A 57671-nucleotide genomic window follows, 5' to 3' on the forward strand; every position below is an offset into this window, starting at 1 on the left:
AGCACTTACCAGCAGATGTTGAAGAAAATACGCCTGCAACAGCCAATTTGCTGCTGCCCACTGATGCTTCTTACAATATTTTTCCGCTTCCGGTAGAAGCTCCCACATTTGGTGCCCGTGCGGTTGTTAACAATCCCTGGAACTTGACGGCATCTCCTGAAGGATGGCACTCCGATGGAGTAAACAGTTACACCAACACCAGAGGTAATAATGTGTATGCTTATTCCGACCAGGATAATGCTGATGTTCCGGGATATTCTCCCGATGGAGGAAGTGGACTGAATTTCAATTTTCCTTTTGCAGATGGCAGATATGATAATCCTTTTATTTACAGAGACGCAGCCATCACCAATTTATTTTATGTGAATAATAAGATGCACGACACATTCTATAAATTTGGATTTACAGAAGCAGCAAGAAACTATCAAACCAATAACTTTGGCAAAGGTGGGATACAGAATGATGCAGTAAATGCAGAAGCTTTTGATGGAAGTGGACTTAATAATGCGAATTTCTATCCAGGATATGAAACTGTCATTGGAGGACAAACTTATCTCGATGCGCCGGTTATGCAAATGTACCTTTGGGATAGGAAGCAAACAGCGGCAGATCCTATTTCAAGATATCAATATAATTCACCTGCAAATATTGCAAGCCGCCCTAAAGTACTGACAGAAGGGGCTGCATTTGGTTCACTTTTATTTGGTGGACAATCTGTGACAGGCGACCTGGCTGTTTCTATACCTGCCAATGCATGCACAACAGTTGCTGCAGGAAGTATGGCCGGAAAAATAGGTGTTGTAACTGCAGCAGGGTGTGGTTTTTCTTTGAAAACAAAAAATTTACAAAATGCAGGGGCAGTAGGGGTTATTCAGTATCATCCATCAAGCGATACGCCGATAGGAATGGGAATAGCAACACCCGATAATACGATTACCATTCCTTCTATTATGGTAGGAAAAACTGAAGGGCAATATCTTGTTAGTCAAATTACAGCCGGGACAGCAATCAATGCTACCTTAAATTTTGATTATAGTGGTTTTAAACATTCGAGCTTGGATAATGGAATTGTTGCTCATGAGTATGGACATGGTATTTCAAATAGATTAACAGGGCAAGGATATAGTTGTCTAAATTCTGCTGAACAGATGGGGGAAGGATGGTCTGATTATTTTGCTTTAATGCTTACGACAAGACCGGGGGATACGTCTGCTCTGGCAAGATCAATAGGTACGTATAGCAGCGGACAGGATGCTGCAGGGACCGGAATCAGATTAGCGAAATATTCTCCTGATTTTTCTATAAATAATTATACTTATGGAAGGACTAATACTGTTTCGGGGTCACATGCAATAGGATTTATCTGGGCAACAATGCTTTGGGATCTTACATGGAAATATATTGAAAAGTATGGGTATAACAGTGATGTGATGGTTAGCCCCACCTCTGGGAATGCAAAGGCTTTACAGATTGTAGTAGATGCTCTTAAACTTCAGGCATGTAACCCTTCATTTGTTGATGGTAGAGATGCCATTCTGCAGGCTGATGTAGTAGGAAATGCAGGAGCCGATAAGTGCATGATCTGGAATGCGTTTGCCAAAAGAGGACTCGGGGTAAATGCTTCTGCCGGAAGTAATACTCTGGCCAATGACCAAGTAGAAGACTTTACGGTTCCTGCGGAATGCAACACTGCTTTGGCGACTCAGGAAACTAAAGCAGCAGATAACAAACTGATTATATTCCCTAATCCGACTTATGATGAGTTCTTTGTAGGAAATATAGATAAGTCATCTAAAGAAGTTAAGATTAAAATGTTTGACATGTCCGGAAAACTGGTATTTTCCGATTCCAGAGAATCTGCATCGAAAAAAGCTGTTTCTACAAAAGGCCTCCAGAAAGGGATATATATGGTTTATATTCAGCAGGGAGATAAATCTCAGACTGAAAAACTTATTGTAAGATAAAAGTTATCTTTCCAGAATAATAAAAAAGGCCGTTTCATCACAAGTGGAGTTGGCCTTTTTATCTTTTCTTAACCTTCAATCTGAGAATAGTTGTTTTCAACTCCCTTATTGAATTAAGTGACAATTCATTTTTTATTTACGGAAATCAGATAATCATACACCATTTGATGCTGGTCATCATTCAGTTTAGCTTTCGGAGCCATCCTGCTTAAGGTTTTTATCCATCCCTCATTGTCGTGCTTTGTCGGTTCAGGTAACTGATGACACTTTGCACAGGAGTTTTCAAAAATTGTTTTTCCTTGGGCCAGCTGTTCAGCTGAGGTATATTTAGGTCCCGTTACAGCCGTACTTTTAGGTCCGCAGGACATCAGAAGTGCCGAAGCTGCAATACCACTTAAAATCATTTTTTTCATAGCCATATTTTTGTTTGGTGATTATTTTTTCACAGAAATGATATAATCGTAAACCCATTGGTGTTGATCATCATTTAACTTTGCTTTTGGGGCCATAGAATTCATAATGCCTACCCATTGTACAGGATTGTGAGACGTGGGATCAGGTAATTTATGACATTTTGCACATGAATTTTCAAAAATCGTTTTCCCCTGGGCAATTTGTTCTGCTGTTGAGGTTGAAGATCCGGCAGTAGCCGTAGCCGCTTTTGGTGTACAAGAAGCCCATAAAATGGAAGTAAATGACGCCACAGCGATGAGTTTTTTCATATTTCTTTTTTTGATACATAACAAATGTAATAAATTCTCTAAGCCCCATGATAAGGCGTGTTGCTGTTTTAATTTAGAAGAAATAAAAATTAAAACAGACAGGAAATAGGTATTGATAAAATGATACCTCGTTTCTGCTTGATCATTGCCCATTAATTATTGGCTATTCCCATTTAATTAATTATTTTTGAACCAATGAAATTTTCTACAGAAGACTTAATAGAAGGAATACAATCAGGAAACAAACGCCTGATTGCAAAAGCTATTACCTTGGTTGAAAGTAAAAAGGCAGAACATAGAGTGCAGGCAGAAGAACTTCTGAAAAAGATAATGCCTCTTACAGGAAAGTCTGTTAGAGTAGGGGTTACAGGAGTGCCTGGTGCCGGGAAGTCTACTTTCATTGAAAATTTCGGGAGATTGGTTATCGCTGAGGGTAAAAAAGTTGCTGTCTTAGCCATTGATCCTAGTTCCTCTATTAACAAAGGAAGTATTTTGGGAGATAAAACAAGGATGGAAGAGCTTGCAAAAGAAGAAAATGCTTTCATCCGTCCTTCCCCAAGTTCTGGATTCTTAGGAGGAGTTGCCAATACAACTTTTGAAACGATGATGATCTGCGAAGCTGCAGGTTACGATTACATACTGATTGAAACTGTTGGAGTAGGACAATCTGAAGTATTGGTTGCAGATATTACAGATGTTTTTCTGTTTCTTAAAATTATCGGCGGAGGAGATGAGCTTCAGGGAATAAAACGAGGGATCATGGAAATGGTAGATCTTATCTTTATTAATAAAGTAGATCAGGATAATTTTCAGAAAGCCAAAAATACCAGATTAGAATTAAAAAGAGCTTTGGATTTTATTCCTCCTAAAGAAAAGGATTGGAAAATCCCTGTTTTGCTGGGGTCTGCTCTGCATAACGAAGGATTAAAAGAAATATACGATACCATTACTGAATTTATTGATCTGAAGAAAAAAAGTGGACGGTTTGAAGAAATCCGCATCCTTCAGGCTGAAAAACGATTCGAATATTGGGTTCAGGAATATATTTTAGCTCTGATGAAAAAGAATGAGGCTATGGAAGAAGCTTATACTATGCACAAAAAAAATGCTTCAGAGATGGTTTCAAGTCCAAGCACTGAAGCAAAGTTATTTGTAGAAATGTTTTTATCTAAAGATAAATAAAGACTAGTTTTCCTTATCTTTTTTTATCTCAGTTTTTCCAATATATCCATCGTAGGTAATCGGCTGTCTGTCATTGCTTCCTATAGAAACAAATGCTTTGCCATTTTTAAAGATCTCAATATTGATTTCGTTAACATTACTTACGTCATTAGGCTTGATCTTTAGCACCCATTTTCCTTTTTTAGTTTGTGATTTCTTTACGGTAAAATCTTTTGAAGTAAACCGGTAACTATTCTGATCGGGATTTCCGTAATTAGGGCTAAATGCTCTTCCAAAATAAGGAAGAACGACTACCATATTATTTTTACTGAGATCAATCGTGTAATCCCCATTCAGATTTAGCATTCTTGTAGCTGTAGAATTCGGCATTGAATTCATAATGTTGATCACATCATAGTTTGTAGCATTTGCCCTTTGTGCATAGAATGTAAACTCCTGTGAATCTACTAAAGTTTCTACTGTTTTTGGATCTGCTGAACCTTGAGAAGCACAGTTCTGAAAAAAGAACAACAGTCCAAAAGCAAATAAGAAAGAAATAAACTTTTTCATGATCGAATTAAATTATTAATTTTAAATAGCAAAATGTATGCAAATATATTTTTTTCATACTGTTTTGGAATAAAAATTGTTAAGGTTGAATTATTAACACTCAAACTATGAAAGTTACACATCTATTTGGAATAGGAGCTATTGCTCTGTCGGCTGTTGCCTGTACCACGAACCCGATTACCGGGAGATCATCGTTACAGTTGGCCAACAACTCGGAAATTTTAACAATGTCTGCACAGGAATACAGAACGACATTGTCTAAAGGTAAAGTGATTACCGGTACGGCAGATGCAAAGAAAGTAGCCAATGTTGGAAGTAGAATTAAAAACGCAGCGGAGAGATATTACCAGAGCATTGGAAGATCAGCAGATCTTGCCAACTATAACTGGGAATTTAATCTTTTGCAGAGTAGTGAGTTGAATGCATGGTGTATGCCAGGAGGTAAAGTAGCTGTTTATACAGGGATTTTGCCGGTAACGAAAGATGATAACGGACTTGCTGTAGTAATGGGGCACGAAGTTTCCCACGCATTGGCGGGACACGGAAATGAAAGAATTTCTCAGGCTATGGTAGCTCAATACGGAGGCGCTATTTTAGGAGGAACAATTTCCAATGCACAATGGGCAGGTGTTTTCGAAAAGGTATATCCTATCGGATCTCAGGTTGCTTTATTGAAATACGGAAGAGGGCAGGAGTCTGAAGCCGATGAAATGGGGCTTTACCTGATGTCTATGGCAGGGTATGATCCGAGAGCTGCTATCCCATTCTGGAATAGAATGGAAGCCTCAGCTTCAGGAAACAGACAGCCGGAATTCCTATCTACACACCCGAATCCGGAAACCAGAATTTCAGATATTAATAAGGATCTTCCTAAAGCTTTAGAGTATTATAAGGCTGCAGGAGGGAAAATATAATCATATAGAATTTTAATCTTGAGTAAGCCTTATTAAATTTTTAGTAAATTTGGTAAGGCTTTTTTAATTAACCACCTAAACACAATATTATGAAGAGTTTATCAATTACCGGACTTATACTTTTAGCTGTTTCCGCATTACTTTTTTATTTAACTACTGATTTTGCCGTAGAGCAGATTAAAATTTCCCACATTATGGGGGTAATGGCAGGGGTTGGAATAGGATTGATCATTGGAGGGATGGTAGGCTACCTAAGTAAAGGAAGTGCTATAAAGGCAGAGCAAAAGAAAAAAGAATTCAAGCAGTTGCAAAAGGATAAAGAAGACCTTGAAAAGCAGGCTGCTGAGATTGCTAAAAGACAGGCTGAGCTTGAAGAAAGTCAAAATAAAAATCCTCAAATATAAAATTTGAGGATTTACAAGTTGTTATTTTCGATAGTTGATTAAAATTTATACCCTAAACCTACCATAAATAAGTTAGGTCTGTTGTCATATCTGATTTCAGATCCTGAAACCTTATTGATGAAATTTCTTTCATCCTTACTGAATGCTCCTTCATATCTTGCATTGACAATCAGTTTTTTGATTTCAAGCTGTGCTCCAAACTGGTATCCTACTGTAAAATCATTTTTGGAATTTTCTTTGAAGTCATTATAAGTATTATCCTTGCTCAAATTGAAACTTCCTACCGGACCTACAAATACCCCCAGCATATTTCCTAAAAGATTATAACCTAAAAGAACCGGAACGTCTACACGGTTGCTTTTTACGTCAAAAGTTGTGTTCTCTGTGGTGAACTCATTTTTGAAGTGCGTATAATAGATTTCAGGCATTACAAATAATGAAGTAGGCAGACCTACTTTTAGGGAAAGTCCCACATTGAAACCTACATTATTTTTTCCTGTTCCTTCAATAGCATCATTCACCGTTCCTTTGATGTTTGACCATGAAGGAGAGCCTGTAGGAAATATTAAATTGGCTTTACCAGCCAGTGAAATCTGTGCTGAAGCCCACATTGAAAACCCTATTAATGCTATACTAAGTACCTTTTTCATTATCGTCTATTTTTGTATTTGTATTTTCAATTGTTTTATTATTTTCAAGCAGATATTCTCGCAGCTCTTTAAACAGTTCTGAAGAATAAACGAAATCGATCAGATTTTTATTGCCTGCAGTGATCAGGATATCTTTATTTCCTTCCCACTCTTTGATCCCTAATCTCAGGTATACAATTTTCTCGCCAATCGTCATTACAGAGTTCATATCGTGTGTATTGATGATGGTTGTTGTATTATATTCCTTGGTGATTTCATAGAGAAGATCATCAATGATCTTGGAAGTATATGGATCTAACCCCGAATTGGGTTCGTCACAGAATAAATATTTGGGATTGTTGACAATAGCTCTTGCAATGGCTACCCTTTTCTGCATTCCCCCTGAAATTTCAGATGGATATTTTTTATCAGCTTTATCAAGATGAACCCTGCCTATTACCTCAAAAACCCTTTTCTTTTTCTCTCTATACGTAAGATTGGTAAACATATCCAATGGAAACATAATATTCTCTTCTACAGTTAAAGAATCAAATAAGGCACTTCCCTGGAATACCGTTCCAATTTCAGAACGGAGATGTTGTTTTTCATCTCTTGTCATGGTATTGACATTCCTTCCGTCAAATAAGATTTCCCCGGATGACGGCATATAAACATTCAACAGACTTTTAAGAAAAACTGTTTTCCCGGAGCCACTTTGCCCAATGATTAAGTTTACCTTTCCTTTATCAAATGACGTTGAAATTCCCTTAAGTACTTCAACATCTCCAAAACTTTTCTTAAGATCTTTTACCTCAATCATTAGCTTAATATTAATTGGGTTAAAATTAATTCCGAAATGATAATAAATACCATTGTCCATACCACAGCCTGTGTGCTGGCTCTACCTACTTCCAGAGATCCACCTTTCACATTATATCCGAAGTAAGAAGGAACGGTAGCAATGATGAAAGCAAAAACTATGGTTTTGCTAAATGCATAGTATATAAAGAGATTAGGCATATACATTTGAATTCCGATAATATAGTCGTTTTCTGTCCAGTTTCCTGTTAAGATCCCTGCAATATATCCTCCGCCAATACCAAATACGATACTGATGGCGATAAGAAGGGGGTTAAAAAGCATACAGGCAATAATTTTAGGAAGAATTAAAAAATTAGGTGAATTAACTCCCATAATGTCCAACGCATCAATTTGCTCGGAAACCCTCATTGTCCCAATACTGGAGGCGATATAAGAACCTACCTTGCCTGCCAGAATTAAACTGATAATAGTAGGTGCAAACTCTAAAACAAGTACTGCCTTTGTGGCATACCCTACAAAGGATGGAGGAATAGGGAACGAAGATGCATCGAAGTTGTTGAACATCTGAATGGCAACTACTGCCCCTACGAATATAGAAGTGAAGATCACAAGGCCAAAAGAATTGACCCCTAAATCATTAATTTCTCTCATGAACAGCTTCCAGAAAACCTTCATTTTCTGAGGTTTCTGCAAGGATTTACCCAGTAGAATCATGTATTCGCCTACTGCTGTGAAAAACTTTTTTAACATAGCGCTAAATTAGACTTTTTTATTGAATTGGGCTAAGGTTGATACCAAGACTGGAGCCCGGATAAGTGTTAAAATTAAAACTTTTTTATTATGCTGTAAGCCTTATTTTGCATTTTTGTCACCACCTATAACCAATAATACAGTTTTTAAAATAATAACCATATCCAATACGAAACTCCAGTTTCTGACATAGAATGCATCTGCCAGAACCCGCTTTTTCATTTCTACTTCCACATCTCCGAAATCACCCCGCAGACCGCTTACCTGCGCAAGACCTGTAATTCCCGGATTCACCATACTTCTTAAGCTGTATCTTCCGATTTTTGGTTTATAATAATTATCTACAGCCAGCATATGAGGACGTGGACCCACCACAGACATTTCTCCCTTCAATACATTAATGAACTGTGGAAGCTCATCCAGACTGGTTTTTCTCAGAAACTTACCGATTTTAGTGATTCTCGAATCATTTTCCCGGGTCGTGCGGGTAGCAGATTCGTCATTAGGAACCATAGTCCTGAACTTTAAACAATTAAAGACTTCTTCATGGAAGCCATATCTTTTCTGTATAAAGAAAACCGGCCCCTTAGAAGTGGCTTTTATTAAAATAGCAATAATAGGAAATGCCCAGGAGCAGAATAAACCTAGTATAATTATGGAAAAAGCAATATCAAAGGTTCTTTTCACCAGGAAATTAGAGTAATAATCTAATGGATATCTTGCCTGGTTAAGAACGGGCTGGGTCTGGATATATCCGAGATCATAAAGAAAAAAGTCACTTTGTGTTATACTCGGAATCAATGAGATATGTACCTTATGGTCTTCTGCCAGTTTGAAAATTTTTGTCTCCGTATTTTCGTTAAATGAATTTTCTGTAGATAAAAATAAGGTATGTATTCCATTTTTTTTCCAGAAACTAACGAGTTCATCTGTATTTATATCTGCATATTCATATTCAAATATCCGGTATCCATAATCTTTTCTGGCCTCAAATATATTTTTTAGAATGCCTGTAGAATCGTTGTTTCCAAGAAACATTACATTTCTATAGTTGATCCCCAGTGAACGGAAATATTTAATGGTAAAATAAATGATCGATTTTGCCAGAAAAATAAAAGCCAAAAGGTAAAACGAAAGCCAGTAAATGTCTGAATTGAAAAAAACATTTTTACTTACTTTCCCAATAAGCAGAACCCCCAGTATAAAAAAAAGGAAATGGATGAAAAGCCGTTCAAGGAAAAGGGTATAGGTCAGATTCCTTGGAATATTGTAAATTTTTGTCCTACCGCTTAAAAGCACCCAGAACAAAAATAACAAAATCAGAGAAAAAATATTCTGATACCAGGTTTCCTTATGGTATTTTAAACTTTCGTTTCTGCTTATAAAAAAAAATATAAAAATAGATGCAATAACCATAAGGTCAAGCAAAATAATAATCGATTTCAGGTATCTAGAGTATCGAATTCTCTGCATCTAATGATTTTAACAGAATGGCTAGCTAATTTACGTATTTTTACGGAATATTCAGGTATTTATGGGTCTGAACAGAGGCCTGCCATTCCGGGTGCTCCAGAATGAAATCTGTAATTTTAGGATACATATCATTTCTCTTGCTCCATTCGCTTTGAAGGTATAGCCTACACTGGTCAGAAACTTTTGCAGCCTGTTCTTCAGCAAATTTAAAGTCGTTGTTATTGAAAATGATGACTTTAAGCTCATGAGCCTTTTGATAAATTTCTTCTTTTGGGAGCCCTGTTTTCTTTGGAGAAAGAGTAATCCAATCCAAATGTCCGCTCATAGGATATGCTCCTGAAGTTTCAATATGAATGGTACATCCTAATTCCTTTAGTTTGGAGGTAAGGATCTCCAAGTTCCACATTAGGGGTTCTCCTCCCGTAAGAACAACTGTCTTGCAGTGTTTAGCCGCTGTTTCTGCAATCTCTGTGGCATTCATCAGAGGATGAAGCTCAGGATCCCAGCTTTCTTTTACATCACACCAGTGGCATCCTACGTCACAGCCTCCCAACCTGATAAAATAGGCGGCTTTCCCAGTATGGGCACCTTCGCCCTGTAAAGTGTAAAAATGCTCCATTACAGGGAGCATTTTACCTTCTTTTAATAAAATATCTTCTTCTTTATTCATTTTTAAAATTAGTCGTTATAGACCGAAGTTTTGTAAGCAATAATGGTGTTTTTCATTAACATTGCTCTTGTCATAGGGCCTACTCCTCCAGGTACCGGAGTGATCCAGCTTGCCTTAGCAGCACAGCTGTCAAAATCTACATCACCTGCCAGATAATATCCTTTTGGAGAATCATCATCTACTCTTGTAATTCCTACATCAACAATAACAGCACCATCTTTGATCATTTCTCCTTTTAAGAAATGTGGATCCCCCAAAGCGGTGATCACAATGTCTGCTTTTTTAGTATACTCTTCAATATCTTTCGTGTAAGAGTGGGTAAGGGTAACCGTAGAGTTTCCAGGGAAATCTTTTCTTCCCATTAGAATACTCATTGGTCTTCCCACAATTTTACTTCTTCCGATAATTACACAGTCTTTTCCTTTAGTTTCAATATTGTATCTCTCCAGTAATGTTAAGATTCCGAAAGGGGTAGCCGGTAAGAAAGTATCCATTTCCAAAGCCATCTTTCCAAAGTTTTCAGGATGGAATCCGTCTACATCTTTTCTTGGGTCAATTGCATTGATAATTTTTTCCTGATCAACCTGGTCTGGTAAAGGTAGCTGAACGATAAATCCGTCTACTGCCTTAGATTTATTCAGTTCATCGATTTTTTCCAGCAATTCAGATTCAGAAACTGTACTTGGAAATTTAATTAAGCTGGATTGAAATCCTACTTCTTCGCAGTCTTTTACTTTAGCATTCACATAAGCCTTGCTTGCCCCGTTGTTTCCAACAAGAATTGCTACCAAGTGTGGTGCTCTTCTTTTGCTTTCAAGGATCTTGTCTACTTCAACCTTGATCTCTGCTTTTATTTCTTTGGATACTTTAAGTCCGTCAAGAATTTCTGCCATTTTTACTTTTTTTACTTTATTTAGATTTTATTGAATACAACGATATCCTGAAATTCATCAGCTCCCTCTTTTTCTACATCATTTCTCCAGAACCTTCCTTTTATGGACTATTTATTTTCTTTATAATAATTAATTAATCCGTTGGTAGAGCTGTCATGCGAGCTTATTGGCTCATTGCTCTCCAGTTCCGGAAGAATCTTATTGGCTAACACTTTACCTAATTCCACTCCAAATTGATCAAAGCTGAAAATATTCCAGATCACTCCCTGAACAAAAATCTTATGCTCATACATCGCAATAAGCTGTCCTAGTGAAAAAGGAGTTAATTCTTTAAATATCATAGAGTTAGTAGGTGTATTTCCATGGAAGACCTTAAAGTTCAACAGTCGGTCTATCTCCTCATCGGATTTCCCGGCATTGACAAGCTCTTGTTCTACTTCTTCTTCAGTTTTACCAAAAGCAAGGGCTTCTGTTTGTGCAAAGAAGTTGGCCAGCAATTTTTCCTGGTGATCAGAAACCTCATTGGCACTTTTTGCATATGCAATAAAGTCTGCAGGAATCAATTCAGTACCCTGGTGGATCAGCTGGTAAAAAGCGTGTTGCCCGTTTGTTCCCGGCTCTCCCCAGATAATTGGGCCTGTTTCATATTCTACAAATTCTCCGTTTCTGTCTACGCATTTTCCGCTGCTTTCCATATCTCCTTGTTGAAGATAAGCTGCAAACCTGTCTAAATACTGAGAGTATGGCAGAATAGCATAGCTGGTTGCGGCATAGAAATTACGGTACCAGATTCCTAAAAGCCCCATTAAAACCGGAACGTTTTCAGAGAAGTCTGCAGTTTGGAAGTGTTGGTCAGTATCAAAAGCTCCTTTTAAAAGCTGTTCGAAATTTTCGTATCCTACAGCAAGTACAATACTTAATCCGATGGCACTCCAAAGGGAATATCTTCCGCCTACCCAATCCCAGAATTCAAAAATATTTTCTTCTGCAATTCCGAATTTTTTTACTTCCTCAATGTTGGTAGATAAGGCTACAAAGTGTTTTGCTACATCTTCCTGTTTTCCAGCTTTCAGGAACCAGTCTTTTGCTGAATTGGCATTCGTCATCGTTTCCTGAGTCGTAAAGGTCTTGGATGCAATGATGAACAAAGTGGTTTCAGGATTTAATTTTTTAACGACCTCTGCTATATGATTGCCATCTACATTGGAAACAAAATGTACATCCAGTCTGGTTTTAAAGTGCTTTAAAGCAGAACATACCATGACAGGTCCTAAGTCTGAACCGCCAATTCCGATATTCACCACATCTGTAATCTCTTTTCCACTGAAACCCTTGTGTTCTCCGGATATGATTTTTTCGGAGAAAGCTTTCATATGGTTAAGAACTCTTTTGATCTGTGGTTTGATATTTTCACCGTCTACAAGAATTTCGCGTTCAGAAAAATCTCTCAACGCTGTATGCAATACCGCTCTTCCTTCTGTTTCATTGATTTTATCACCAGAGAACATTTTTGAAACCGCTTCTTTCAACTGGCATTCTTCGGCCAGCTGTAACAGAAGTTCTTTTGTTCTTGAATCAATTAAGTTTTTAGAATAATCAAAAAGATAATTATCCTTTTGTAAAGAGAATTCTGAAAAACGATTCGGGTTATACTGGAAAAGGCTTCTCAGGTCAAAATCGTTTCCTGCGAAATGTTCATCAAGAGCTTTCCAGCTGTTAGTTTGTATAGGATTTATTTTTGATAGCATATTTTTCGGGAATTAGAGTTCAGAGAATAAGATTTATAAAAATTCATAAGACTTTATTTCTGATCTGCAAATTTAAGGAAAAATAAAACCTCAAATAAATTTGAAGATGAGAAATAACATTTTTTTAAAGAACAAAGCCTCAGATAGGATCCGGGGCTTTGTCTTTTTAGGCCTAAAAAAGGTTGGGTTATTTTATTCATCCATTTCATTCAGGATATTTTCCAGTTGTTTCGCATTGCGCCCATAGATATATTTTGTCCATAAAACAATACTTACAACCATGGAAATGGTTCCCAGTAATACGGCTATTATTAAGGCTTGCTGATATGAATTGCTAAGTTCAGACAGTGCTTTTCCCTTTTTTTCCAAAAGGTTGTAGATTTCCAAACCAAGGGTAATAAGAAAATGTGGCAATAATAAGAATCCGAAAGACTGGTATCTTTCCATATTCAACCGCAGTTCATGGTATATTTTCCAGAGGCTGTTTTTAGTATTACCTGTATATAATTCAGTTTGTTTATAAAACTTATAAAATCCATAGAGGTAATAAGAAGATATAACAACCATCATTGTATAAGATATATAATAGATGATGTATTGCGAAGATGGGAATTCCAGTTGAAGAGGAAAAAAACCAATGAGGATAATGGCAATCACCTGCAATGGGAATTCCTTTTTCATGTTTTTCTGGATCTTTGAAACAGGATGTTTGCTTTCTTTTAGCTTTTCTATAGTATCTGGAATTTCGACATTATCGCCTTCACTATTCCATTGTTCTTTTAATTGATCAAAATTCATAACCTGATTTTTTTATGATTTGCTGTATTTTTTCTTTTGTTCTGTTGAGTTTTACACGCGCATTACCTTCACTGAGCCCCAGATTGCTTCCGATTTCCTTATGAGACATCCCTTCCATGAAATAAAATATGACGGCTTTTTCCAACGGGTTGAGTTCCTGCACGGCACTGTAAAAAATTTCCAGCTGCTTATCCTTTGCCGGGTTGTAGTCCTCCTGTGCTACTTCAAAATGATGAGATGGGTCTGTATAGGTAGTGGCTCTCTGTTTTTCTTTTTTTAAGTAGGTAATGGAGGTATTGATGGCGACGCGGTACATCCATGTTGAGAATTCACTGTTTCCTTTAAAGTTTTGATAAGATTTCCATAGCTGGATAAGAATCTCCTGCTGCAGATCTTCCCGGTCCTCCATAGAATCAGCATAGATGCGGGATGCTTTATATAAAATACCCTTGTGCTGGTTGACAAGCTTTAAAAAAGCTGTTTCAGTTGGATTGCTCACAATAGTTTCATGGTTTGGTTGTCGTTATAAGCTGGATACAGGTTTTACGGTATATCCTTTTGACTGCAGGAGAGGGATGATGCCATTTTCACCCATAAGATGAGATCCACCCACAGCAAATAAAGAACTTTGGTTTTTCATTATTTCAGGCATTGCTTTTACCCAGTTTTGATTTCTGTTGGTAAGCATTGCTTTTTCCTGCTGGGTATTCATAAATCTTTCATCCTTAAAAAGACTATAAAGTAATTGTACATCTTCATTTTTAAAAGCTTCTATCATCTTTTTAAAAAGAATTTCATATTCCTTGCCCATTTTTAGTTGGGTGATTGTACTTCTCAGATTATAAGCTTCATTAATGCTTTTCATCTGATCTTCTACCTTTTCAAGACCTCTGATCGTTTTTTTATCTTTTATTGCCTTCTGAAGAAGTTCTATTTCATAGAGCTTTATTTCAGTCTGGGGACATGGTATTGCTTTAGTAGAAAGTAGTGCATAAAGTGCTTGTGCACTTGATGAGTCTATGCTTTTTAGATCTGTCCCATAATCAGCCAGAATTGCATTCAGTTCTTTAGCTTCATGCGGAGAAAGCTGATCTGATATTTTTTTATCTGTCTGATACATTTTTTGTAGTGATTTTATTTCAGCAGGATCTGTATAATTGATCTCCATGACAAAATTGTCAGACTTCTGAAGAGCTTTCAATACCTTGGGTTTTATTTCAAAATCCTTGCTGCATAAGATATGAAAAGTTCCGGCTATATAAGATGGCTTTGAAAGACCATTTCCTGAAATTTCCCAAAGCAGACTGTTATTGCCGGCATCTTTATTTTGTGCTGTTGCAGCAATAGGACTCATTGATAATAAAGCTGCAAATCCAAGTTTTACTAAATTTTTCATATTATTAATTTTTTTCTTATTCTTTAAACAGTAGGTAAATGGGATATTAGAATCGTTACAGTTTTTTTTTGAAAAAAAATAAAAACCTCCCTAAAAAAGGAGGTTGTAAAATCTAAAATTATGTTGATAACCAATTGGTTAGTTGTTTTTTTATTATGAGATTTTTGATTGCTCATGCTTTGCTGTTTTTCTTTTTCTGAAAAAATAAATGACTGCACCTGCAATTAATAAGAGTGGCCAAACGTTGATAAGAGCTATTATAATATTCTGAATCAGATAAAATCCATACACAAAACCATCTTTCACCTGATATATAAAATTGATTTTATATTTATTGTCAATGCTATTGGTATTGGTAACAGCTATTTCTGCGATGCGTAATTTGGGTTCTTTGATGTAAATATCAACAGTACTGTACTTCAGATTATCGGCTGTATCCATACTGGTAAGTTTTTGGATATTTCCTTCTGTCATATTTTCGTCGTCAAGCTTTACTTTATCCTTATTTGTTTTCAGCTGGCTGATGTTTTCGGATGTTTTTTGGTTTCTTTTACTTTCCATTTCCGCATATTTAATGCTGGCTGTAATATCTTCTGCGTTAACAGATCTGGAATTAAGGAATAACTTGCTGTTATTAATCAATGTCAGAAGTTCTCCTAATTTTTCGGTAGGAACACGTACCTGCATCCTGTTTTCTGTCTGATATTTTTTAATCAGCATAGCTTCTTCATCAGATGTATTATAAGTATTTTCCGAAATGACATTACTTTGAAGATTGCTCTTAGTTACAAATCCACCAAGATCCTGAACTGATTTTTCGATAGAGATCGTTGTACTATAAACATCTTTTACCTCCATATTAATATCCGCAGTTTTGATAAACTGCTTATCTTTTACTTTCATCGTAGCGACTGTTGAGATGCTGTCCGATACAATGGTTGCTGCGGAATCTGTAGTGCCATAGGCTTCAAGATCTGTAGAAGCTACCTCTCCTTTTTTACATGAATAGGATCCTAGTAAAAGAGCTGCAGATAGTGATAATGTAATGTAAGTAGTTTTCATAGTGTGGGTTTTAATGTTTTGCTTAGGTCAAATTTGGGGCAGGATCTTTTGTAATGCTTGAAAAACTGAAGTAAAAAGCTTGTAAAGAAAATATTCCGATATAATATATTGATTTTAAGTATTTTGTAAAAACTATTCAATATCTGTTATTTTTTTTCGGAGTAATTTTTGCTTATCTTTTACAAACCAACCTCACAAAAAACCATTATGTCAAATACTTTTTCCAAAATAAGAAACGCGATAGGGCTATTCACTTCCATAGATTTTGATCAATTGAGTACAATCTCCAAAAAAGTGGATTTACCAAAACTGATGCAAAATTTTTCAAAGCTGGATGATAAACAGCTTGCCGGGCTTATGAAAATGCTGGATTCGGATAAGAAAATGAAAGAGCTGCCACCTATTGATGGTGATTTTTATGATATCTACCATACCTTAACTCCTGAACAGCGGGAGATACAGCTTAAAGTAAGGGCTTTTATGGAAAAAGAAGTGAAACCTCTGGTGAACCATTATTGGCTGAGGGATGAATTTCCTTTCGAACTGATTCCTAAATTTCAGAAACTTGATATCTGTGGCGTTACCTACGAAGGGTATGGCTGCCCGGGAATGCCTTTTTTGATGGAAGGTGTTATTGCTATGGAAATGGCTAGAGTAGATGCGTCAATTGCTACTTTTTTTGGAGTACAGTCCGGGTTGGCAATGGGATCTATTTACATCTGCGGTTCGGAAGAGCAAAAACAGAAATGGCTCCCCCAAATGCAGAAATTTGAAAAGATAGGAGCTTTTGGGCTTACAGAACCCGAAGTAGGATCCGGAGCTGCAGGAGGTCTTACCGTAACCTGCAGGAAAACAGCTGATGGCTGGATTCTTAACGGACAGAAAAAATGGATTGGAAATGCAACATTTGCAGATATTATCATTATCTGGGCAAGAGATTTGGATAGCGGAGAAGTAAAAGGGTTCATCGTGGAAAAAGATAATCCCGGATTCACTGTAGAAAAGATTAAAGGAAAAATGGCCTTAAGAATTGTTCAGAATGGCCTTATTACTTTAAAAGACTGTTTGGTAACTGAAGAAAACAGGCTTCAGAATGCCAACTCATTTAAAGATACCGGAAAAGTACTTCGGATGACCAGGGCAGGAGTGGCCTGGATGGCTACAGGCTGCGCAAGAGGTGCCTATGAGAGTGCTTTGGATTATACCCGAAAAAGAGAGCAGTTTGGAAAGCCTATTGCTTCATTTCAGATGATTCAGGGACATCTGGTGGAAATGTTATCCAACCTTACTGCGATGCAGACTATGGTTTTCAGGTTATCTGAAATGCAGGATGAAGGGATTTTAAAAGATGAACATGCATCCTTAGCTAAAGTTTTCTGTACCCTTAGAACAAGAGATATTGTGTCCAGAGCAAGAGAAGTAATGGGTGGAAACGGAATCTTACTGGAATATGATGTAGCACGATTTGTTGCAGATGCAGAAGCTATTTATTCTTATGAAGGAACAAAAGAAATAAACTCGCTCATCGTAGGACGTTCGATTACAGGATTCAGTGCATTTGTATAGGATATAGGTGGCAGATGATAGAGCAGGTTGCAGCTGACAGCTTGTAAAAAAACATGGATTTCATGATGTGGTGTTTTTAATCACCGTAAATTTTGAAGCACATGTGCTATAGTGATCTCCTATTATCTGTCACCTGCAACCTAATTATTAACTGATTAAATTCCTGTATTTCTCTTTATTGTCAAGAATTACCCATAAGTTGATTAAAAGTAAGACAACAGACATTCCTATCCCCATTTGGGATGGGTCTCTGTATACATTCTGAAGAAATATTCCTATCATAACAGGCAATATGATAATAGCGCCCAATGCTCTGGTTTTTGGAAAAATAAATAATATACCTCCAACAATTTCTACAACCCCCACCAAAGGCATCAGCCAACCGATTTCAGTGAAGGCAGCATATATTTTCATTTGCTCATCCGTCATTTTAGGCATGGGAGCATACTGGAAAAACTTGTTTAAACCAGCATTGATAAATGTAAGTGCAAACAAAAGACAGAAAATGAATTTTACGATTTTCATAATTGATAATTTTATATCAAATGTAAAACAAATATGACACTTGTTTATTTATTTTTCATAAAAAATACAATTTCTATGTTTAATTTTCATTATTGATATGTGTTGATGTAAGCCATATCCGCGTTTTAATACTGCGCATTGTTCATGGCCTGGCACGAATATTAATCCATTTCCTCGAGGGTAATATTCTTTGAAATTTTATAGCTCTTCTTCTTTTTATTAGGTTTCTGTTCTTCTCCAAGCAACTTTCCCCAAGGTTTTAAATCATCTACTTTTTCACAGATGATTTTAATGATGGCAATGGCAGGAATACACAAAAACATCCCCGCTATTCCCCAAAGGTGTTCTCCTAAAAGAATTCCAATAAAAGAAAATAGCGCATTGATTTTTACTTTTGAACCCACTACGAATGGCAAAACGATGTTTCCATCCACAGCATGTACACCAATATAGCCGATAATAACATAAATACAGGTAGATGGAGTAGAGGTAGCAAAAGCAATAAAACAGGATATGACAAGAGAAATGAAGATTCCAAGATAGGGAATAACATTAAGCAGACCTGTCAGGACAGCCAACAGGATGGCATATTTCACCCCTAAAATAGTAAGAATAATGGACGTAAGCGTCGATACGATAATAACCTGAAGGAAGAGCCCGAAAATATATTTTTTGGTCATTACACGAATTTCTGTGACGGCTTCCTGCACGCTGCTCTTATGTCTCTCATTGAAAACAGTAACTATAAAATTATTTAAAAGTCTTCGGTAATTTAAAATGAAGATAAAGAATAGCGTGAAAAATAGAATAAACCCAAATCCTGTTGAAAATATTCCAAATGTAAAACCTAAAATGGCTCCGGAAGAAGATAAAAGCTTGTTCAGTCCCTGATTGATATAGTCTACCTGCTCATCTACTTTCACATTAAATGTTTTAGAAACCCAATGCTGTAGATTATTGAACAACGTTGTAAACTGTTCTCTGAGGTGGGGAAGATCTTTGCTGAAATCAGACAGTTGGGTGCTGAAAAAATAGATGATACCGCTTAAAATGAATAACATAATAAAAACAGAGGTCATGGTAGAGACTGACCTTGGAAATCTTAGCTTTCTTTCCATGAAAGTAGCCAACGGTAAAAAAAGCATCGCCATCAGGAATGCAAAGAAAAAAGGGGCTAGAATACTCTGTCCTAGTGCCAGCAGATAGCCAATACCAATAATGGAAACTACTACAAGAGTGAGCTTGATAAGGAAAGGGAGTCTAAGAAAATTCATAAGTTAAAATATGCGTATGGATTAAAAATAAGAAAACCCACCGAATTGAGAAATTATTTAATCATCAACTTGAGTTTTATTTTTAGCGGAGCAAATTTTATTCCATCAAAATGAAGGTTGGATTTATTTTTTACTGATTTTAAAATAAAGCAGAAACACGCCCCGGATATCCCGGAACGTGTTTCTTTATTGAGAGTTGATATGTTACTAATTATTTTTCAATAGCGATGTCTATGACCTCTTCCATTCTGCTGACATAATGAACTTTCAGGTTTTTTAAATAGTCCTTTTTGATCTCTTCCACATCTTTTCTGTTGGCATCACAAAGAATGACATCTTTAATTCCAGCTCTGGTAGCAGCAAGAAGCTTCTCTTTAATTCCTCCCACAGGAAGAACCTTTCCTCTTAGTGTAATTTCTCCTGTCATCGCAAGGTGAGGTTTTACCTTTTTGTTTTTGAAAGAAGAAACCATGGAAGTTAACATCGCAATACCTGCTGATGGCCCGTCTTTAGGAGTTGCTCCTTCCGGAACGTGGACGTGGATATTTTTCTTATCCAGATCTTCCTGCGGAATTCCCAGTTCATCATGTCTGGCTTTAATATATTCTAAAGCAATGGTTGCAGACTCTTTCATTACCGTTCCCAGATTTCCGGTCATGGTTAATGTTCCCTTTCCGTTGCTTAAGATGCTTTCAATGTAAAGAATATCTCCACCTACGCTTGTCCACGCTAAACCTGTTACAACGCCGGGTACTCCTGTGATTTCAGATAGACTTTTAGGTCTTGGAACACCAAGAATTTCGTCTACTTTTTCCAATGAGATTTTAGAGTCATACTCTTTTACCAGAGCAGTCTGTAATGCCACCCATCTTGCTATGGAAGCAATTCTTTTCTCCAGACTTCTTACACCACTTTCTGATGTGTGAGCCTCTATGATATGTTTAAGCTCAGGATTTCCAAGTTTAAATGATTGGGCATTCAATCCATTTTCTTCCTGCTGTTTCTTAATTAAATGTCTTTTTGCAATTTCAATCTTCTCTTCCAGTGTATAGCCTGCAATCTGTATAATTTCTGTTCTGTCCAAAAGAGGGCTCTGTATGGTTGATAATGAATTGGCTGTTGCAATGAACATTACTTTAGATAGATCATAGCCCATCTCAAGGAAATTGTCATAGAAAGATTTATTTTGTTCAGGATCAAGAACTTCCAGTAATGCTGAACTAGGGTCACCATGGATGCCCTGTGCAATTTTATCCATCTCATCCAGAACGATCACAGGGTTAGAGGTGCCAGCTTTTTTAATAGACTGGATGATTCTTCCTGCCATTGCTCCGATATAGGTTTTTCTGTGTCCCCGGATTTCACTTTCATCATGAAGGCCACCCAGAGATAATCTTACATATTTTCTTCCTAAGGCATCAGCAATAGACTTTCCTAAAGAGGTTTTACCTACTCCCGGAGGCCCTACCAATAGGAGAATTGGAGATTTCATGTTGTTTTTCAATTTTAAAACAGCCATATGCTCCAGGATTCTTTTCTTGATATCTTCCAGTCCAAAATGAGCCTTATCCAACACTTTTTCCGCTTTTGCAATATCAAAAACATCTTTGGTATAAGTTTCCCAGGGCAGATCCGTGAAGAAATCCAGATAGTTCCTCTGAACATTATAGTCCGGAGAATTAGGGTTCTGACGTTGAAGCCTGCCGATCTCTTTCTGGAAATGGTCTTCCACTTCCTGGCTCCATTTTTTGGTTCTAGCTTTGGCAATGAGATCTTCAACATCGCTTTCAGGGCCACCGCCCAGCTCTTCCTGAATTGTTCTGATCTGTTGGTTCAGGAAATACTCTCTCTGTTGTTTATCAAGATCTTTGGATGTTTTCTGATGGATCTGGCTTCTTAATTCCAGCTTTCTGAAGTCCTCATGCATCAGCTCGTAGCATTTATTAGCTCTTTGCATCATGCTTTTTTCCTCCAGCAGTTTTTGTTTTTCCACAGAAGGAAAACTGGAGTTGGTGCAGATGAAATTCAAAAGATCATCATTGTTATTAATGTTTTTGATTGCAAAATTAGCTGCATTAGGAATGTTAGGATCCAATTCGATGATTTTTAAAGCAAGCTCCTTGATGTTTTCAAGCAGCGCTTCATATTCTTCAGGATTTTTAGGCTTAGAATCCTTTAATTTTGAAATTTCAGCTTTAAAATAAGGCTGAAGACCCACAATTTTTTTAATCTTAAACCTGTGAAAACCTTTAGTAATAGCAGTGATATTACCTTCAGGTAATTTTATAATCTTAATGATCTTGGCCAGTGTTCCGGTAAGATAGATATCTTTTTCAGTAGGCTGCTCCAGATCCGAATTTTTCTGGCTTACGATTCCAATAAAATCTCCGTTCTTCTGAGCTTCCTCAAGAAGTTGTATTGAGGTTTTTCTCCCTGCAGTAATAGGAATTACCACATTGGGGAACATTACCATATTTCTTACAGGAAGTATAGGGAATATTTTTTGTTCGGAATTTTTATCAGTTTCCGAAAAGTCGGAAAGATTGATTTCCTCAGTTACGATATCAAATCCGTCGCTGATCATTTCTTCTAAACTAATATCTTCAAATTCTGTCATACTCAATCAAATGACAAATTGTCATTTTCGTTTTTAATCGTTAAAGTGATTTTTTATAATAAGCCCTGAAAACGGGTGATATATTATAATACCTTATCTTGCACAATACTTATGCCATTTGTTTTTTACGAAAAAATATGGTCAAAATTTCCTTTTTTAAATAAACTTGATGATTAAAAATTAAAATAAAGCACTTCTATTTCTGTAATTTCTTAAAAATGTGTATTTTCGCAAACTGATAAAAAACTATAATTTATAAAATGGCAATTTTAGGACAAATTAGGAGTAAGCCTTGGCTTTTAATGGGAGTAATAGCCTTAGCGCTTTTAGCGTTTTTGGTTAACCCAGACAGTATTGACAAGGTTTTTGGTAAAAATCCTGACATTTTAGGAAAAGTAAATGGTGAAAAAATTACCCGCGAAGAGTTTAACGATCAACTTTTCGTACTGCAGCAACAAGCTGAACAACAAGGTGGTCCAAAGACCGGTCTTGAAGAGCAGGCTTGGCAATTATTGGTGCAATCTAAACTTATCAAACAACAGTTCGAGAAATTGGGCTTTGAAATGACTGATGATTATTTCTGGAACCAGATTCAGTATGATCAGATGTTTGCTCAGAATAAACAGTTTTTTGATGAAAAGGGTAACTTTAAAACTCAAGAGCTTAAAAAAGAAATCGAAACATTACAGAGTGCTAACCCTCAGGGGTATGCTCAATGGTTAAAGACAAGAAAAACAATTGAATACAGACTGATGGCCAGACAGGTATTCAGCAATATTTCAGCAGGGATTACTACCGGTAAAAAAGAAGCTGAAGAATTGATGAAGCAGAGAGACCAGCTTGCAGATATCGACTTTGTGAAAGTAGACTATGCGGCTTACCTTCAGAAAACTAAAATTAATGTTACAACGGAAGATCTTGCTAATTATATCAAGCAGCATCCTGTAATGTTCAAAGCTGAGCCTAGCAGAAATATCGGGATTGTATTTTTCCCATCTAAGCCTAGCGCAGCAGATGATGCCGCAGCATTGAAAGAAATTACAAAATTATACTCAGTAGGTAGTGATGCCAGCGGAGGTACAGAAAACTTCCAGAATACGAAGAATGACTCTATGTTTGTAATGGCAAACTCTGATATGCCTTTCAATCCTCAGTATATGAAACCTACTCAGTTGCCGGCTACCATACAGAGCCAGATTGCTACTGCAGCCATAGGGCAGACTTTTGGTCCGTATAAAGAACAGGATTTCTATGTAGTGTCTAAACTTGTTGGTAAAAAAACTTCAGATTCTACATTATCAAGACATATTCTTATTGCTTTCAAAGGAAGCCCTGCCGGAGAAGGCGTAACAAGATCTAAGGAGCAGGCTAAGAAATTGGCAGACTCTATCGGGGCTATTGTAAAAGCAACTCCTGCTAAATTTACAGAATTCCTTAAGCTTTCTAATGATCCAAACTCTGCAGCACAAGGAGGAAGTTTAGGATGGACAACTCCAGAAACACCTTTCGTTCCGGAATTCCTTACTTACCTTGCCAATAATCCTAAAGGAGCTACAGGGGTAGTAGAAACGCAGTTCGGTTACCATATCATCAATATTGAAGATAAAAAATCCGGATCAATGGGGTATCAGGTTGCTAATTTAGTAAAGGCAATTAAAGCTTCAGATGCTACAGAAGCTGAAACAGATAAGAAATCAAGAAAATTCATTCAGCAGGTTCAAGGGAAATCTTTCAACGATTTTGTGAACATTGCTAAGAAAGGTAATTATCAGTTCTCCAATCCAAAAGCAGCAAAAAGATTTGAAGGCCAGCTTCAGGGCTTAGGTACTGAAAAAGACGCTGAGATCTTAACCTGGGCTTTTGATAAGAAAAGAACTAAAGGAGATACAGAATTATTTACTGTAGACGGAACAGGGGACAAAATTGTAGTATACCTGAACGGAAAACAGGAAGCCGGACTTGCTGATCCGGAATCTGTAAGAGATCAGATTGAAGTGATTGTTAAAAATAAATTGGCGGCAAAACAGATTTCTGATAAAATTGCAGGAGCTAAAGCTTCTAGCTTAGATCAGATTGCTACAATGTTTGCTTCTTCAAAACAATCAGCTCAGGTGAACCTATTGAACCCTTCAGTAGCAGGTGCTATGGAACCTAAGGTGGCTGGTGCTGCATTTGGAGTGAAGAAAGGTCAGCTTTCTAAGCCAGTTGAAGGAGGAACAGGAGTGTATGTTCTGATCAAAAAATCAGAAACAATAAACAAGCAGCCTGGAGATCTTAAACAGTTCACAGAATCTATTACACAGAGAAATGCAGGAATGTTCGGACAGGCTTGGCTAAAGAGTCTTCAGGATAATTCTGAAATCGAAGATTATAGAATTGAGATCTGGAATAAGGTAGGAAATCAGCAACAATAAGAAATTAAATTTCAACAATATAAAAGCGACAAATTTTTTTGTCGCTTTTTTTGTATTTAACGCAGAATAATAACCAAAAAGATTTATTTAAAATGTACTATATTTGCTTATTAGAAAAAAATTAGCAAGTGAAGTTCAGTAAAGAATTAAAAGCTGGTGTGATCACACTTCTAGCTATCGTAGGCTTTGTAGTGTTGTTTCAATTCATGAAAGGGAAAAGCCTTTTTACTACCGATAATATATTTTACGCAAAATATGACAATGTGGAAGGCCTTGCGCAATCTTCAGCAGTGTCTATCAACGGTCTGAAAGTAGGACAGGTGGATAAGATTATTCCTCAGACAACAAAAGAGGGTAAAATTAGCTTTGTTGTCAAAATTACAGTGGACAACAAGTTTGAGTTTTCAAAAAATTCAATGCTGGAAATTTTTGAACCGGGATTAATGTCCGGTAAAGAAATGAGAGTGAACCTTGTGTATGGCGGTCCTACTGCAAAAGATGGGGATACCTTGAAGGGAGCTTTTAAATTGGGGATGATGGGAAGTCTTTCTTCTCAGGTAGGTCCGGTTAAAGATCAGCTACAGGTGGTATTACACAGGGTAGATTCTCTGATGACTAATGCCAACCAGATCTTTGATGCTCAGAATAGAGCTGAAATCAGGGCTCTGTTAACCAATCTGAATAAAACGGTAGGGGCATTGCAGACTACAGCAGGAAGTGTAAATACTCTGGTAGGGCATAACGATCCTAAGCTTCAGAAAGTATTGGACGATGCAAGCCTTACCATGCAGAGTGGAAAAGTAACCTTAGATAAATATGGAAACTTAGCGCAAAGCATTGATACCAAACAATTAAATGCAACCATTGCCAATTTGGATACCACGGTAGGTAAGCTGAATCAGGTAATTGGTGGAATAGATAAAGGTGAAGGAAGTTTAGGAAAACTAATGAAAGATGAACAACTTTATAATAATCTGAATTCAGCATCATTGAATCTGAATTCATTGATTGAAGATATGAAAGCGAATCCTAAGAGATATATTAATTTCTCGGTTTTTGGTAAAAATAATAAAGACTAATACGTCCTATGCAGTACATCGATAACATTATTTTCCTGATTTTATTAGTGGCTGGGTTTGGCTTGTTTGCTAAAAGCCTGCAGAAGATTTACAGAAATATCATGCTCGGACATGAAATCAACAGAAATGACAGAAAATCTGATCGCTGGGCTACCATGGCAAGAGTGGCTATGGGGCAGAGCAAAATGGTAAAACGCCCTGTTGCAGGGATATTGCACCTTTTTGTATATGTAGGTTTTGTTATTATTAATATCGAACTTGTAGAAATTGTAGTGGACGGAGTATTCGGAACTCACCGTTTTCTGGCTTCGGTTTTCGGACATGGATTTTATAATTTCTTTACTGCAACATTGGAAATTCTGGCACTTCTTGTAGTGATCGGAGTGGTTGTATTCTTTATCAGAAGAAACTTTTATGGGGTTAAAAGATTAACCATGAAAGAACTTTTCGGATGGCCAAAACAAGATGCTAACTGGATTCTTATTATAGAATTTGCCCTAATGGTGGCTTTCTTTAAGATGAACGGTGCAGATTGGGTTTTGCAACAGAGAGGCCTTCTTCCTGAGCATGGAAGTTTCCCCATCAGTTCTACCTTTTTAGCACCTGTTTTAGGAGGCTTTAGTGACGGTTTTCTTTTCTTTACAGAGAAAGCGGCATGGTGGTTCCATTTTGTAGGGATCCTTTTCTTCATGAACTATCTTTACTATTCAAAACATTTACACATTATCCTGGCCTTCCCAAGTACATGGTTTGCCAATCTTGATAAAAAAGGAAAATTCAACAATCTTGAATCTGTAACTAAGGAAATCAAATTAATGATGGATCCTAATGCAGACCCTTATGCCGCTCCGGCGGAAGGAGAGGCGGATGCTGCTCCCTCTAAATTTGGTGCAGAAGATATATTTGACCTGAATCAGGTACAATTGCTTAATGCCTATTCTTGTACAGAATGTGGACGCTGTACCTCTGTTTGCCCGGCTAATATTACGGGTAAAAAGCTTTCTCCAAGATTAATCCTGATGAAAACAAGAGACCGATTGGAAGAAGTAGGAAAAAATATAGATAAAAACGGAAAATTTGTTGACGACGGTAAAAAGTTGTTGAATGATTATATAACAAAAGAAGAACTTTGGGCCTGTACTACCTGTAATGCCTGTACAGAAGCTTGCCCTGTATTATTAGATCCACTTTCCATTATTTTTGATATGAGGAGATTCCTGGTAATGGAACAGTCGGCTGCACCGCAGGAACTGAATCTGATGATGACCAATGTAGAAAATAATGCAGCGCCATGGCAATATAACCAGGCAGACCGTTTGAACTGGGCAAATGATTAAATCATGAAAAAGCTAATCTACATATTTCTGTTCTTATGTTCAGGTTTTCTATGGGCTCAATCGGCTGATCAGAAGAAAATTCTTGAAGATTCACGGTCTTTCATATCTTTATTTCAAAAGAAAGATTATGATGGAATGCTGAATATGACTCATCCGGCAATATTTGAAAAAATTGATAAACAAACAATGATCGATGGCTTCAAAAAAATGTTTGAGAAGAATGATGAATTTGAAATAGAAATGGTAGATACAGATCAGACTACATTTAATGTTTCTGATATCTTTACCACCGCAGATAATACAAAATATGCGTTCAGCAGCTATCCCATGAAAATGAAAATGACATTTTTAAAGGAAAAGTTCGATGAAGATAAAAAGAAGATAGTGCTGGGAATGATGGAGACCCAGGGAATGGAGGCGAAATTTATAAATGATACGACCCTGGAAATGAGTAAGCAAAGTATGATCCTTGCCCTCAATGATAAAACAACATCAAATACCTGGAAGTATCTGAATTATGACGAAGCCAATCCTTTATATGTTTCTATAGTCCCTGTGGAGGTTATGAAAAAGGCAAAGGAATACTATGCTAACTTATTAATTAAACAAAAAGAAAATGCAAATTAAAACAATGGCAGAATATGCTGCCGAAGGAAGATCCCCGGAAGTTTTATTTTGGGTTGGATGTGCTGGAAGTTTCGATGACCGCGCCAAAAAAATTACAAAAGCATTTTGCAAAATATTAAATAAAATAGGAGTTGAATTTGCAGTACTGGGACAGGAAGAAAGCTGTACCGGAGACCCTGCAAAAAGAGCTGGAAACGAATTTGTTTTCCAGATGATGGCCCTTACCAATATTGAAGTATTGAATGCATATGAGGTGAAAAAAATAGTAACGGCTTGCCCGCACTGTTTTAATACCCTTAAAAATGAATATCCAAGCCTTGGCGGACACTTTGATGTGGTTCACCATACCCAGTTCCTGAAAACATTAATGGAAGAAGGAAGACTAAAGATTGAAGGCGGTGCATTTAAAGGAAAGAAAATTACCTTTCATGATCCGTGCTACCTGGGAAGAGCCAACGACGAGTATGAAGCGCCAAGACTGTTACTTGAAAAACTGGATGCAGAGCTTGTGGAAATGAAGCGTTGCAAAACAAACGGTCTTTGTTGTGGTGCCGGAGGGGCACAGATGTTTAAAGAACCTGAAAAAGGAAATAAAGACATCAATATTGAGCGTACAGAAGAAGCCTTATCTTTTGAACCTAAAGTGATTGCTACAGGATGTCCTTTCTGTAATACAATGATGACAGATGGAGTAAAACATTTTAATAAAAATACAGAAGTTGCCGTAAAGGATATTGTAGAACTTCTTGCTGAGGCAGAGGATTTATAGGTCCTTTATATACAATACAGATAAAAACTCAGGCTTTGGCTTGAGTTTTTATTTGTGATCAACTCAAGAATATTTCTTAATTTTGATACTTAAATTGATAGCATATGAAGTCGTCATTTAACCAACTTTCCGGTCAACAGAAAGAGGCGGTAATGATAACAGCATATGGGATTAAAAATACGTACATATGAAAATAGAAGAATCCAATATTGTAGAAACTAACGACTACAGAGTTATTATATACCCGGCTTCAAGGCCTCTTGAAACCAAAGAAGCAAAAGCAATTACTGAAAAATTGTTTGACTTCCTTGCAACATGGGCAGCCCATGGAAAAGCACTTTCTTCTTCTTTTAAGATTGAAAAAAATCAGTTTATCATCATCTGTGTAGATGAAGAAAAAGAAATGGCTTCAGGATGCAGTATTGACGCATTGGGTAAGATTATGAGAGAAATTGATGAAGAATATCAACTGGGACTTTTCGACAGAATGAAAGCCAGCTTTGTAGACAACGGAGAGGTAAAAACATTAAAACTTCAGGATTTTAAATCCCAATTGAGAAACGGAGAACTTTCAACAGATATCCAGGTTTTTGACTTCTCTAAAAATACCTACCTTGATTTCCTGAGCCACTTCCTTTTACCTTTGGAAAAAAGCTGGGCGGCTTCTATAAAATAAGTGTTTAAAGAAACACGGTAATCAATCAGAAAGTGGAATGTATTTCCACTTTTTTGTTTTAATGTATCTTTGCAGAGACAGTAATCGCTAATGCCAAAAGTACTTTTTTTAACGACTTCACACCGATATGATGATGACAGGATTTTTTATCATCAGGCTAAAGCTCTCAGAGATGAAGGGTATACCGTTAAAATCTGCAGTCTGTACACAGATTATAAAGGATTTCTTGACGGGATTGATATTGAGGCGTATTCTGCTTTAGAAGAAAGCATAGAGACGAAAATAAAAATATTCCGGGATGTCTGTCAGGCCTTTCAGCCGGATGGTATTATCTGCTCAGAGCCTCTGGCAGTAATTGCCTCCGGAAAGTTTGTAAAAAAGCATAGAATCAGCTGTATTTATGATATTACGGAATGGTATCCTGCCATGTCTATGCTTGAAGTCTATCAATTTCCTGTTAAGATCATTCAGGCAGCAAAATTTTTTCTGATTCAGCTGTATGCCGGTTTCCTCAGTACCCATTTTATTTTTGGAGAAACTACAAAGAAATTTCCTTTAGGCTATTTATTTGGGTTTAAAAAACAAATGGTCCTTCCTTATTATCCGGATGAAATGTATATCAGGGAAAGTATAAAAAAACTTGAGCCTGGTACCATTACCCTTTGTTATACAGGGATGATCTCAAAAGATAAAGGGATTGATAATTTCTTTAAAGCAGCTGATCGGGTAAGAAATAAGCTTCCTCAGCTTAGACTTAACATCCTTATTGTAGGGTCAACGAGACAGGAAAGTGATGAAGTGCATTTTTCAGCTTTGCTTAAAAAATATGCGTTTGATAAGATTGAAATTAAAGAACCTGTTTCTTTTGAGAAATTTACAGAAGCATTTTCCGATGCTGACATTTGCTTTGACCTCAGGGAAATCAATTTTGAGAATAATCACTCTCTTCCCATCAAATTGTTTTATTTTATGGGAGCCGGAAAGCCTGTAATTTATTCTCGTCTGAAGGGAATCAGGAAACATATAGGAAGTCTTTCATTTGGAAGCCTTGTAGACCCTCAGAATACGGAACAGATTGCAGAAATCATCATACAGTATGTGACAAACCCTGAGCTGTATGATGCCCACGCATTCAATGCCAGAAAAGAATTTAAGGAAAAATACAATTGGGGAGCTATTCGTGATTCATTTGCTAATTTTGTAAAAAAAGCTATCGAAAAATAATAACCATGAAGCTTACTGTTATTAAAACCTTTATTTCGCGCTTCCTGATTCTGATCCTGAGTTTCGGTTTGGTTATTTTTTCCACGAATATGTGGGGAAGCGAGGGAAAGGGAACTATTTCTATTGTCATTGCCAATGCAGCAGCAGTAAGCTTTTTCAGCAGTATCTTTTCAGGCAGCAGTACTTCTTATTTTGCTTCAAAGTTTAAGATTGAAAAAGTGTTGCTATATGCCTATTTATGGTCACTTGTGACAGGTATAGTAATTCCTCTTGCCTTTAGTTTAGCCTCAATTCAGAGTGGCTATCTTCCCTATCTTATCGGTATCTCAGTTTTTTCTTCACTGTTATCAACGAATATTAATTTGTTTGTCGGAACACAGAATATAAGAAAGTTTAATATATATACAGTCTTACAACAGCTGGTACATATTGTCTTTATTGGAATTTTTATCTATCTTTTCAATAGTAAAGATGTTTCTGTGTATTTCCTTGCCCAGATTGGATGTCTGGGACTTTTATTTTTTACCAGCTTTTTTCAAATTATCAAAAAATGCAGTATTTCAGAAATATCATTTTCAAAAGAGGTTTCAAGGAATATGTTTGAATATGGCTGGAAAACACAATTGAGTGCATTTGTCCAGTTTCTGAACTACAGGCTTTCATTTTATTTCCTCGAACATTTTGAGGGAATAGCAAGTGTAGGGATCTTTTCGATCGGGATTACCTTTTCAGAAGCAATATGGACGATTACCAGAAGTATTGCTGTTGTTTTATATTCTGATGTTGTCAACAGTAAAAGCAGGGAAGAATCTATAGAAAAAACGAAATCTTCACTCAAGCTGACCTTTATCCTCATGGTGGGCTTTGTTCTGGGAATCGTTATTATTCCCGCCCAGGTCTATGAAATGATCTTTGGAAGGGAATTCAGGAATACCAAAGAAATAATGCTTCTTTTATCTCCCGGTATTTTTGCCATAGCAATAAGTGATATGATCGGATATTATTTTTCAGGGATCAGAGAACTTAAAATACTGAACGTGAAGTCAATTGTAGGGTTGATCATTACGGTTCTTTTTTCTTTTATAGCTATACCGAGATGGGGAATTTGGGGGGCGTGTTTTGTGACCACATTTTCTTATTTGGCTTCTTCATTCCTGTTATTCCGGAAGTTTTACCGTTCTACAGAATTTAAGCTGAGTGATTTTATGATCTCAAGAAAAGAGATCTATCTTTTAAAATCAAAATTTATAAAGAAATAGGTCCTTGTGGCCAGCAAATAAAGTCATTTTCCTATTTTTACAACTATTAAGATCTAATATGTGCGGAATCAGCGGTTATTATTCATTTCATAAAAGTATTTCCTCTAAAAATATTTTAGAGATGAATCAGGCCATTAAGCATCGGGGACCGGATGATGAGGGCTTTTGGCTTTCTGATATAAAAAAAGGAACATCTTTTTCCGGCAATGATTCCACTCCAAAAATAAAAGAGCAGTTTCCCATTTTGGAAGATGATAGCTCAGACATTGCTTTAGGATTTCGAAGACTTTCTATCATTGATCTTTCTGAAAAAGGGCATCAGCCTATGCTTACTGAAAATGAGCAGGTGGTGATTACTTTCAATGGGGAGATTTACAACTTCAGAAAACTCAGGGAAGAACTCCGTATAGTAGGATATCACTTTGAAGGCTCCTCTGACACTGAAGTACTGCTGAAGTCTTATCAGGAATGGGGAACTGGCATGTTTGAAAAGCTGGATGGAATGTTTGCACTCTGCATTGTTGATCTCAGCGCAAAGAAGCTTATTTTGGGCAGAGATAGAGTAGGAATGAAACCCCTTTTCTATCATCAAAGTGAACAGGGCATAGTTTGGGCCTCAGAAATAAAGGCCATTTTGAAAAATGAGCTGGTAGCGGCTGAAATCAATTGGGATGGAGTATATACTAACTTTCTTTTTCAGACAACATTAGCTCCGAAAACCTGTTTTAAGGGGATTTTTTCTGTAGAACCGGCTTCTGTGATGACCATTAGTTTAAGAGATCAGAAAATAACGACTGAAAAATTTTGGAAACTGCCTTTAAAGACCGAACAGAATATTTCTGAAGAAGAAGCTGTAAAAACTATAGATCATTTGCTGTCTGAAAGCATATCGGAGCAGCTATATGCAGATGTTCCTGTAGCAGTCATGATGAGTGGGGGCATTGATTCTACGTTAATTGCCGCGAAATCAAAACCTTTTAATGCCAATATCAGTACATACACTATTTCCTATCCTTTTTCTGAAGAGGAGATACAGAACGCTTCTCTGGCAGCTGAGCACTTTGGAGTCTCACATAAGGTTGAAAAAGTAAATGATGAAGATATCTTAGACCAGTTAAAAGAAAATATACAGCATTTTGAAGAACCTTACTGTAGTCTTGAAGTACTGATCAATGCTGCAAAATATGCAAAAGATAATGATATAAAAGTAGTGTTGAGCGGAAATGGGGCAGATGAACTTTTTGGAGGCTATTCCCATACATTGAAACTTAAAAAATGGCTTTTGATGAAGAATTTTAACTTCACCAGACATTTTATTGTTACGAAAGATCCTTTTTCCAGAAAGGTGAAAAATTACTTTTCTCAGGATTTTATGTTTGATTTTTTCCGCCAGAGCCAGATAAGTATGGCCCCCTTTGAAGCAAAAAATATAATAAGACCAGACATTTTCAGAAATATTGATTCAGATCTTACAAGGTATCATTTATCAGAATCTAAAAATTATTCAGGCTATTTTGAATATGATATGAAATATTCTCTGTCGTCTCACCATGTTTTCAGAGACGACCTGAGTGCCATGAAATATGGGGTGGAATTTCGTTATCCCTATCTCAGCAACCGGTTGATAGATTATGTTGCCGTTTTACCGGAGCGTTTCAGGTTTAATGGGATTCAGAATAAGCCCTTATTACGGAAAACAGCCGAAAGATATCTTCCTTCCGAAGTTTTGAATATGTCAAAAAGAGGTTTTTCTTTTCCCCTGAACCATTTTATTAAGAATGAAGAAAAAATCAGAAATTTTATTGTTGAAAATCTTGAGAGCCTTAAAAAAAGAAATTTTTTCAAAACAGAAGTCATCGATGAATGGTGGAATCATTTGGAAAATGAATATGACTGGGTAAAAATCTGGCAGCTGGTGACTTTTGAGTTGTGGTACCAGAAATATTTTGAGAAATAAAGAAGGAGTCTAAAGATTAATATTTTATCTTTGTTGTGAATGAGAAATATTGTTTTTGGAATATGGGTTATGGCTTTCGCACTTTTAAGTTGTAAAAGTGATGATGAATCTTTACAAAGGATTGATCAGATCATGAATATTTATATGGTTAACGGTGCAGGGCAGGATTTGTTGAATAGCAAAAAACCAGGATCATTCAGTGGATATTCGGTGAACGACAGTTTAGGAGACAGAGATATTTCTCCCGTCAGTATTCCACTGAGAATGACAGCTGATTCTACATTTTATATGGAATATATTGCCGGTGCCAAAAGAAAAAGACTGGATTCTGTAAGTCCGGACAATCCGGGTACAGGTAATTCTTATTATTCTGTAATGACTCTGGGTTTAATAAAAACAGTGAATAATGTAGCGGATACTATTACAGATAGATTAAGAATTGAGTACCGTAAAACACCCACTTTATTCCAGGTATCTAAAGTATATTACAATGATGTGCTGCAATTTTCAAAAGAAGCGGATCAACCAAATTCGATAAATACCTTTACTATCACAAAATAATTTTAAATTTGTACAATTGTTAGTTTATTGAAGCTAACTTTCTAATATTTAACATCTCAATAAAATGTTACAAGTCAATTTTTTACGCGACAATAAAGAGCGCGTTTTAGAAGGTCTTAAAAAAAGACAATTCAAAAATCTTGAGTTGGTAGACGAGGCTATCGCTGCTGACGAAGAAAGAAAAAGAATCCAGTTTGAATTAGATTCCCAGCTTTCCGAGATCAACAAAATCTCCAAAGAAATAGGACTTTTGATGAAGGAAGGAAAGAGAGAAGATGCGGAATCGGCAAAATCTAAAACAGCACAGTACAAGGAGTCGAGTTCAGAATTGAAAATTCAGTTAGAAGCAAAAGAAACAGCTTTATTGGATATTTTATACCAGCTTCCCAATATCCCAAATGAATTGGTAAAGAGTGGAGCTTCAGCAGATGATAACGAAATTATTTTTCAGTCTCATACAGTGGAAGGTCTTGGCGAAGGTGCTATCCCTCACTGGGAGCTGGCAAAAAAATATAACCTGATTGATTTTGAATTGGGAGTAAAAATTGCGGGTGCGGGTTTCCCTGTCTATCTGGGGAAAGGAGCCAGATTACAGAGAGCTTTGGTGCAGTATTTCCTGGATAAAAATGTGGATAAGGGATATACGGAAGTAAATCCCCCTCACGTTGTAAATGAAGCTTCAGGATTTGGAACAGGTCAGTTGCCTGATAAAGAGGGACAGATGTATTATATCAACGAAGATAAATTATATTTGATTCCAACGGCAGAGGTTCCTGTAACGAATCTTTACCGTGATGTATTGCTTGAAGAAAAAGATCTTCCCATTAAAAATACGGCTTTCTCTCAATGCTACAGAAGAGAAGCGGGGAGCTACGGAGCTCATGTAAGAGGGCTGAACCGCCTTCACCAATTCGAGAAAGTGGAAATTGTAAGAATTGAGAAGCCTGAAAATTCTTATGCTGTTTTAGAAGAAATGGTAGAGCACATCAAAGAAATTCTTACCGATCTTGAACTGCCTTTCAGAGTATTAAGACTTTGTGGTGGTGATACAGGTTTTGCTTCTGCCATGACCTACGATTTTGAAGTATGGAGTGCTGCTCAGGAAATGTGGTTGGAGGTAAGCTCTGTTTCTAATTTTGAAACGTTCCAGGCTAACAGACTTAAATGCCGTTATAAAGCAGACGGAAAGTCTCAGCTGGTTCACACCTTAAACGGATCCGCGATGGCGTTGCCAAGAATTATGGCTGCATTGCTTGAAAACAATCAGACGGCAGAAGGAATTAAACTTCCTAAGAAGATCGCTGAATACGCGAGATTTGATACTATTAACTAGAATATTTTTATTCATAAAAAGAAGAGGCCGCCTCACACTCGTGAGAACGGCCTTTTTTATGGAATTTTCCTGTACTCCTTTATGAGAAGGGTTTTCGTTTAAACGATTACCCATCGTCTAGTTGTGATGCACCTTCTTTTGTTTGTTACGGATTTTCTGTTTTTTTAATTTTTATTAGTTTTCTAAAAAAGGGTATCAACATAATAAATAATTATTATTCCTTTTATAGGGAGTTATATTTTTCTATATTCGTGAGAAACAAGTAGAAGTGAATGGTTTAGTTAAAATAATAGCAGTAATAGTCCTGCTTTCATTTATAAGCTGTAAAAATTATTATTATTTTAATGGACAGCAAAAGGTAGAAACCGACCACCCGGATAAGTATGATAAATTTGTTTTAACCTTTGATAACGGAAAACAAAATATACCATTCTATACCTATGGAGATTATCGGTTTAAAAAAATAGATAAACAGTATATTTTTTTTAAAAATTCTGAAATGCACAAACTACTGCATTACAAGGTTCCTAAAAAGAATGGTGAACAATTTCTGTTTATGTATAACAACCAGCCTACGTTTTCAAATATTTTAGGTTTTTTTTATAAAGACATGAACATTGAAGACGTAAAAAAATTGTATACTACGGTTAAACATAAAGAAGATGAAAATCAATTTTTTTCCCGATACAATTTTGATAAATTTCAGGTCTATGACTTATACAAAACTGTAAAAGGAGGAGTTATTCGGTTTGTAGCAGTCAATAATCCTGGCTATTCTAAAGATCCGGACTATAAATGGTTTAACAGAGAAATTAACACTATGTTCTTTGATATTAATCATTCTCTATGGGATGGTTATATTGAACCTCTTAATTAATGCACATGAAAAAAAAAATTAACCTTTTATGTATGCTGAATTTTTTGTTCTTTGAAAACTTTATTGGATTATCAATGTCTTGAATTAACATCGAGTTATTTTATTCTTTTTTTTTTAATGGCAGTTTACGGCTCCATTTGGATCTTTGGATATGGTCATGGCTTCTGCTTTAGGGGAAACGTAAGGTATTCCCAGTTCCAGACCTCTCAGAATGAATAATCCTCCCAGGATAATCATGATCACGGGAACAGCTTTTAAAACTTTTATTCTAAAGGCTTGATTCATGAGATTTCCGGCTAAAACAATAGCAAACATGAACGGTAGGGTTCCCAAACCAAATAAAGCCATATACGCGGCTCCCTGCCATATTCCTCCGCCTGCGAGGCTGGCCGTTAATGCCATGTAAACCATTCCGCATGGTAGAAAACCATTAAGAATACCTGTTGTAAATCTGGAACGGTAATCTGCCTTTTGAAGCAGCCTTCCTAAATTTGACTTTACAGAATATAAAAATTTGGAGAGGAAAGGGATTTTTGAAGCAAAATCTTTTCCCCCAAAAGAGAATACAGCCATAATAATCAACAGAACCCCTGCGGTAATCGTCAGGTATTTCTGAAATCCTGCCATCTCAAAACCCTGTCCAATAATCCCCAGAAGAGCTCCTAATAAAGAATAGGTAAATATCCTTCCGAATTGGTAGGTGAGATTTTGAAGATAGAAATTAGCTGCCTGCTTTTTTGTGAGTCCCATGGATAAAGCAATAGGGCCACACATTCCGATACAGTGAAAACCGGAAGCAAAGCCTAAAGCAATAGCTGATATGATAAGTCCTATTTCCATATTACATCATAATCCATTCTGTAGTCTGTTTTATCTTTTGTCCAGCTCAGTCTTAATGTATAATTACCCATTTTCAATACCTGTGCAGGTATTACGAAACTGTGGTCAGCATCAAGCTGCACAGATTTTTTGATATCTAAATTCTGATCGTCGGTTCTGTTTAAAACAAATTTTGCCGTTGCATTAGAATTGTTATAATCTTTTGGAAAAGTGATTTTTATTCCATTGGCATCCTGGCTGTATACAGGTTTTTCCTGCAGATTGTCAGCCTTTTTCTTAGCATCAATTACATCCTGGTATTGTAGCTCTTCTTCATAATAATTATCAGTGACCATTTCAGAGTTTTTCTGCCCGTTCGGGAAAAGAAACAACATGGATAATATAAAAACGATGAATGCAAATAATGCGATTACAACACCATGTCCCCAACTAAAGTTCTTCATTTTTTCCGTATTTTTTTATTTGTCTTTTATGATACTTAAAACCTCCCTGATGAATACTATTTAGAGTTCCTGAGGTTTCCTGAAAATTAAAATTGTAGTTTGAAAGGTCCTTCAAAATAGGTCTGATAGGAATCAATAAGCTTGCCTTTCATATCATAAACACCAATGGTAATATTCTGCTTAGATAGCTTCATTTCATCTTCAGGGAAGCTGATATTAACTGTTCCCTTAGAAATTTTATCCCGGTCTACCTGTATTTTGCTTGATCCACTATAAATAATCTCCCCATGGGCAGGATTGATGACTTTTATGGTTACAATTTTCTTATCGTTTGTTTTATTAAGGAAAGTATAATTATAAGTATTGGTAATTTTTCCATCCCTTACAAAGAATGTACTGCCTGCAGGTTTAATGAATTTTGCTTCCATTTCACCGCGGCTATAAAGGAGATAGCCCAGGAACCCAACCAATAGGAATAGGAATATGGAGAATCCTTTCATTCTTCCAGTGAACTTGAACTTAGTTTCCTGCTCAATTTCATTTTCAGAAGCATATCTTATCAGGCCTTTCGGAAGGCCTACTTTTTCCATTACTTCATCACAGGCATCAATACATGCTGTACAGTTAATACATTCCAGCTGCTGTCCGTCACGGATATCAATTCCGGTAGGACATACCACTACACACTGGTGGCAGTCTATACAATCTCCTTTGCCTGCCGCTTTTCTGTCTTCTCCTTTTCTCCATTTTGATCTGTTTTCCCCTCTTTTAAAATCGTAGAAAACATTGATCGTGTCTTTATCAATCAATACACCCTGAAGTCTGCCATAAGGGCAAACCAGCGTACATACCTGTTCTCTGAACCATGCAAATACAAAATAAAAGGCTGCAGTAAGGAGAATCATTACAATAAAATTGGTAGGATGGGCAAATGGCCCTTCAGAGACAATTTTAAATACTTCCTCATAACCCACAATATACATAAACATAAAGTGAGTGATAATAAGTGATATAATAATATAAACAGACCATTTTAAGCTTCTTTTCCAGATTTTCTCACTATTCCACTCCTGTCTGTCCAGCTTCATCTGCCTGTTTCGGTCACCTTCAATCAGATATTCTATTTTACGGAAGATCGATTCCATAAAAATTGTCTGAGGGCATATCCACCCGCAGAAAATTCTTCCGAATGCAATCGTAAAAACAATAATAAAGATTAAAGATGCGATGGCACCTAAAGTAAGAATAAAAAAGTCCTGTGGATAGAAGGGCTGGCCAAAGATGAAAAATTCTCTGTCTATAACATTAAATAACAACAATGGGTTGCCATTGATCTTGATAAATGGCAGTGAAAAATAAATAATGAGTAAAGCGTAGCTTACAAGGTTTCTGTAGTTGGTGTATTTCCCTTTTGGTTTTCTTGGGAACACCCATCTTCTTTTTCCGGATTGCTCCATTGTCCCAATAGAATCTCTGTAAGTTTCAGGGTCCAGAACTTGCCCCTGTCCGCCTCTTGCTTCTATTTCTTCTATGTCTGACATATTGTACTAGGTTTATTTAAAAAAGAAAAAACATAATTCGTTACTATTTTTTAGTTAATAACAAATTATGTTTTTTTCATATGTTTCTAATTTCTTAAATTATTCTTTTTCCCAATGTGCTTCAGTTCCTTGAGGAGCTGCTCCTCCCTGAGCCTGAGTCACCGGTGGTTGCTCTTGGTTGATGTGATATACATACGCTGCAATCTTCTCAATTTCGGCACCTGAAACTTCTCCGTTTTTACCAAAGGCTCTCATCGCCGGGTTAGTAGGAGAACCATTCCAGTCCATATGGAAAACATTCTTGAATAAAGTCTTCTCCGGTTGGTTGATCCAATAGTTATCAGTAAGGTTTGGCCCGATACCTCCACTACCGTCTTCTTTATGACAAGATGCACAGTTTGTTTTGAATAATTCTTTACCTTCTGCGATATTATCAGCTGAATATTTAGCTGTTTCAATTGTTACAGGAGGCTGAGTTTTTTGATATTCTTCAATACTTGCCAATTGCTCTTTGTATTCTTTTTCATATTCGCTTAACGGGTGAGCGAAATCTGTAAATGAATAAGCGGCAATATATACAATACAAAAAGCAGTCCCAAAATAGAATAAACCTACCCACCATTTCGGTAATTGGTTATCCAATTCCATAATTCCGTCGAAACCGTGGTCGATAAGGATATCCTTTTCTTCAGTTTCAGATTGCTTTTTGAAGGCTGCATCATACATTCTTCTTAAGAAAGGAACTTTCTTTTCAGCTAAATAAGCTGCTTTTTCTTCAGGAGATAGTTTTTTGAATTTGTTGTTCTCAATCAAATCTCCAATCGAACTATGGATGTATGCCAAGATACCAGCGATCACTACTGTTCCCCAGAAATAAGGTGAAGCCAGGAATGCGTAGCTCTGTACAAATAAATAATAAAAAACTATTAAAAGTCCGATTATTATCAAGATGTTTACGACAACAGGTGTTCTTTGTTTCATAAAAAATAGTTTAATTTTTTAAATTAAAATCGTCATCTTCATCATCCCCAAGTGGTGCCTCTTCTTCTTCTTTGTAATACTTTTTAGGCTTGCTAAAAACATAGATTATCAAAGCAACGAAGAACAGCATAAAGAAAATTAGAGCCAGGGTCTGGTAGAAACCAGCATTTTCTGTATTGGATAATATATCTTTAAAGTTCTGAGGAATCATATGAACATTTTAATGTTAGTTATTACTTGCTGTTTTGATTTCTGTTGTTTTGATATCAGTTCCTAATCTCTGTAGGTAAGAAATAAGAGCTACAATTTCTTTTTTCTCTAATTCTCCCTGAGGCCTCTTAGCGTATGCCTCTTTCAAGTCATTTGCTTCCGAGAAGATATCTTTTACAATTTTTGCCGATTGGTTATTCGCCCACTGGTCTGCAGAATCAATTTGAGCCTTTGTATAAGGTACATCGAATGTATTCTTCATCAGCTTCATTTTGTCTACCATTTTAGATCTGTCTAGGTTAGTAGCGATCAACCAAGGGTAACGTGGCATAATAGAGCCTGCGGATGTAGATCTTGGGTTATACATGTGTTTGTAGTGCCAAGAACTTGGGTTTTTACCTCCCTCTCTATGTAAATCCGGTCCGGTTCTCTTAGACCCCCATAAGAATGGTCTGTCATAGATGAATTCCCCTGCTTTAGAGTACTGTCCGTTTTTACCGTTGAATCTTGTAATCTCATCCCTGAACGGTCTGATCATCTGAGAGTGACATGCATTACATCCTTCACGGATATAAATGTCTCTACCTTCCAATTCAAGTGGAGAATAAGGTTTTACTGCTGATATAGTAGGAACACTTTTCTTAAGAGATAGGGTAGGGATAATCTCCACCATACTTCCTATTGAAATGGTACACAGTGATAATACGGTTAACAACAATGGCATTCTTTCCAACCAAAGGTGGAATCCTTCTCCTTCTTTACGTTTGTTACCAATATTTGCTAAAGCTGGTGCTTCTGCTGGTACTTCTTTCTGGAATGATCCTTTTCTTACCGTAGCAATTACGTTTACGATCATCAGGATAGCTCCTGAAATATAGAATAGACCTCCTAAGAATCTCATTTTAAAGTAAGGAATGATAGCCGTTACAGTATCCAACCAGTTTTTCCATAATAAGGTTCCGTCCGGGTTGAACTGTTTCCACATTAATCCTTGTGTGAATCCTGAAATATACATTGGTACTGCATAGAAAATGATTCCTAATGTCCCTAACCAGAAATGCCAGTTAGCTAATTTTACAGACCAAATTTTTGTTCTCCACATAATAGGGACCAGGTAATAGATAACCCCGAATGCCATGAAACCATTCCATCCAAGAGCTCCTAAGTGTACGTGACCGATAACCCAGTCTGTAAAGTGACCAATTTTGTTGATATTTTTAGTTGCTAAAAGCGGTCCTTCAAACGTGGCCATACCATAACAGGTAACAGCTACTACGAAGAACTTAAGGATAGGATTTTCTCTTACTTTATCCCAGGCTCCCCTTAAGGTAAGAAGACCATTTAACATCCCTCCCCAAGACGGTGCAATAAGCATAATAGAGAAACCTGTTCCTACTGCCTGCGCCCATGCCGGAAGAGCTGTATACTGAAGGTGGTGAGGACCAGCCCAGATATATACGAAAATTAATGACCAGAAGTGAATAATAGACAGTTTATATGAGAAAACCGGTCTGTCTGCTGCTTTTGGTAAGAAATAATACATTAAACCTAATACTGGAGTAGTCAATACGAATGCTACTGCATTGTGACCATACCACCATTGTACGATGGCATCTTTTGCTCCTGCGTAAGCAGAATAAGACTTCCAGCCAGTGAATGATAACGGAACTTCAAGGTTATTGAAAATATGAAGCATGGCTACTGCAACCCAGGTACCTAGATAAAACCAAATTGCTACATAAAGGTGTCTTACTCTTCTTTTTGAAATAGTAAGAATCATATTAACCCCGAAAATGATCCATGAGAAAGCAATCAATATGTCGATCGGCCACTCATGTTCAGCATATTCTTTAGAAGTATTGATCCCCATAAAGAAGGTGATGAACGTAGCAACGATCATAAACTGCCAAGTCCAGAAATGTAACCATGATAATGTATCACTGTACATTCTTGTTTTTAATAATCTTTGCGTAGAGTAATATACTCCAACATAAACAATATTACACACGAACGCGAAGATTACCGTATTGGTGTGCAACATCCTTATTCTACCAAAACCAAACGCCCCATGAGTGTTTATTAACCCTTGGATATTACCGGATGATAAACTATTAATGGTTGTATCATCTGTACCGAATAAGAATTCAGGTAATTCCGGGTAGAAAAGCATTAATGCCGCCGTAAGCCCAAACGTAAACCCTATAAAACCAAAGATGATGGTCGCATAGAGGAACGCACGGACAATACTATTGTCATAACTAAACTTTTGTGTTTCCATATCAACTATTCACTATTTTTCTCAATTTTTATTATTTTCTCCTATTTCTTTTTCGTCTTTATTCTTGTCGCCGGTTTCATCTTTTTCTTCGATTCTTTCATCATCAAAAAGGATTCTGACAGCTGGAGATTCATCATCTTCAAACTGTCCTTTTCGGGCATACACTATAAATACGACCAAGAAAATCGCAGCTAAGGAAACACTGCAAACGATCATTAAATATAGAATATCCATTGGACAACAAAATTAACCTATTTTCGGGGTTCAAATTTAGTGAAAAATAATGACATTCATCACGAAATGCCGATTTCAGCTAATTTAAAATCAGTCTAAATAAGGGCTTTTAAACACGTTTTTTAAAATATTTACGACCTAAAATCCAGGTTGAAAGTGTAGTGAAGGCAACCACAGTTATGGAGCTCGTCGGCATGATGATTGCGGCAAATAGAGGATGCATATGTCCTGTAACTGCGTAACTTAAACCAACTATATTGTACAGAAAACTGATTATGAATGTCATTTTCACAATGGTGATGGAGCCTTTACAGACGTTCAGGTAGTTGTCAAGACTGACTACTTTCTCACCATTCATAATGACATCAGAAGATGGTGTAAAACTGTTGGTGTCATCAGCAATGGCAATGCCCACATTACTTTGCTTTAAGGCACCGGCGTCGTTCAGTCCGTCTCCCAGCATGGCTACTTTCATATGCTGATCCTGAAGATTCTTAATGTAGTTCAGTTTATCCTCCGGGCTTTGATTGAAGGCCATTCCTTTGTAATTGGGAATAAGTTCCTGCAGTTGGGTTTCTTCTGAAGAATTATCTCCACTAAGGATAAATATTTTGTAGTGGGTTAGTTTATTAAATAAATCTTTAAGCCTAGGACGGTATTCATTTTTGAAGATGAACTTTCCTAAAAACTGATCATTTTTACTAATGAAAACAGCGGTTTCCAGATTCTTTGGTTCCTGGTTGTTATAACGGGCTGAACCTATTTTGTAAAGATTTCCTCTTATGCTTGCTTCATATCCTTTTCCTGAAATCTCCCTGAAGTTTTCTACAGGGAAATAGTCATCATTGACTTCTATGAATTCATACAGTGATTTTGAGAGAGGGTGGTTGGAGTTCTTTAATAATGTTTTAATATTAAGCAAGTCAAATTCAGCAATCTCAGAACCGTCATATTTGATATTAGACTTTTTTCTATGGGTAATGGTTCCCGTTTTGTCAAAGACAATCGTATCCAGTTTGGCAATTTTCTCAATTGTTAATGTATCTTTTACATAGAACTTATTTCTACCTAAAATCCTCATAATGTGACCGAAAGTGAACGGCGCGGACAATGCAAGAGCACAAGGGCAGGCAATGATCAGAATAGCTGAAATAACCTGAAACATCTTCGATAAATCAATAAATGACCAATAAATTCCGGAAATAACCGCAATGCCTAAGATAATGAATGTGAAATATTTACTGATGTTATTGGTAAGGGTGTCAAGCCCTGTTTCATGCTTTTTAAATGCTTCTTTATTCCAAAGCTGGGTAAGGTAACTCTGGTCTACATCTTTGATAACTTCCAGCTCCAAAGATGATCCTACTTGTTTTCCTCCGGCAAAAATCTTATCTCCCGGCTGTTTGCTGATGCTTTCACTTTCTCCGGTAATAAAGCTGTTGTCAATATTTCCTTCCCCGTTGATCAGGATGGCATCTACCGGAATGATTTCCTGGTTTCTAACCAATATTCTGTCACCTACTTTTACTTCAGAAAGCAGAATGTTTTCCTGTTTTCCTTCAAAATCAACTTTGGTTACGGCAATAGGGTAGAAAGATTTGTAATCTCGGTCGTAGGAAAGGGCACTGTAGGTCCTTTTTTGGAAAAGCTTGCCCATCAGCATAAAGAATAAAAGACCACAGAGGGTATCGAAATATCCGGGGCCGTAATTGGTGGCTACCTCATAAATACTTCTTCCGAAAAGAACAAATATTCCCAATACAATAGGAACATCAATATTGACGATTTTGTTTTTTAAACCATACCATGCTGATTTATAATAATCCGAAGCGGAATAAAACACAACAGGGCAGGCCAGCAGAAACATTAATACTCTGAAAAGACCTTTATAATGCTCCATCCAGTAATCTTCCCCTCCTACATATTCAGGAAAGGCCAGGAACATTCCGTTCCCAAATGCAAAACCTGCGATGGCAAATTTTACAAGAAGAGATTTGTCGAGATGGTCAACATTTTTTTCGGCTGTTTCAAGGCTGATTACCGGCTTATATCCCAGATTAGTTAAAAAATTAGCGAGTTCGCTGAGAGGTAAGTCTTTATGGTTAAAAGAGATTTGTAAGGTCTTTCTTGTAAAATTAACCTGTGAATATTTAATGTACTTATTTAAGGTATGCAGACTTTCCAACAGCCAGATACATGAAGAACAGTGGATGACAGGGATTTTGAATGTTACAAGGCTGGTATTGCCTTCAGAAAAGTCGGTGACCTTATCGAAAATTTCAGGGGTGTCCAGATAATCGAACTGAGTAGAGTTTTCATCACCCGGGCGAATTCCAGCACCCTTATTAAGCTCGTAAAAGTTACTTAAATTGTTCGAATTCAGAATTTCGTAAACAGATTTACATCCGTTGCAACAGAAAATCCTATCATCAAACAAAATTCTCTCTTTTTCTATACCTTGACCACAATGAAAACAGTTCTCGCTCACCACCATAAAATATTGAACTACAAAATTATAACAATTTTTTTTGTTTATCGTGTTAAAAAGTTCTATTTTTGTGATAAATATCATATAAAATGCCGCAGGAACAACAGATAGCAATTGAAGAGAGGTTCGCCAAAGTTTTTAATGATAAATCATTTAAGGAAAGACTTTCTAGCGCAGATTTTGAAAAATATATTAATGGCAAAAAGAAATTAAGTTTTCAAAAACACGACACTATTTTTGAGGATGGAGAAACTCCAAAGGGAGTTTATGTCCTTGAAAAAGGTGCTGCCAAATTATCAAAATCAGGAGCGTTCGGAAAAGATCAGATTTTAAGATTTATCAAAGAGGGGGATATCATCGGCTATCGTTCTTTGCTTTGTGGAGAAAACTTCCAAGCCAAAGCCGAAGCTATGACGGATATTGAGTGTGTTTTTCTACCAGCAGATATCTTTATGTATCTCTTAGAGGTAGATCCACAGCTTTCTTTTGTCATGCTTCAGAAAATTTCATACGAATTGGGAGAATCTTCCAATACCATTACATTCCTTGCACAGAAAACGGTAAGAGAAAGGCTGGCTGAAATACTGCTGCTGCTGGAACAGAAGCTGGGGGTAGATCCGGAAGGCTTTATTAAGATTTCTCTGACAAGGGAAGAAATTGCCAATATTATTGGTACTGCCACAGAAAGTGCCATCCGTCTGATCTCAGAATTCAAACAGGACAGCCTGATTGAAGTAGACGGAAGAAATATCAAGATTTTAAATCACGACAAACTCATGAAACTCGGCCACGTAGTTTTATAAAAATCATACAAAATTTAAGTCGGCTGAAGGCCGACTTTTTAACTTTTAAAAATAGATAAATTATGTCTGTTCACTCTGAAATTAAAAAAGTTACGACTGAAACCTTGCGTAAAATGAAATTCGACAAGGAAAAAATAACAATGCTTACGGCCTATGACTTTACCACGGCAAAGATGGTAGATGCTGGCGGTGTAGATGCTATTTTGATTGGAGATTCTGCAGCAAATGTGATGGCTGGTTTTGAAACCACATTGCCCATTACACTGGATCAGATGATTTATCACGCTCAAAGTGTGGTAAGAGGAACTGACAGAGCTTTGGTCATTGCAGATCTGCCTTTCGGAACTTATCAGAGTAACCCTGAAAAAGCATTGGAATCTGCAGTAAGAATGATGAAGGAAGGAGGTGCCCATGCCGTGAAAATTGAAGGAGGAAAAGAGATTTCTAAATCCATAAAGAAAATCGTGAACGCAGGAATTCCTGTAATGGGACATTTGGGATTAACTCCACAATCTATTTATAAGTTTGGAACCTATAAAGTAAGAGCAAAAGATGAAGCAGAAGCAGAAAAACTGATTGCTGATGCACAGCTTTTGGAAGAACTGGGATGTTTTTCTGTAGTTTTAGAGAAAATTCCTGCTGATCTGGCTAAAAGAGTAACGGAAAGTATTTCTATCCCTACTATAGGAATTGGCGCCGGAGCTGACTGTGACGGGCAGGTTTTGGTATATCATGATATGGTGGGAATGAATAAAGGCTTTAGCCCCAAATTCCTAAGAAGATACCTTGATCTTTATACTGAAATAACAGGAGCTGTTGCTCAATACGTAAAAGATGTAAAGACAGTAGAATTTCCAAACGAAAACGAAAGTTATTAATCTATGCAAAATCAACAACAATCTATCCAGGGAATTTTATCTATTGCCGCATTGGTATGCCTCGCTATAGGCTGGTTTAATCTTTTCTCCCCGGAAATCAATCATCTGCTGTCCCGAAAGGTTTTTTATGTCCTGATAGGAGCGAGTTTCTTTATTCAGGCACCCTTGCTTACGAATAAGAACTTTGTCTATGCTATGTATGCTGCAGCAGGGATTTGCGTCATCGGAGCCTTTATACCTGAAGATTCGACCCTTTCAGTACTTAAAACCATTGGTCTTTTGGGAGGAATTATTCTTTCACTGTCCAATAGAAGAAGATAGACTGAAGCATTATGAAGGAGCAGATTGTATATGAAGATAACCATCTTCTGGTGGTTAATAAAAAAGTCGGTCAACTGGTACAAGGAGACAAAACCGGCGATGAATCATTATTAGAATCTATAAAGAATTTTATAAAAATAAGAGATGCTAAGCCGGGGAATGTTTTTCTCGGCTTGGTTCATCGTATAGACCGTCCTACTTCAGGATTGGTAATCTATGCTAAAACGTCCAAAGCACTTTCCCGCCTTACTCAAATGGTGAAAAACCGTGAGGTTAAAAAGACATATTGGGCTGTGGTAGGAAAAGAAATGATTCCACAGAGTCAAAGGTTGGTTCATTACCTAAAGAAGAACGAAAAAAACAATAAAGCCATTGTTTTTCCAAAGGCAACAGAAGGAGCGAAAGAAGCTATTTTAACCTATCATGTTATTAAAACACTTGATAATTATATACTTCTTGAAATTGATCTGGAAACAGGCAGGCATCATCAGATTCGTGCCCAATTATCTAAAACGGGAATTCCCATCAAAGGAGACCTTAAATACGGGGCTCCCCGTTCCAATCCTGACGGAGGAATTAATCTTCATGCAAGGAAACTGGAGTTCATTCATCCGGTAACCAAAGAAAAGATTGAAATTACAGCACCCGTTCCGCAAAATGATGCAATCTGGAGAGCTTGTGAGGAGTAAAAAACAAAGCTAAAGTTTATTAGAAAATAAAACAGGGCCATCTCAATTTTGAGGTGGTTTTTTTGTGTAAGGAAAATTCAATTTTGCCCATTCTGAAAAAATACCTACCTTCGTCCCAGACTTTAGGGGTGTCTGTTGACCAACAGACTGAGACTTTACCCTTTGAACCTGATCTGGATTATACCAGCGTAGGGAAAAGCAGATGACTTTTGCTGTACATTCTATTGTACAATAATGGCCATTCCTAAAGTATATTAAAATTATTAGGAATGGAACTTATAATCAACCACACCCGAAAAACATTTGATATACTTCCCGACAATCTGGAAGCATTACTGGCTATGGAACTACCCGGAAAGAAAAAAGGGATTGCTGTAGCTGTAAACAACCGTATTATTCCACTGTCCGCCTGGGCAGAGACATTTCTCAAAGATCAAGATTCAGTTTTAATTATTACTGCCACTCAGGGCGGTTAATTTTCATATTTAATACCAATATTTATGGCTCATTCAATTACGTGTTCGCCATTTCCGAACTCAAAGAAAATCTATGTTGAAGGAACAATACATCCTATCAGTGTAGCAATGCGTGAAATAGCACTTAGTCCTACCAGGCTTACCAAAGGAGGCTTTGAAGACAATGCTCCTGTAACGGTTTATGATACTTCCGGTCCCTATACGGATGTCAATGCAGAAATTGATATTCAAAGAGGGCTTCCGAGAATAAGGGAACAATGGATTTTAGACAGAGAAGATGTAGATATCCTGAATGGAATCTCATCCGAATATGGAAAAGCCCGTTTAGCAGATTCACGGCTTGATGAGCTGCGTTTTTCTTATGATCATAAACCTAAAGTTGCCCGGGAAGGTAAAGAAATTACCCAGTTGTACTACGCAAAACAGGGAATCATCACCGCTGAAATGGAATATGTAGCCATTCGGGAGAACCAGCGTATTGAGCAGCTGGAAACGGTTTCAAAAGAGATGGCTTTCCAGCATCCTGGAAACAGTTTTGGCGCGAATACTCCGAAAACTAAAATCACTCCGGAGTTTGTAAGAGATGAAATTGCTGCGGGAAGAGCTATTATTCCCAATAATATCAATCATCCGGAAAGTGAACCGATGATTATTGGAAGAAATTTTTTAGTAAAAATTAATGCCAATATCGGGAACAGCGCTGTTTCTTCAAGTATCGATGAAGAGGTGGAAAAAGCAGTATGGGCCTGCCGATGGGGAGCTGATACCATTATGGACCTCTCCACAGGAAAGAACATTCATGAAACGAGAGAATGGATTATCAGAAACAGCCCGGTGCCTATCGGTACGGTTCCTATTTATCAGGCATTGGAAAAAGTAAAAGGAGTTCCTGAAGATCTTACATGGGAAGTTTTTAAAGATACTCTGATTGAGCAGGCAGAGCAAGGGGTTTCTTACTTTACCATTCATGCCGGAGTTTTGTTGCGATATATTCATCTGACAGTCAATAGAGTAACGGGAATTGTGTCCAGGGGAGGTTCTATCATGGCTAAATGGTGTCTTTTTCATCATAAAGAAAACTTTTTATATACCCATTTTGAAGAGATCTGTGAGATTATGAAGAAATATGATGTGGCTTTTTCTCTTGGGGATGGCCTTCGTCCCGGATCTATTGCTGATGCTAACGATGCCGCACAATTTGCCGAACTGGAAACTTTAGGTGAGCTCACCAAGATTGCATGGAAACATAATGTACAGGTAATGATTGAAGGTCCCGGTCACGTTCCAATGCATATGATTAAAGAGAATATGGATAAACAGCTGGAAGAATGCCATGAAGCTCCATTTTATACATTAGGCCCTTTGACAACGGATATTGCACCGGGTTATGATCATATTACTTCTGGAATTGGAGCAGCAATGATAGGATGGTTCGGATGTGCCATGCTTTGTTATGTAACTCCAAAAGAACACTTAGGTCTTCCGAATAAAAAAGACGTTAAAGATGGGGTTATTACTTATAAACTGGCTGCCCATGCTGCAGATTTGGCAAAAGGACATCCCGGATCTCAATACAGGGATAATGCATTAAGTAAAGCAAGGTTTGAATTCAGATGGGAAGATCAGTTTAATCTTTCACTGGATCCGGATACGGCAAGAGCTTATCATGATGAGACTCTTCCGGCAGAAGGAGCGAAAATTGCCCATTTCTGTTCTATGTGCGGACCAAAATTCTGCTCCATGAAGATCACTCAGGAAATCAGGGAATCTGCAGAACAGGGAATGCTGGACAAGTCTCAGGAATTTATCGAAAAAGGGAAGGAAATTTATATATGATCCTTGTTATTACTTCTGAACAGAACTTTCCCAATGAAGCTGAGATTATTAATCAGATGTTTCAGGAAGGTCTGGATTTACTTCATATCAGAAAACCCGGGATCAGCAAAAGTGAATTGACTGCTTTTATCAGCAATATTGACCAATTTTTTTACCCTCAATTGGTTCTGCATACGCATTATGAGCTTGGAAAAGAATATAATATATCACGGTTTCATTATAGGGAAGCTGATCGGGAAGAAAAGAAATACAAACCTGTGGTGGAAGAGCATACAATATCAACCTCAGTACATGATATCAGAGCATATAACAGGTTAGAAAAAGAATGGGAGTATGCTTTCATAAGCCCATTCTTTCCAAGTATTTCTAAAAAAGGATATGGTGAGAATACAACCGTTATGGAGGATATAAACTCCCGGAATAATGAGCATGTAAAACTGATTGCTTTAGGAGGTATTGATTCGAATAACATTCTGGAAGCTTTTGATGCCGGAGCAGATGGTGCAGCTTTGCTTGGTGGTGTTTGGGAGAGTAGGGAACCATTGGAAGCTTTTATAAAATGCAGGAAAAAGATCTTTTTATAATTAAAAAAACAAATCCCTCTTTACCGGGATACATTTACAGTACCTATGGAAAAATTACAATATATATCACAGGGAAATACAAAAACAGAGCAGGAGCTTAATATCAGGAAAGCTTTAGACCATGGAGTAAAATGGGTACAGGTCCGATGGAAAAATGCTCCGGAAAGAGAATTGACCGGTCTTTGTGAAATTTCAAAACAGCTATGTTCGGAATATGAGGCAGTCTCTATTATTAATGATAATGTGCAGCTAGCAAAGGAGATTGATGCAGATGGTGTTCATTTGGGATTGAATGACGGATCTGTTGAAGAAGCAAGACTGGTTTTGGGAGAGCATAAAATAATAGGAGGAACGGCCAATACGATATCTGATATTCTTCAAAGGATGCATGAGCCTTGTAACTATATTGGGTTGGGACCATTGAGGTTTACAGCTACCAAAGAAAAACTGAGCCCCGTTCTTGGTTTTGAAGGATATCAGAAGATCATTGATCACCTGAAAGAAAGATCCTTAGAGATTCCTAAAATATTTGCCATTGGAAGTGTTACCCTTGAAGATATTGTACCATTACAACAAATCGGGATTTATGGGATTTCCGTTTCAGGAGAGATCACAAAACAACCATCTATTATTAACACATTAAAAAAGGCAATGATATACAATTGCCAGTAACGAAACTTTTAGACAAGTAAAGAAAAGTCTAAAATAAAGACTGTACTTCTTTGGAAAAATAAATAGAGAATATGAGTAATCAAAAATTGATAATAGCAGGCAGGACTTTTGAATCAAGATTGTTTTTAGGAACAGGAAAATTCGGAAGCCTTAGCGATATGACATCATCTGTTGTCGCATCAGGAACAGATATGGTGACCATGGCATTGAAAAGAATTGACGCGCAATCGGCAGAAGACGATTTGCTTGAGTCATTAAGAGAAACCCATGTTCATCTTCTTCCTAATACTTCGGGGGCAAGAACGGCAAAAGAAGCCGTATTAGCCGCTCAGTTAGCCAGAGAGGCGCTGGAGACCAATTGGGTAAAACTGGAAATTCATCCAGACCCCAAATATTTGCTGCCTGATCCTATTGAAACATTGTATGCTACGGAAGAGCTTGCAAAACTGGGATTTATAGTGATGCCTTACATCCATGCAGATCCCGTTTTATGTAAGCGTCTTGAAGATGTAGGAACAGCAGTGGTTATGCCCTTAGGAGCACCTATCGGAACCAATAAAGGACTGAGAACATTAGATTTTTTAGAAATTATCATCAGCCAAAGTAATGTGCCTGTTGTTGTAGATGCAGGAATTGGAGCACCTTCTGATGCAGCAAAAGCAATGGAAATGGGGGCAGATGCTGTCCTTGTGAACACGGCTATTGCTGTAGCCAGAAATCCTGTTAATATGGCAGTTGCATTTAAAGAAGGAGTGATTGCCGGAAGAAGAGCCTTTGAATCCGGATTAGGAGCAATTGCCCACCATGCAGAAGCTTCAAGTCCCCTTACTTCGTTTTTATTTGAATAAAACCAGAATATGAAAAGCTTTAAAGATGTTTTTGAGCAATTTCAATGGGATGAGGTAAAAAATAAGCTTGAAAAAGTGAGTCTGTCTGATGTTCAAACCAGCCTTCAGAAAAAGAATAAAACCCTTGAAGACTTTCTGAACCTGCTTTCTCCGGCTGCGGCTTCAGAATTGGAACAGATGGCAAGAATGACGCAGGTCTTAACCCAGAAACGGTTTGGTAAGACCATTCAGTTATATGCGCCACTGTATCTCAGCAATGAATGTCAGAATATCTGTACCTATTGTGGCTTCAGCCTGGATAATAACTTAAAGAGGAAAACATTATCCGATACAGAACTCATGGTAGAAGCTTCGGTATTGAAGTCTATGGAAGTGAATCATGTATTGCTGGTAAGCGGGGAAGCTCATAAAATAGTGGGAGTTCCTTATTTTCAGAATGCGGTCCGCTTATTAAAGCCGCATTTTTCCAATATTTCTATTGAAGTACAGCCTTTAATGGAAGAAGAATATAAACTCTTGCATGAAGAAGGGGTCCATTCAGTATTGGTATATCAGGAGACTTATCATCAGGAAATATATAAAGAATACCATCCGAAAGGAAAGAAATCCAATTTTGATTTTCGCCTGGATACCCCGGATAGGATAGGAAGGGCTGGTATTCATAAAATAGGACTGGGCGTTTTGCTGGGGCTGGAAGATTGGCGGGTAGACAGTTTTTTCAATGCATTGCACATAGATTATCTTCAGAAGCAGTACTGGAAAAGTAAGTTTTCAGTTTCATTTCCAAGGCTGAGACCCGCAGAGGGAATTATTGAACCTAATTTTATCATGGAAGATAAAGATCTGCTTCAACTGATCTGCGCCTACAGAATATGGAATGAAGACCTTGAAATTTCAATCTCAACCAGGGAAAATGAAGTTTTCAGAAATAATATTGTATCTCTGGGGGCTACCGCGATGAGTGCCGGATCAAAAACCAATCCCGGAGGATATTCTGTAGATAAAGGATCTTTGGAACAGTTTGAAACCAGTGATGAACGAAGTATGGAGGAGATCAGGAATATGATTAGAAAATCAGGCTACGACCCGGTTATGAAAGATTGGGATTCCATATATAGCGGTGTTTAAATGGTAAATATGTTAATGACCAACGATGAAAAACGAAGATACATTTGCGAGATACAGCCGTCAGATCTTTATTGAGGAAATAGGACTGGAAGGACAGAAGAAAATAATGGCTTCAAAAGTCCTTGTCATAGGAGCAGGAGGCTTGGGAAGTCCTGTTATCCAGTATTTGGCTGCCGCTGGAGTAGGTACATTAGCGGTAATGGATTTTGATCATTTGGAGCTTCACAACCTAAACCGGCAGGTAATCCATAATGAAAATAATATAGGAATGCCTAAAGTAAAAAGCGCAGAAATATATGTGAAAAACATCAATCATCAGGTAGAGTTTATTGGGATTGACCAGAAAATTAATGCTTCAAATGCAGAACATGTGTTGTCCCAATATGATGTAGTAGTAGATGGTTCTGATAATTTTTCAACAAGATATCTGGTGAATGATACCTGTGTAAAGCTGGGAAAAACATTGGTTTATGGAAGTATTCTTGGCTTCTCAGGACAGCTGGCGGTATTCAATCATAAAGGAAGCAAAAACCTGCGCGATCTGTTTCCGGAGCCTCCTTTTGATGAAGATATGGCAGATTGTGACAGCCTTGGAGTATTAGGCGCTTTACCGGGAATAGTCGGAAGTATGATGGCTCTTCAGGTTCTGAAAATTATCACAGGGCTTCCGGTGAATCTGAACCAGCTAACACTCATTGACACATTGGATTGGAGGTTTCAAACACTGGATTTTTAAGTGTCCAGATTGTTTTAATTCAATAGGAGTGGGCTTTAGCCCATTTATCAATAACATATCATTTCCATTGGCTTTAGCCGAAACTTATGTTCCCATCAATCACGCAGAGATCTGTTGTATCAGGTAAAAAGCAGGAAAGATATAAAAAAGAGACTGTGATTATTTCACGGTCTCTTAATTTTTAACAAATTTATTTATTGTCCTTGCTGCATGACGCCGGTATCTTCTTTTTTAGTCTGGTTTAAGATATTGGGATCTTCTTTTGCCAGTTTGTTTCTGGTAGGAATTTTATAATTGATTGAAAAACCGAAGTTTCTTGAATCATATTTAGACCGTATCATAACCCTTTCTCCTTCAGGTGGGCTGGAATAAGCCTGCATCACCTGGCTGTTGAAAATATCATTAGCAAATATGGAAACTGTAAGGCGCTTGTCCAAAAACTTTTTAGTCAGCGTGATATTAAGGGAGTTATTAAACGGCTTATCTGCTGTAAAATAGAAATATCCTCCTTTTGGTGTTAAATAGCTGTAATTAACATTCATATTGATTTCCTTAGGAAGGATAATTTGAGTCATCACATTAAAAATCCAGAACCCTTTATTGTTGAGGTTATCAATGTCATGTTTCTGATATCCTGCATACAGATACATAAAATTGATTTTATCAGGATTAAAATTAAACTTCATGATTTCACTCATCGGTTTGCTGAATATCATAAACGGAATAGGGAGACCCACGTTGAAATTGTGGATTTTCATAGTAGAAATATTGATCTGCTCATTGTACAGATTTTTACCGTCTTTTCTGATGATCTGTGCTACCTGGTTGCTTGCTGAGCTTACGCTGTATCCGATAAATGCATAATCAAATGCAGAAACCTTAAGCTCATAATTATCAAAAATGGTAGGCTGAAGATTCGGATTACCGATTATTTGAGTATTGGGACCTGCAAACGTAGTGTTGTTTGGGTTAAGGGCAGAAATACTCGGTAAACTGATTTTCCTGTTATAATTTGCCGCAACATACACCTGATTCATCATGCTGTACTGAATGCTGGCATTCGGGAAAAGCTTAAACTTATTAAAAGGAATTAAATCATCCTGAACCAGCTTTTTATCTTTGTTAATGTATCTTGTTACTCCGGAAATATCATAGTTTTCAGCACGCGCACCTAATGTAAAGTCAAACTTCTTAAGTTTTGCCTGAAATTCCAAATAGGTAGATGCCGTTTGTCTTTGATACTCTAAATTGGTCAATCCAAAACTTTTAGTATCATAATCCTGTCTTTCATACAACCCTCCTGCGCTTAGCTTTCCGCCATCAAGAAGTTTAATGGGTTGTGAGTAATCAACCTTGAAGTTGGCTATTCTCATATCCGATTTGTTATTGAGAATATCATTACCTCCTGCATGGGTAAAAGTTATACCATTTTCTGTATAAAAACCTTCCCGAAAGAAATTATCCTGAGAAAACCTGGTATCAGACTTTGTATAGCCAAACTGAAAATCCAGTTTTTGAGACTTATCTGCGAAACGCTTTTGATAGGTTACTACAGCTTCCTGCCTCAGGCTGTTGGTACGTGCTGCATCAAAAGCATTGAATCTGGCTTCTTTATAAACATCAGGATCCTGGCTGACAAGGAGATCAGCAAGACCATTACTTAGAGTAAAGTTATCATTATTATTGTGGTAAATATCGTAGTTAAGCAATAATCTGTCCTGACCAAGCTCAAAGGTTACTCCTGATTTTGCAAAATACCCGCGGGCATATCGGTCTGTATTTCCAGACAGAAGGTTATCTTGTTGAGTATTGAGCATACTTTCACGATAGTTTTGCCCAATATTAAGCTGCCATCCGAAGAGTTTATTTCTGGCGTTGAGGTTAAGAGAGTTGGTTACTCTGTTTCTGTACTTATCATAGTTTGTGAACGTATAATTCCCGGAATAAGTAGCCGTTAAATATTTATTGGCATTTTTATTCGTAACAATATTCATGATGGCTCCTCCGGAGGTTGCCGGAAATTCTGCGCCAGGTTGGGTAATCACTTCAATTTTTTCTACAGAATTAGCGGGCATGCCCTCAAGAAATGAGTTTAATTCATTAGAAGTAATATTTAAAGGTCTTCCGTTAAGATAAACATCCAGCATTTTTCCCTGGTACATCATTCCTGCGATGTCTGTGGCTACAAGCCCCGGAAGCTTTTTAATCCCCTCCAAAACATTCCCGTTGTTGAGCTGAGGCTGTTCAGAGAAATCAAAAACAGTACGGTCAGCTTTTTGTTCAACGGCTTTTTTAGTTTTGGTGATCACTACACCGTCGATTTGTTTTTCTTTAGGCTGGTTATTATTTTTTTCCTGCGAAAAAATAATAACTGAGCTTATAAGTGATAAAGCGAATACAGTTTTTTTCATAATGTTTTTTACTACTATTCCGTTAGACGCTCAAAAGGAGAATTTGTTACGATAAAATGGCGAAAATTAATTTTTTATATCAAATATTTTTTTTCATATATCCTTCCAAAAGCCCTAATATCAGGCATATTTCATTATTGCGCCCGGTTTTTTTCTTCAAAATTAATTTTTCTTTCATCGTTTTTCAGCTTCTGGTTTCCGAAATTATAGGTGATGCTTAAGGTCAGTCTTCTGGCGTCCCAATAATTATTGAAAGACTGTGTATTATCAGCGAAATACATAGTTGCTTTATATCCGGATTGTTTAAAGATATCACTTACCGAAAGGTTAATCTGCAAAGCTTTTTCTGCAAAGCTCATTTTTATTCCGGCATCAGCACTGGCCCTGTTTCTGACGGACATATACCCATCCCTTGATGGAAGATTATGCCAGTAATTTAAAAACAGAAAAAATGTTTTGTCCTTATTGAGTCTGAAAGTATTGTTGGTAGAATAATAGAAGGCTTGCCCACTTTTAGGGACGGCATTGAATTGGGTAATCTGGGTTTCATTACAGCTGAAGGATGCAGAAAGATTGCTTTCCCAGACTTTGAAAAAAGTATCTGTATAGTTAAGATTGATCCCATAATTGTTTTGATTGTAATAATTTTGATAGGTACTGGTTAGCTGGATTCCATCTAGAAATGTGATCTGGTCAAAATTATTCAGAGTTCGCTGGTAGTAGAGATTAGCTGAGAATTTATTTTTAAAGATATAATTGAATTCAATATTATGGTTGAATGAAGGCTGCAGGCTCGGATTTCCGGTATAATAAGTAGTTGGATTGGAATACCAGCGGAAAGGATCTAAAGCCCGGAAATAAGGGCGGTTAATCCTTCTGGAATAGGTAAGACTGAATTGATGGTTAGCATCAGCCTTATAAGAAATATAGGCAGTAGGAAATAGTTTTCCATACCTATTGTCAGACTGAGACTCTGTGGTGGGTGAAAATCCTTTTGTATCGGTATATTCATAACGCAGGCCTATTTTTGCAGACCATTTTTCACCAAAATCTTTACTGGCACTGAAGTAACCAGCATAATTTTTTTCATTATAATTAAAAAGATTGCTTTTTTTCGGGTCAATGGTATAATTTCCACTGATCATATTATAATACTCAATAGCTGAATTGTTCGAAAACTGGCTGTACTTGGTACCGGCTTCA

55 protein-coding genes and 1 riboswitch (2 of these 56 cut by a window edge) are annotated in these 57671 nt (G+C 37.1%); of the genes, 28 read left to right on the forward strand and 27 right to left on the reverse strand.

What is annotated here, in order from left to right:
• Positions 1-1964, forward strand: the 3' portion of a protein-coding gene (locus tag MP478_RS14295) for a T9SS-dependent M36 family metallopeptidase (protein ID WP_257200818.1). The gene continues 613 nt to the left of window position 1, outside the view; only the last 1964 of its 2577 coding nucleotides appear in the window; its start codon lies beyond the left edge, outside the window; its stop codon occupies positions 1962-1964.
• Positions 1965-2089: 125 nt separating this feature from the next.
• On the opposite strand, the gene MP478_RS14300 is transcribed toward MP478_RS14295, so the two are convergent.
• Together MP478_RS14300 and MP478_RS14305 are read right to left on the reverse strand one after the other, a co-directional pair.
• On the reverse strand, positions 2090-2377 hold the full coding sequence (locus MP478_RS14300) for a c-type cytochrome (RefSeq protein ID WP_230032717.1): 288 nt from the start codon (positions 2375-2377) through the stop codon (positions 2090-2092).
• Positions 2378-2398: 21 nt separating this feature from the next.
• On the reverse strand, positions 2399-2686 hold the full coding sequence (locus tag MP478_RS14305; RefSeq protein ID WP_257189647.1) for a cytochrome c: 288 nt from the start codon (positions 2684-2686) through the stop codon (positions 2399-2401).
• A gap of 195 nt (positions 2687-2881) precedes the next feature.
• Here MP478_RS14305 and meaB point away from each other — a divergent pair, with 195 nt between their 5' ends.
• Positions 2882-3868, forward strand: a complete 987-nt coding sequence (gene meaB, locus MP478_RS14310) for a methylmalonyl Co-A mutase-associated GTPase MeaB (protein WP_257200819.1) — start codon at positions 2882-2884, stop codon at positions 3866-3868.
• A gap of 3 nt (positions 3869-3871) precedes the next feature.
• Here the strand turns inward: meaB and MP478_RS14315 are convergent, their stop codons facing one another.
• Positions 3872-4417 carry a DUF4251 domain-containing protein gene (locus MP478_RS14315; RefSeq protein ID WP_230032713.1) on the reverse strand — a complete coding sequence of 182 codons (546 nt, stop codon included), beginning with the start codon at positions 4415-4417 and terminating at the stop codon, positions 3872-3874.
• A gap of 107 nt (positions 4418-4524) precedes the next feature.
• Here MP478_RS14315 and MP478_RS14320 point away from each other — a divergent pair, with 107 nt between their 5' ends.
• Positions 4525-5331, forward strand: coding sequence for a M48 family metallopeptidase (locus MP478_RS14320; RefSeq protein ID WP_230032711.1), 807 nt, complete (start codon positions 4525-4527; stop codon positions 5329-5331).
• 89 nt (positions 5332-5420) lie between these two features.
• Positions 5421-5735 carry a hypothetical protein gene (locus MP478_RS14325; RefSeq protein ID WP_257189649.1) on the forward strand — a complete coding sequence of 105 codons (315 nt, stop codon included), beginning with the start codon at positions 5421-5423 and terminating at the stop codon, positions 5733-5735.
• A 38-nt stretch (positions 5736-5773) separates the two neighbouring features.
• On the opposite strand, the gene MP478_RS14330 is transcribed toward MP478_RS14325, so the two are convergent.
• The 11 genes from MP478_RS14330 to MP478_RS14380 all read right to left on the reverse strand — a co-directional run bounded on the left by MP478_RS14330 (position 5774) and on the right by MP478_RS14380 (position 15976).
• On the reverse strand, positions 5774-6385 hold the full coding sequence (locus MP478_RS14330; RefSeq protein ID WP_257189651.1) for a porin family protein: 612 nt from the start codon (positions 6383-6385) through the stop codon (positions 5774-5776).
• A complete protein-coding gene (locus MP478_RS14335) occupies positions 6369-7184 on the reverse strand; it encodes an ABC transporter ATP-binding protein (protein ID WP_084087006.1) in 816 nt (271 codons plus the stop codon). Before MP478_RS14335 ends, MP478_RS14330 begins: the two co-directional genes overlap by 17 nt.
• The gene (locus MP478_RS14340) at positions 7184-7936 is read right to left on the reverse strand and encodes an ABC transporter permease (RefSeq protein ID WP_230032705.1); all 753 of its coding nucleotides are present in this window, start codon (positions 7934-7936) and stop codon (positions 7184-7186) included. Before MP478_RS14340 ends, MP478_RS14335 begins: the two co-directional genes overlap by 1 nt.
• Before the next feature lie 102 nt (positions 7937-8038).
• A complete protein-coding gene (locus MP478_RS14345; RefSeq protein ID WP_230032703.1) occupies positions 8039-9409 on the reverse strand; it encodes an exopolysaccharide biosynthesis polyprenyl glycosylphosphotransferase in 1371 nt (456 codons plus the stop codon).
• Positions 9410-9449: 40 nt separating this feature from the next.
• A complete protein-coding gene (locus MP478_RS14350) occupies positions 9450-10079 on the reverse strand; it encodes a 7-carboxy-7-deazaguanine synthase QueE (RefSeq protein ID WP_230032681.1) in 630 nt (209 codons plus the stop codon).
• 8 nt (positions 10080-10087) lie between these two features.
• A complete protein-coding gene (locus tag MP478_RS14355; protein ID WP_209803902.1) occupies positions 10088-10972 on the reverse strand; it encodes a bifunctional 5,10-methylenetetrahydrofolate dehydrogenase/5,10-methenyltetrahydrofolate cyclohydrolase in 885 nt (294 codons plus the stop codon).
• Between the two features lie 107 nt (positions 10973-11079).
• On the reverse strand, positions 11080-12720 hold the full coding sequence (gene pgi / locus MP478_RS14360; RefSeq protein WP_257200820.1) for a glucose-6-phosphate isomerase: 1641 nt from the start codon (positions 12718-12720) through the stop codon (positions 11080-11082).
• Between the two features lie 192 nt (positions 12721-12912).
• Positions 12913-13518 carry a hypothetical protein gene (locus MP478_RS14365; protein WP_257200821.1) on the reverse strand — a complete coding sequence of 202 codons (606 nt, stop codon included), beginning with the start codon at positions 13516-13518 and terminating at the stop codon, positions 12913-12915.
• A complete protein-coding gene (locus tag MP478_RS14370; protein WP_257200822.1) occupies positions 13508-14017 on the reverse strand; it encodes an RNA polymerase sigma factor in 510 nt (169 codons plus the stop codon). Before MP478_RS14370 ends, MP478_RS14365 begins: the two co-directional genes overlap by 11 nt.
• A 24-nt stretch (positions 14018-14041) precedes the next feature.
• Positions 14042-14914 carry a TraB/GumN family protein gene (locus tag MP478_RS14375; protein WP_257200823.1) on the reverse strand — a complete coding sequence of 291 codons (873 nt, stop codon included), beginning with the start codon at positions 14912-14914 and terminating at the stop codon, positions 14042-14044.
• A 153-nt stretch (positions 14915-15067) separates the two neighbouring features.
• Positions 15068-15976 (reverse strand): DUF4349 domain-containing protein, encoded by a 909-nt coding sequence (locus MP478_RS14380; RefSeq protein ID WP_257200824.1) that lies wholly within the window; start codon positions 15974-15976, stop codon positions 15068-15070.
• 207 nt (positions 15977-16183) lie between these two features.
• On the opposite strand from MP478_RS14380, the gene MP478_RS14385 reads away from it, so the two are divergent.
• Positions 16184-17542, forward strand: coding sequence for an acyl-CoA dehydrogenase family protein (locus MP478_RS14385; protein ID WP_257200825.1), 1359 nt, complete (start codon positions 16184-16186; stop codon positions 17540-17542).
• A gap of 147 nt (positions 17543-17689) precedes the next feature.
• On the opposite strand, the gene MP478_RS14390 is transcribed toward MP478_RS14385, so the two are convergent.
• From MP478_RS14390 to lon, 3 genes are all read right to left on the reverse strand, one after another.
• The gene (locus MP478_RS14390; protein ID WP_230032662.1) at positions 17690-18067 is read right to left on the reverse strand and encodes a DoxX family membrane protein; all 378 of its coding nucleotides are present in this window, start codon (positions 18065-18067) and stop codon (positions 17690-17692) included.
• A gap of 161 nt (positions 18068-18228) precedes the next feature.
• A complete protein-coding gene (locus tag MP478_RS14395; protein ID WP_257200826.1) occupies positions 18229-19341 on the reverse strand; it encodes an AI-2E family transporter in 1113 nt (370 codons plus the stop codon).
• A 211-nt stretch (positions 19342-19552) separates the two neighbouring features.
• Complete coding sequence (gene lon, locus MP478_RS14400; RefSeq protein WP_257189663.1) at positions 19553-21958, reverse strand: endopeptidase La; 2406 nt, start codon at positions 21956-21958, stop codon at positions 19553-19555.
• Between the two features lie 260 nt (positions 21959-22218).
• Here lon and MP478_RS14405 point away from each other — a divergent pair, with 260 nt between their 5' ends.
• The 12 genes from MP478_RS14405 to MP478_RS14460 all read left to right on the forward strand — a co-directional run bounded on the left by MP478_RS14405 (position 22219) and on the right by MP478_RS14460 (position 36071).
• Entirely contained in the window at positions 22219-24372 is a 2154-nt protein-coding gene (locus MP478_RS14405; protein ID WP_257200827.1) for a peptidylprolyl isomerase, read from the forward strand.
• A gap of 128 nt (positions 24373-24500) precedes the next feature.
• Positions 24501-25451, forward strand: coding sequence for an MlaD family protein (locus MP478_RS14410; RefSeq protein ID WP_230032653.1), 951 nt, complete (start codon positions 24501-24503; stop codon positions 25449-25451).
• Positions 25452-25459: 8 nt separating this feature from the next.
• Entirely contained in the window at positions 25460-26788 is a 1329-nt protein-coding gene (locus MP478_RS14415; protein WP_257200828.1) for a (Fe-S)-binding protein, read from the forward strand.
• A 3-nt stretch (positions 26789-26791) separates the two neighbouring features.
• A complete protein-coding gene (locus MP478_RS14420) occupies positions 26792-27415 on the forward strand; it encodes a hypothetical protein (RefSeq protein ID WP_257200829.1) in 624 nt (207 codons plus the stop codon).
• Positions 27405-28184, forward strand: coding sequence for a (Fe-S)-binding protein (locus MP478_RS14425; RefSeq protein WP_106918014.1), 780 nt, complete (start codon positions 27405-27407; stop codon positions 28182-28184). Before MP478_RS14420 ends, MP478_RS14425 begins: the two co-directional genes overlap by 11 nt.
• Before the next feature lie 187 nt (positions 28185-28371).
• Positions 28372-28860 carry a hypothetical protein gene (locus tag MP478_RS14430; RefSeq protein WP_257189667.1) on the forward strand — a complete coding sequence of 163 codons (489 nt, stop codon included), beginning with the start codon at positions 28372-28374 and terminating at the stop codon, positions 28858-28860.
• 90 nt (positions 28861-28950) lie between these two features.
• Positions 28951-30084: a glycosyltransferase gene (locus tag MP478_RS14435; protein WP_257200830.1), complete on the forward strand. Its 1134-nt coding sequence runs from the start codon at positions 28951-28953 to the stop codon at positions 30082-30084.
• A 5-nt stretch (positions 30085-30089) separates the two neighbouring features.
• Positions 30090-31343 carry a lipopolysaccharide biosynthesis protein gene (locus tag MP478_RS14440; protein ID WP_257200831.1) on the forward strand — a complete coding sequence of 418 codons (1254 nt, stop codon included), beginning with the start codon at positions 30090-30092 and terminating at the stop codon, positions 31341-31343.
• 58 nt (positions 31344-31401) lie between these two features.
• Positions 31402-33300 (forward strand): asparagine synthase (glutamine-hydrolyzing), encoded by a 1899-nt coding sequence (gene asnB / locus MP478_RS14445; protein WP_257200832.1) that lies wholly within the window; start codon positions 31402-31404, stop codon positions 33298-33300.
• 39 nt (positions 33301-33339) lie between these two features.
• Complete coding sequence (locus MP478_RS14450; protein ID WP_230032632.1) at positions 33340-33861, forward strand: hypothetical protein; 522 nt, start codon at positions 33340-33342, stop codon at positions 33859-33861.
• Between the two features lie 64 nt (positions 33862-33925).
• Positions 33926-35194: a serine--tRNA ligase gene (serS, locus tag MP478_RS14455; protein WP_257200833.1), complete on the forward strand. Its 1269-nt coding sequence runs from the start codon at positions 33926-33928 to the stop codon at positions 35192-35194.
• Between the two features lie 268 nt (positions 35195-35462).
• Positions 35463-36071, forward strand: a complete 609-nt coding sequence (locus MP478_RS14460; protein WP_230032624.1) for a hypothetical protein — start codon at positions 35463-35465, stop codon at positions 36069-36071.
• Positions 36072-36185: 114 nt separating this feature from the next.
• Here MP478_RS14460 and MP478_RS14465 read toward each other — a convergent pair whose 3' ends face one another.
• The 8 genes from MP478_RS14465 to MP478_RS14500 all read right to left on the reverse strand — a co-directional run bounded on the left by MP478_RS14465 (position 36186) and on the right by MP478_RS14500 (position 45086).
• Complete coding sequence (locus MP478_RS14465; protein WP_257189677.1) at positions 36186-36911, reverse strand: sulfite exporter TauE/SafE family protein; 726 nt, start codon at positions 36909-36911, stop codon at positions 36186-36188.
• Entirely contained in the window at positions 36902-37354 is a 453-nt protein-coding gene (locus MP478_RS14470) for a FixH family protein (RefSeq protein WP_257200834.1), read from the reverse strand. Before MP478_RS14470 ends, MP478_RS14465 begins: the two co-directional genes overlap by 10 nt.
• Positions 37355-37440: 86 nt before the next feature.
• Positions 37441-38895, reverse strand: coding sequence for a cytochrome c oxidase accessory protein CcoG (gene ccoG / locus MP478_RS14475; protein ID WP_230032608.1), 1455 nt, complete (start codon positions 38893-38895; stop codon positions 37441-37443).
• 99 nt (positions 38896-38994) lie between these two features.
• Positions 38995-39876, reverse strand: coding sequence for a cbb3-type cytochrome c oxidase N-terminal domain-containing protein (locus MP478_RS14480; RefSeq protein ID WP_047491724.1), 882 nt, complete (start codon positions 39874-39876; stop codon positions 38995-38997).
• Between the two features lie 10 nt (positions 39877-39886).
• Positions 39887-40087: a cbb3-type cytochrome c oxidase subunit 3 gene (locus MP478_RS14485; RefSeq protein ID WP_027373015.1), complete on the reverse strand. Its 201-nt coding sequence runs from the start codon at positions 40085-40087 to the stop codon at positions 39887-39889.
• 15 nt (positions 40088-40102) lie between these two features.
• A complete protein-coding gene (gene ccoN / locus MP478_RS14490) occupies positions 40103-42364 on the reverse strand; it encodes a cytochrome-c oxidase, cbb3-type subunit I (protein WP_047491722.1) in 2262 nt (753 codons plus the stop codon).
• A gap of 21 nt (positions 42365-42385) precedes the next feature.
• Positions 42386-42598, reverse strand: a complete 213-nt coding sequence (ccoS, locus tag MP478_RS14495; protein ID WP_047491719.1) for a cbb3-type cytochrome oxidase assembly protein CcoS — start codon at positions 42596-42598, stop codon at positions 42386-42388.
• Between the two features lie 109 nt (positions 42599-42707).
• On the reverse strand, positions 42708-45086 hold the full coding sequence (locus MP478_RS14500; RefSeq protein WP_257200835.1) for a heavy metal translocating P-type ATPase metal-binding domain-containing protein: 2379 nt from the start codon (positions 45084-45086) through the stop codon (positions 42708-42710).
• Positions 45087-45175: 89 nt separating this feature from the next.
• Here MP478_RS14500 and MP478_RS14505 point away from each other — a divergent pair, with 89 nt between their 5' ends.
• The 11 genes from MP478_RS14505 (at position 45176) to MP478_RS14555 (ending at position 54057) form a co-directional block, all read left to right on the forward strand.
• Positions 45176-45889 carry a Crp/Fnr family transcriptional regulator gene (locus tag MP478_RS14505; protein WP_230032601.1) on the forward strand — a complete coding sequence of 238 codons (714 nt, stop codon included), beginning with the start codon at positions 45176-45178 and terminating at the stop codon, positions 45887-45889.
• A 62-nt stretch (positions 45890-45951) separates the two neighbouring features.
• On the forward strand, positions 45952-46767 hold the full coding sequence (panB, locus tag MP478_RS14510; protein WP_047491717.1) for a 3-methyl-2-oxobutanoate hydroxymethyltransferase: 816 nt from the start codon (positions 45952-45954) through the stop codon (positions 46765-46767).
• 3 nt (positions 46768-46770) lie between these two features.
• Positions 46771-47088, forward strand: a complete 318-nt coding sequence (locus MP478_RS14515; protein WP_230032600.1) for a hypothetical protein — start codon at positions 46771-46773, stop codon at positions 47086-47088.
• A gap of 8 nt (positions 47089-47096) precedes the next feature.
• Positions 47097-47777 (forward strand): RluA family pseudouridine synthase, encoded by a 681-nt coding sequence (locus MP478_RS14520; RefSeq protein ID WP_209804010.1) that lies wholly within the window; start codon positions 47097-47099, stop codon positions 47775-47777.
• 114 nt (positions 47778-47891) lie between these two features.
• A riboswitch (TPP riboswitch) is annotated at positions 47892-47989 on the forward strand.
• Between the two features lie 57 nt (positions 47990-48046).
• A complete protein-coding gene (gene thiS, locus MP478_RS14525) occupies positions 48047-48253 on the forward strand; it encodes a sulfur carrier protein ThiS (RefSeq protein ID WP_047491705.1) in 207 nt (68 codons plus the stop codon).
• 24 nt (positions 48254-48277) lie between these two features.
• Positions 48278-50089 carry a phosphomethylpyrimidine synthase ThiC gene (thiC, locus tag MP478_RS14530; protein WP_257200836.1) on the forward strand — a complete coding sequence of 604 codons (1812 nt, stop codon included), beginning with the start codon at positions 48278-48280 and terminating at the stop codon, positions 50087-50089.
• Complete coding sequence (locus MP478_RS14535) at positions 50086-50673, forward strand: thiamine phosphate synthase (RefSeq protein WP_257200837.1); 588 nt, start codon at positions 50086-50088, stop codon at positions 50671-50673. The genes thiC and MP478_RS14535 overlap by 4 nt, the downstream gene beginning before the upstream one ends.
• A gap of 45 nt (positions 50674-50718) precedes the next feature.
• The gene (locus tag MP478_RS14540; protein WP_257200838.1) at positions 50719-51345 is read left to right on the forward strand and encodes a thiamine phosphate synthase; all 627 of its coding nucleotides are present in this window, start codon (positions 50719-50721) and stop codon (positions 51343-51345) included.
• Between the two features lie 71 nt (positions 51346-51416).
• On the forward strand, positions 51417-52193 hold the full coding sequence (locus tag MP478_RS14545) for a thiazole synthase (RefSeq protein WP_257189687.1): 777 nt from the start codon (positions 51417-51419) through the stop codon (positions 52191-52193).
• 9 nt (positions 52194-52202) lie between these two features.
• On the forward strand, positions 52203-53321 hold the full coding sequence (gene thiH, locus MP478_RS14550; RefSeq protein WP_257200839.1) for a 2-iminoacetate synthase ThiH: 1119 nt from the start codon (positions 52203-52205) through the stop codon (positions 53319-53321).
• 25 nt (positions 53322-53346) lie between these two features.
• Entirely contained in the window at positions 53347-54057 is a 711-nt protein-coding gene (locus tag MP478_RS14555) for a HesA/MoeB/ThiF family protein (protein ID WP_257200840.1), read from the forward strand.
• Positions 54058-54251: 194 nt separating this feature from the next.
• On the opposite strand, the gene MP478_RS14560 is transcribed toward MP478_RS14555, so the two are convergent.
• Positions 54252-56468, reverse strand: coding sequence for an outer membrane beta-barrel family protein (locus MP478_RS14560; protein ID WP_257200841.1), 2217 nt, complete (start codon positions 56466-56468; stop codon positions 54252-54254).
• 134 nt (positions 56469-56602) lie between these two features.
• Positions 56603-57671 carry the 3' portion of an outer membrane beta-barrel family protein gene (locus tag MP478_RS14565; RefSeq protein WP_257200842.1) on the reverse strand. 1055 nt of this gene lie beyond the right edge of the window, so only the last 1069 of its 2124 coding nucleotides appear in the window; the start codon falls outside the window, past its right edge; the stop codon is at positions 56603-56605.

Source organism: Chryseobacterium sp. WG14 (genome assembly GCF_024586945.1).
Classification (GTDB): Bacteria; Bacteroidota; Bacteroidia; order Flavobacteriales; family Weeksellaceae; genus Chryseobacterium.

Bases quoted from the DNA above. Each gene is read 5' to 3' on its own strand.
- MP478_RS14555 (WP_257200840.1), top strand. From the start codon at position 53,347: ATGAAAAACGAAGATACATTTGCGAGATACAGCCGTCAGATCTTTATT.
- MP478_RS14485 (WP_027373015.1), bottom strand. From the start codon at position 40,087: ATGATTCCTCAGAACTTTAAAGATATATTATCCAATACAGAAAATGCT.
- ccoS (WP_047491719.1), bottom strand. From the start codon at position 42,598: ATGGATATTCTATATTTAATGATCGTTTGCAGTGTTTCCTTAGCTGCG.
- ccoG (WP_230032608.1), bottom strand. From the start codon at position 38,895: ATGTCAGACATAGAAGAAATAGAAGCAAGAGGCGGACAGGGGCAAGTT.
- MP478_RS14340 (WP_230032705.1), bottom strand. From the start codon at position 7,936: ATGTTAAAAAAGTTTTTCACAGCAGTAGGCGAATACATGATTCTACTG.
- MP478_RS14305 (WP_257189647.1), bottom strand. From the start codon at position 2,686: ATGAAAAAACTCATCGCTGTGGCGTCATTTACTTCCATTTTATGGGCT.
- MP478_RS14560 (WP_257200841.1), bottom strand. From the start codon at position 56,468: ATGAAAAAAACTGTATTCGCTTTATCACTTATAAGCTCAGTTATTATT.
- MP478_RS14405 (WP_257200827.1), top strand. From the start codon at position 22,219: ATGGCAATTTTAGGACAAATTAGGAGTAAGCCTTGGCTTTTAATGGGA.
- MP478_RS14420 (WP_257200829.1), top strand. From the start codon at position 26,792: ATGAAAAAGCTAATCTACATATTTCTGTTCTTATGTTCAGGTTTTCTA.
- MP478_RS14350 (WP_230032681.1), bottom strand. From the start codon at position 10,079: ATGAATAAAGAAGAAGATATTTTATTAAAAGAAGGTAAAATGCTCCCT.
- MP478_RS14320 (WP_230032711.1), top strand. From the start codon at position 4,525: ATGAAAGTTACACATCTATTTGGAATAGGAGCTATTGCTCTGTCGGCT.
- MP478_RS14480 (WP_047491724.1), bottom strand. From the start codon at position 39,876: ATGAAACAAAGAACACCTGTTGTCGTAAACATCTTGATAATAATCGGA.
- thiC (WP_257200836.1), top strand. From the start codon at position 48,278: ATGGCTCATTCAATTACGTGTTCGCCATTTCCGAACTCAAAGAAAATC.
- MP478_RS14330 (WP_257189651.1), bottom strand. From the start codon at position 6,385: ATGAAAAAGGTACTTAGTATAGCATTAATAGGGTTTTCAATGTGGGCT.
- MP478_RS14425 (WP_106918014.1), top strand. From the start codon at position 27,405: ATGCAAATTAAAACAATGGCAGAATATGCTGCCGAAGGAAGATCCCCG.
- thiH (WP_257200839.1), top strand. From the start codon at position 52,203: ATGAAAAGCTTTAAAGATGTTTTTGAGCAATTTCAATGGGATGAGGTA.
- MP478_RS14505 (WP_230032601.1), top strand. From the start codon at position 45,176: ATGCCGCAGGAACAACAGATAGCAATTGAAGAGAGGTTCGCCAAAGTT.
- MP478_RS14545 (WP_257189687.1), top strand. From the start codon at position 51,417: ATGAGTAATCAAAAATTGATAATAGCAGGCAGGACTTTTGAATCAAGA.
- MP478_RS14300 (WP_230032717.1), bottom strand. From the start codon at position 2,377: ATGAAAAAAATGATTTTAAGTGGTATTGCAGCTTCGGCACTTCTGATG.
- MP478_RS14440 (WP_257200831.1), top strand. From the start codon at position 30,090: ATGAAGCTTACTGTTATTAAAACCTTTATTTCGCGCTTCCTGATTCTG.
- MP478_RS14535 (WP_257200837.1), top strand. From the start codon at position 50,086: ATGATCCTTGTTATTACTTCTGAACAGAACTTTCCCAATGAAGCTGAG.
- lon (WP_257189663.1), bottom strand. From the start codon at position 21,958: ATGACAGAATTTGAAGATATTAGTTTAGAAGAAATGATCAGCGACGGA.
- ccoN (WP_047491722.1), bottom strand. From the start codon at position 42,364: ATGGAAACACAAAAGTTTAGTTATGACAATAGTATTGTCCGTGCGTTC.
- MP478_RS14385 (WP_257200825.1), top strand. From the start codon at position 16,184: ATGTCAAATACTTTTTCCAAAATAAGAAACGCGATAGGGCTATTCACT.
- MP478_RS14390 (WP_230032662.1), bottom strand. From the start codon at position 18,067: ATGAAAATCGTAAAATTCATTTTCTGTCTTTTGTTTGCACTTACATTT.
- MP478_RS14515 (WP_230032600.1), top strand. From the start codon at position 46,771: ATGCAAAATCAACAACAATCTATCCAGGGAATTTTATCTATTGCCGCA.
- MP478_RS14335 (WP_084087006.1), bottom strand. From the start codon at position 7,184: ATGATTGAGGTAAAAGATCTTAAGAAAAGTTTTGGAGATGTTGAAGTA.
- MP478_RS14365 (WP_257200821.1), bottom strand. From the start codon at position 13,518: ATGAATTTTGATCAATTAAAAGAACAATGGAATAGTGAAGGCGATAAT.
- MP478_RS14415 (WP_257200828.1), top strand. From the start codon at position 25,460: ATGCAGTACATCGATAACATTATTTTCCTGATTTTATTAGTGGCTGGG.
- MP478_RS14355 (WP_209803902.1), bottom strand. From the start codon at position 10,972: ATGGCAGAAATTCTTGACGGACTTAAAGTATCCAAAGAAATAAAAGCA.
- MP478_RS14325 (WP_257189649.1), top strand. From the start codon at position 5,421: ATGAAGAGTTTATCAATTACCGGACTTATACTTTTAGCTGTTTCCGCA.
- pgi (WP_257200820.1), bottom strand. From the start codon at position 12,720: ATGCTATCAAAAATAAATCCTATACAAACTAACAGCTGGAAAGCTCTT.
- MP478_RS14540 (WP_257200838.1), top strand. From the start codon at position 50,719: ATGGAAAAATTACAATATATATCACAGGGAAATACAAAAACAGAGCAG.
- MP478_RS14470 (WP_257200834.1), bottom strand. From the start codon at position 37,354: ATGAAGAACTTTAGTTGGGGACATGGTGTTGTAATCGCATTATTTGCA.
- MP478_RS14380 (WP_257200824.1), bottom strand. From the start codon at position 15,976: ATGAAAACTACTTACATTACATTATCACTATCTGCAGCTCTTTTACTA.
- serS (WP_257200833.1), top strand. From the start codon at position 33,926: ATGTTACAAGTCAATTTTTTACGCGACAATAAAGAGCGCGTTTTAGAA.
- MP478_RS14450 (WP_230032632.1), top strand. From the start codon at position 33,340: ATGAGAAATATTGTTTTTGGAATATGGGTTATGGCTTTCGCACTTTTA.
- MP478_RS14430 (WP_257189667.1), top strand. From the start codon at position 28,372: ATGAAAATAGAAGAATCCAATATTGTAGAAACTAACGACTACAGAGTT.
- MP478_RS14345 (WP_230032703.1), bottom strand. From the start codon at position 9,409: ATGCAGAGAATTCGATACTCTAGATACCTGAAATCGATTATTATTTTG.
- MP478_RS14465 (WP_257189677.1), bottom strand. From the start codon at position 36,911: ATGGAAATAGGACTTATCATATCAGCTATTGCTTTAGGCTTTGCTTCC.
- panB (WP_047491717.1), top strand. From the start codon at position 45,952: ATGTCTGTTCACTCTGAAATTAAAAAAGTTACGACTGAAACCTTGCGT.
- MP478_RS14435 (WP_257200830.1), top strand. From the start codon at position 28,951: ATGCCAAAAGTACTTTTTTTAACGACTTCACACCGATATGATGATGAC.
- asnB (WP_257200832.1), top strand. From the start codon at position 31,402: ATGTGCGGAATCAGCGGTTATTATTCATTTCATAAAAGTATTTCCTCT.
- MP478_RS14375 (WP_257200823.1), bottom strand. From the start codon at position 14,914: ATGAAAAATTTAGTAAAACTTGGATTTGCAGCTTTATTATCAATGAGT.
- thiS (WP_047491705.1), top strand. From the start codon at position 48,047: ATGGAACTTATAATCAACCACACCCGAAAAACATTTGATATACTTCCC.
- MP478_RS14315 (WP_230032713.1), bottom strand. From the start codon at position 4,417: ATGAAAAAGTTTATTTCTTTCTTATTTGCTTTTGGACTGTTGTTCTTT.
- meaB (WP_257200819.1), top strand. From the start codon at position 2,882: ATGAAATTTTCTACAGAAGACTTAATAGAAGGAATACAATCAGGAAAC.
- MP478_RS14395 (WP_257200826.1), bottom strand. From the start codon at position 19,341: ATGAATTTTCTTAGACTCCCTTTCCTTATCAAGCTCACTCTTGTAGTA.